Annotated in this window: 54 protein-coding genes and 1 pseudogene (1 of these 55 only partly in view); 28 read left to right on the top strand and 27 right to left on the bottom strand. The window is 63.7% G+C overall.

The annotated features are described in order from the left end of the window. The 3 genes and pseudogenes from WCJ41_RS05895 to erpA form a co-directional block, all read right to left on the bottom strand. Positions 1-1,780 (bottom strand): annotated as a pseudogene (locus WCJ41_RS05895) (solute carrier family 23 protein); it reaches 2 nt to the left of the window's first position. A gap of 137 nt (positions 1,781-1,917) precedes the next feature. Next, positions 1,918-2,700, bottom strand: coding sequence for an exodeoxyribonuclease III (xth, locus tag WCJ41_RS05890; RefSeq protein WP_336904914.1), 783 nt, complete (start codon positions 2,698-2,700; stop codon positions 1,918-1,920). Positions 2,701-2,737: 37 nt separating this feature from the next. Then, positions 2,738-3,067 carry an iron-sulfur cluster insertion protein ErpA gene (erpA, locus tag WCJ41_RS05885; protein WP_336904913.1) on the bottom strand — a complete coding sequence of 110 codons (330 nt, stop codon included), beginning with the start codon at positions 3,065-3,067 and terminating at the stop codon, positions 2,738-2,740. A gap of 47 nt (positions 3,068-3,114) precedes the next feature. Between erpA and WCJ41_RS05880 the strand changes: the two genes are divergently transcribed. From WCJ41_RS05880 to scpB, 6 genes are all read left to right on the top strand, one after another. Continuing rightward, entirely contained in the window at positions 3,115-4,287 is a 1,173-nt protein-coding gene (locus WCJ41_RS05880) for a deoxyguanosinetriphosphate triphosphohydrolase (protein ID WP_336904909.1), read from the top strand. A gap of 39 nt (positions 4,288-4,326) precedes the next feature. Further along, positions 4,327-6,060, top strand: a complete 1,734-nt coding sequence (gene argS, locus WCJ41_RS05875; RefSeq protein ID WP_336904908.1) for an arginine--tRNA ligase — start codon at positions 4,327-4,329, stop codon at positions 6,058-6,060. Between the two features lie 14 nt (positions 6,061-6,074). Further along, entirely contained in the window at positions 6,075-8,531 is a 2,457-nt protein-coding gene (locus WCJ41_RS05870) for an SPOR domain-containing protein (RefSeq protein ID WP_336904907.1), read from the top strand. Between the two features lie 21 nt (positions 8,532-8,552). Continuing rightward, on the top strand, positions 8,553-9,572 hold the full coding sequence (nagZ, locus tag WCJ41_RS05865; RefSeq protein ID WP_336904906.1) for a beta-N-acetylhexosaminidase: 1,020 nt from the start codon (positions 8,553-8,555) through the stop codon (positions 9,570-9,572). 153 nt (positions 9,573-9,725) lie between these two features. Continuing rightward, the gene (locus tag WCJ41_RS05860; protein ID WP_336904905.1) at positions 9,726-10,565 is read left to right on the top strand and encodes a ScpA family protein; all 840 of its coding nucleotides are present in this window, start codon (positions 9,726-9,728) and stop codon (positions 10,563-10,565) included. Positions 10,566-10,598: 33 nt separating this feature from the next. Then, entirely contained in the window at positions 10,599-11,507 is a 909-nt protein-coding gene (gene scpB / locus WCJ41_RS05855) for an SMC-Scp complex subunit ScpB (RefSeq protein ID WP_336904904.1), read from the top strand. 65 nt (positions 11,508-11,572) lie between these two features. On the opposite strand, the gene WCJ41_RS05850 is transcribed toward scpB, so the two are convergent. From WCJ41_RS05850 to rnr, 6 genes are all read right to left on the bottom strand, one after another. Next, positions 11,573-11,758 carry a hypothetical protein gene (locus WCJ41_RS05850; RefSeq protein WP_336904903.1) on the bottom strand — a complete coding sequence of 62 codons (186 nt, stop codon included), beginning with the start codon at positions 11,756-11,758 and terminating at the stop codon, positions 11,573-11,575. A 187-nt stretch (positions 11,759-11,945) separates the two neighbouring features. Beyond that, complete coding sequence (locus WCJ41_RS05845) at positions 11,946-13,427, bottom strand: aldehyde dehydrogenase (protein ID WP_336904902.1); 1,482 nt, start codon at positions 13,425-13,427, stop codon at positions 11,946-11,948. An 85-nt stretch (positions 13,428-13,512) separates the two neighbouring features. Beyond that, complete coding sequence (gene rpmG / locus WCJ41_RS05840) at positions 13,513-13,680, bottom strand: 50S ribosomal protein L33 (protein ID WP_111198460.1); 168 nt, start codon at positions 13,678-13,680, stop codon at positions 13,513-13,515. A gap of 54 nt (positions 13,681-13,734) precedes the next feature. Continuing rightward, a complete protein-coding gene (locus WCJ41_RS05835) occupies positions 13,735-14,433 on the bottom strand; it encodes an NUDIX hydrolase (protein ID WP_336904901.1) in 699 nt (232 codons plus the stop codon). Beyond that, positions 14,430-14,849 carry a DUF983 domain-containing protein gene (locus WCJ41_RS05830; RefSeq protein WP_336904900.1) on the bottom strand — a complete coding sequence of 140 codons (420 nt, stop codon included), beginning with the start codon at positions 14,847-14,849 and terminating at the stop codon, positions 14,430-14,432. The genes WCJ41_RS05835 and WCJ41_RS05830 overlap by 4 nt, the downstream gene beginning before the upstream one ends. 87 nt (positions 14,850-14,936) lie before the next feature. Beyond that, positions 14,937-17,177 carry a ribonuclease R gene (gene rnr / locus WCJ41_RS05825; protein ID WP_336904899.1) on the bottom strand — a complete coding sequence of 747 codons (2,241 nt, stop codon included), beginning with the start codon at positions 17,175-17,177 and terminating at the stop codon, positions 14,937-14,939. A gap of 217 nt (positions 17,178-17,394) precedes the next feature. On the opposite strand from rnr, the gene WCJ41_RS05820 reads away from it, so the two are divergent. Next, positions 17,395-17,808, top strand: a complete 414-nt coding sequence (locus WCJ41_RS05820; RefSeq protein WP_336904898.1) for an NUDIX hydrolase — start codon at positions 17,395-17,397, stop codon at positions 17,806-17,808. 131 nt (positions 17,809-17,939) lie between these two features. Here the strand turns inward: WCJ41_RS05820 and topA are convergent, their stop codons facing one another. Beyond that, positions 17,940-20,597, bottom strand: a complete 2,658-nt coding sequence (topA, locus tag WCJ41_RS05815; RefSeq protein ID WP_336904897.1) for a type I DNA topoisomerase — start codon at positions 20,595-20,597, stop codon at positions 17,940-17,942. Between the two features lie 166 nt (positions 20,598-20,763). Here topA and WCJ41_RS05810 point away from each other — a divergent pair, with 166 nt between their 5' ends. Beyond that, the gene (locus WCJ41_RS05810; RefSeq protein WP_336904896.1) at positions 20,764-21,075 is read left to right on the top strand and encodes a hypothetical protein; all 312 of its coding nucleotides are present in this window, start codon (positions 20,764-20,766) and stop codon (positions 21,073-21,075) included. Here the strand turns inward: WCJ41_RS05810 and WCJ41_RS05805 are convergent. Beyond that, the gene (locus WCJ41_RS05805) at positions 21,072-22,463 is read right to left on the bottom strand and encodes a cation diffusion facilitator family transporter (protein ID WP_336904895.1); all 1,392 of its coding nucleotides are present in this window, start codon (positions 22,461-22,463) and stop codon (positions 21,072-21,074) included. The genes WCJ41_RS05810 and WCJ41_RS05805 overlap by 4 nt on opposite strands. A gap of 99 nt (positions 22,464-22,562) precedes the next feature. Between WCJ41_RS05805 and WCJ41_RS05800 the strand changes: the two genes are divergently transcribed. After that, entirely contained in the window at positions 22,563-23,780 is a 1,218-nt protein-coding gene (locus WCJ41_RS05800) for an MFS transporter (RefSeq protein WP_336904894.1), read from the top strand. On the opposite strand, the gene WCJ41_RS05795 is transcribed toward WCJ41_RS05800, so the two are convergent. Then, positions 23,713-24,669 carry a DMT family transporter gene (locus tag WCJ41_RS05795; protein ID WP_336904893.1) on the bottom strand — a complete coding sequence of 319 codons (957 nt, stop codon included), beginning with the start codon at positions 24,667-24,669 and terminating at the stop codon, positions 23,713-23,715. The two genes, WCJ41_RS05800 and WCJ41_RS05795, sit on opposite strands and share 68 nt — an antisense overlap. Positions 24,670-24,730: 61 nt before the next feature. Between WCJ41_RS05795 and WCJ41_RS05790 the strand changes: the two genes are divergently transcribed. Further along, entirely contained in the window at positions 24,731-25,135 is a 405-nt protein-coding gene (locus tag WCJ41_RS05790) for a rhodanese-like domain-containing protein (protein ID WP_336904892.1), read from the top strand. Positions 25,136-25,140: 5 nt separating this feature from the next. Further along, positions 25,141-25,788, top strand: a complete 648-nt coding sequence (locus tag WCJ41_RS05785; RefSeq protein ID WP_336904912.1) for a glutathione S-transferase family protein — start codon at positions 25,141-25,143, stop codon at positions 25,786-25,788. 3 nt (positions 25,789-25,791) lie between these two features. On the opposite strand, the gene WCJ41_RS05780 is transcribed toward WCJ41_RS05785, so the two are convergent. From WCJ41_RS05780 to WCJ41_RS05760, 5 genes are read right to left on the bottom strand one after another with little or no spacing between them, the layout of a single operon-like run. Beyond that, the gene (locus WCJ41_RS05780; RefSeq protein WP_336904891.1) at positions 25,792-26,502 is read right to left on the bottom strand and encodes a phosphoadenylyl-sulfate reductase; all 711 of its coding nucleotides are present in this window, start codon (positions 26,500-26,502) and stop codon (positions 25,792-25,794) included. A 6-nt stretch (positions 26,503-26,508) separates the two neighbouring features. After that, positions 26,509-27,039, bottom strand: a complete 531-nt coding sequence (locus WCJ41_RS05775) for a DUF934 domain-containing protein (protein ID WP_336904890.1) — start codon at positions 27,037-27,039, stop codon at positions 26,509-26,511. Next, positions 27,026-28,681 (bottom strand): nitrite/sulfite reductase, encoded by a 1,656-nt coding sequence (locus tag WCJ41_RS05770; protein WP_336904889.1) that lies wholly within the window; start codon positions 28,679-28,681, stop codon positions 27,026-27,028. The genes WCJ41_RS05775 and WCJ41_RS05770 overlap by 14 nt, the downstream gene beginning before the upstream one ends. A 6-nt stretch (positions 28,682-28,687) precedes the next feature. After that, positions 28,688-29,029, bottom strand: a complete 342-nt coding sequence (locus tag WCJ41_RS05765; protein ID WP_336904888.1) for a DUF2849 domain-containing protein — start codon at positions 29,027-29,029, stop codon at positions 28,688-28,690. Further along, on the bottom strand, positions 29,026-30,045 hold the full coding sequence (locus WCJ41_RS05760) for an NAD(P)-dependent oxidoreductase (RefSeq protein WP_336904887.1): 1,020 nt from the start codon (positions 30,043-30,045) through the stop codon (positions 29,026-29,028). The genes WCJ41_RS05765 and WCJ41_RS05760 overlap by 4 nt, the downstream gene beginning before the upstream one ends. A 185-nt stretch (positions 30,046-30,230) precedes the next feature. On the opposite strand from WCJ41_RS05760, the gene WCJ41_RS05755 reads away from it, so the two are divergent. Both WCJ41_RS05755 and WCJ41_RS05750 read left to right on the top strand, forming a co-directional pair. Continuing rightward, positions 30,231-30,854 carry an XRE family transcriptional regulator gene (locus WCJ41_RS05755; RefSeq protein ID WP_336904886.1) on the top strand — a complete coding sequence of 208 codons (624 nt, stop codon included), beginning with the start codon at positions 30,231-30,233 and terminating at the stop codon, positions 30,852-30,854. Positions 30,855-30,871: 17 nt separating this feature from the next. Next, the gene (locus tag WCJ41_RS05750) at positions 30,872-31,567 is read left to right on the top strand and encodes a gamma-glutamylcyclotransferase (RefSeq protein ID WP_336904885.1); all 696 of its coding nucleotides are present in this window, start codon (positions 30,872-30,874) and stop codon (positions 31,565-31,567) included. Here WCJ41_RS05750 and dprA read toward each other — a convergent pair. The 6 genes from dprA to ruvX all read right to left on the bottom strand — a co-directional run bounded on the left by dprA (position 31,556) and on the right by ruvX (position 37,027). After that, positions 31,556-32,656, bottom strand: coding sequence for a DNA-processing protein DprA (gene dprA / locus WCJ41_RS05745; protein WP_336904884.1), 1,101 nt, complete (start codon positions 32,654-32,656; stop codon positions 31,556-31,558). The genes WCJ41_RS05750 and dprA overlap by 12 nt on opposite strands. Before the next feature lie 11 nt (positions 32,657-32,667). Then, entirely contained in the window at positions 32,668-33,273 is a 606-nt protein-coding gene (gene plsY, locus WCJ41_RS05740; RefSeq protein ID WP_336904883.1) for a glycerol-3-phosphate 1-O-acyltransferase PlsY, read from the bottom strand. Between the two features lie 18 nt (positions 33,274-33,291). Then, positions 33,292-34,608 (bottom strand): dihydroorotase, encoded by a 1,317-nt coding sequence (gene pyrC, locus WCJ41_RS05735; RefSeq protein WP_336904882.1) that lies wholly within the window; start codon positions 34,606-34,608, stop codon positions 33,292-33,294. Next, entirely contained in the window at positions 34,605-35,564 is a 960-nt protein-coding gene (locus WCJ41_RS05730) for an aspartate carbamoyltransferase catalytic subunit (protein WP_336904881.1), read from the bottom strand. Before WCJ41_RS05730 ends, pyrC begins: the two co-directional genes overlap by 4 nt. Before the next feature lie 66 nt (positions 35,565-35,630). Then, the gene (locus tag WCJ41_RS05725; protein WP_336904880.1) at positions 35,631-36,566 is read right to left on the bottom strand and encodes an AEC family transporter; all 936 of its coding nucleotides are present in this window, start codon (positions 36,564-36,566) and stop codon (positions 35,631-35,633) included. After that, positions 36,563-37,027: a Holliday junction resolvase RuvX gene (gene ruvX, locus WCJ41_RS05720; protein ID WP_336904879.1), complete on the bottom strand. Its 465-nt coding sequence runs from the start codon at positions 37,025-37,027 to the stop codon at positions 36,563-36,565. The genes WCJ41_RS05725 and ruvX overlap by 4 nt, the downstream gene beginning before the upstream one ends. A gap of 131 nt (positions 37,028-37,158) precedes the next feature. Here ruvX and WCJ41_RS05715 point away from each other — a divergent pair, with 131 nt between their 5' ends. From WCJ41_RS05715 to gatA, 4 genes are read left to right on the top strand one after another with little or no spacing between them, the layout of a single operon-like run. Then, on the top strand, positions 37,159-37,866 hold the full coding sequence (locus tag WCJ41_RS05715) for a metal-dependent hydrolase (RefSeq protein ID WP_336904878.1): 708 nt from the start codon (positions 37,159-37,161) through the stop codon (positions 37,864-37,866). Next, complete coding sequence (locus WCJ41_RS05710; RefSeq protein WP_336904877.1) at positions 37,866-38,561, top strand: GNAT family protein; 696 nt, start codon at positions 37,866-37,868, stop codon at positions 38,559-38,561. The genes WCJ41_RS05715 and WCJ41_RS05710 overlap by 1 nt, the downstream gene beginning before the upstream one ends. A 47-nt stretch (positions 38,562-38,608) precedes the next feature. After that, a complete protein-coding gene (gatC, locus tag WCJ41_RS05705) occupies positions 38,609-38,896 on the top strand; it encodes an Asp-tRNA(Asn)/Glu-tRNA(Gln) amidotransferase subunit GatC (RefSeq protein ID WP_336904876.1) in 288 nt (95 codons plus the stop codon). Positions 38,897-38,899: 3 nt separating this feature from the next. Continuing rightward, on the top strand, positions 38,900-40,366 hold the full coding sequence (gene gatA / locus WCJ41_RS05700) for an Asp-tRNA(Asn)/Glu-tRNA(Gln) amidotransferase subunit GatA (protein ID WP_336904875.1): 1,467 nt from the start codon (positions 38,900-38,902) through the stop codon (positions 40,364-40,366). Between the two features lie 131 nt (positions 40,367-40,497). Here the strand turns inward: gatA and WCJ41_RS05695 are convergent, their stop codons facing one another. Continuing rightward, positions 40,498-41,157, bottom strand: a complete 660-nt coding sequence (locus WCJ41_RS05695) for a peroxiredoxin (RefSeq protein ID WP_336904874.1) — start codon at positions 41,155-41,157, stop codon at positions 40,498-40,500. A gap of 143 nt (positions 41,158-41,300) precedes the next feature. On the opposite strand from WCJ41_RS05695, the gene WCJ41_RS05690 reads away from it, so the two are divergent. Next, positions 41,301-41,690, top strand: a complete 390-nt coding sequence (locus WCJ41_RS05690) for a hypothetical protein (RefSeq protein ID WP_336904873.1) — start codon at positions 41,301-41,303, stop codon at positions 41,688-41,690. Here the strand turns inward: WCJ41_RS05690 and WCJ41_RS05685 are convergent. Beyond that, positions 41,680-44,139 carry an FAD-dependent oxidoreductase gene (locus WCJ41_RS05685; protein WP_336904872.1) on the bottom strand — a complete coding sequence of 820 codons (2,460 nt, stop codon included), beginning with the start codon at positions 44,137-44,139 and terminating at the stop codon, positions 41,680-41,682. The two genes, WCJ41_RS05690 and WCJ41_RS05685, sit on opposite strands and share 11 nt — an antisense overlap. Positions 44,140-44,319: 180 nt before the next feature. Here WCJ41_RS05685 and WCJ41_RS05680 point away from each other — a divergent pair, with 180 nt between their 5' ends. From WCJ41_RS05680 to WCJ41_RS05670, 3 genes are all read left to right on the top strand, one after another. After that, a complete protein-coding gene (locus WCJ41_RS05680) occupies positions 44,320-44,721 on the top strand; it encodes a rhodanese-like domain-containing protein (protein WP_336904871.1) in 402 nt (133 codons plus the stop codon). 13 nt (positions 44,722-44,734) lie between these two features. Beyond that, positions 44,735-45,928, top strand: a complete 1,194-nt coding sequence (metZ, locus tag WCJ41_RS05675; protein WP_336904870.1) for an O-succinylhomoserine sulfhydrylase — start codon at positions 44,735-44,737, stop codon at positions 45,926-45,928. A 180-nt stretch (positions 45,929-46,108) separates the two neighbouring features. Beyond that, a complete protein-coding gene (locus WCJ41_RS05670) occupies positions 46,109-47,143 on the top strand; it encodes an alpha/beta hydrolase (RefSeq protein WP_336904869.1) in 1,035 nt (344 codons plus the stop codon). Here WCJ41_RS05670 and WCJ41_RS05665 read toward each other — a convergent pair. Both WCJ41_RS05665 and WCJ41_RS05660 read right to left on the bottom strand, forming a co-directional pair. Further along, complete coding sequence (locus WCJ41_RS05665; protein WP_336904868.1) at positions 47,124-48,320, bottom strand: MFS transporter; 1,197 nt, start codon at positions 48,318-48,320, stop codon at positions 47,124-47,126. The genes WCJ41_RS05670 and WCJ41_RS05665 overlap by 20 nt on opposite strands. Before the next feature lie 9 nt (positions 48,321-48,329). Then, a complete protein-coding gene (locus tag WCJ41_RS05660) occupies positions 48,330-48,746 on the bottom strand; it encodes an Rrf2 family transcriptional regulator (protein ID WP_336904867.1) in 417 nt (138 codons plus the stop codon). Positions 48,747-48,874: 128 nt separating this feature from the next. On the opposite strand from WCJ41_RS05660, the gene WCJ41_RS05655 reads away from it, so the two are divergent. From WCJ41_RS05655 to lpdA, 7 genes are all read left to right on the top strand, one after another. Next, the gene (locus WCJ41_RS05655) at positions 48,875-49,177 is read left to right on the top strand and encodes a septum formation initiator family protein (protein ID WP_336904866.1); all 303 of its coding nucleotides are present in this window, start codon (positions 48,875-48,877) and stop codon (positions 49,175-49,177) included. Between the two features lie 104 nt (positions 49,178-49,281). Continuing rightward, complete coding sequence (gene pdhA / locus WCJ41_RS05650; protein ID WP_336904865.1) at positions 49,282-50,319, top strand: pyruvate dehydrogenase (acetyl-transferring) E1 component subunit alpha; 1,038 nt, start codon at positions 49,282-49,284, stop codon at positions 50,317-50,319. 13 nt (positions 50,320-50,332) lie between these two features. After that, entirely contained in the window at positions 50,333-51,670 is a 1,338-nt protein-coding gene (locus WCJ41_RS05645) for a pyruvate dehydrogenase complex E1 component subunit beta (RefSeq protein WP_336904864.1), read from the top strand. After that, positions 51,663-51,998: a DUF5076 domain-containing protein gene (locus WCJ41_RS05640; protein ID WP_336904863.1), complete on the top strand. Its 336-nt coding sequence runs from the start codon at positions 51,663-51,665 to the stop codon at positions 51,996-51,998. Before WCJ41_RS05645 ends, WCJ41_RS05640 begins: the two co-directional genes overlap by 8 nt. Positions 51,999-52,067: 69 nt before the next feature. After that, positions 52,068-53,354 (top strand): pyruvate dehydrogenase complex dihydrolipoamide acetyltransferase, encoded by a 1,287-nt coding sequence (locus tag WCJ41_RS05635; protein ID WP_336904862.1) that lies wholly within the window; start codon positions 52,068-52,070, stop codon positions 53,352-53,354. A gap of 5 nt (positions 53,355-53,359) precedes the next feature. After that, positions 53,360-53,998: an SGNH/GDSL hydrolase family protein gene (locus WCJ41_RS05630; protein WP_336904861.1), complete on the top strand. Its 639-nt coding sequence runs from the start codon at positions 53,360-53,362 to the stop codon at positions 53,996-53,998. Positions 53,999-54,100: 102 nt separating this feature from the next. Further along, entirely contained in the window at positions 54,101-55,540 is a 1,440-nt protein-coding gene (lpdA, locus tag WCJ41_RS05625; RefSeq protein WP_336904860.1) for a dihydrolipoyl dehydrogenase, read from the top strand. Positions 55,541-55,791 lie beyond the last annotated feature (251 nt).

The following is a 55,791-nucleotide window of genomic DNA, read 5'->3' as shown; positions in this document are numbered from 1 at the left end:
ACCCCTCGAACTGCAGCAGCACGCCTTGCTCATCGCCCCGCGTGAAGGAAGTGGCCCGGTCCGCGAGGTTTCGCACCAGCCACCCTGCCATGCGCCCCATCGCGTCGTCATCGTTCAGCATCTCGTCGGCGGTTGGTGCCCGGTCTGGGAAGACCATGGGCTGGCCCTTGTAGACAACCGAAAGATCGAGCCGCACATCGTCGTGGCGCGCCTCCAGCCTGATCGGACCATCGACCAGGTCAGTGACGGCTTCCAGCAACTGGTTCACCGCCCCGCTGGCATTGAGGGCGGTCGCCGGTTTCAGGCCCCACATCTCGCCCCATTCGGTGAGCGTCTCCTCCACTTGGTCGTGCCGGTCGCGGCCGTCCATGAGCGTTATGGCGGCCTTCTGCGCAATGCCGATGCGCATCAGCGCATTGAGGACAATGGCGACGATGGACGCGGACATCAGCGGCGAGTGAATGAGGATGGCCGCAATGCCGGACAGCCCCACGCCCAGCCGTGAGGTGGTGAGCACGGTGATACCGGTGGCAATCGGTAGCCCGATGACGAGCATGCGCCGCGGAGACATCATGCGCGACAGCGACAGCTGGGCGCCCGCCACGATGAAGTAACTGGCCGCGAAGGCGAGAATGCCACCCAGCACCGGGTCGGGCATGGCGATCACGACGGCAAGTGCCGCGGGAAAGAACGCAATTCCCGCCATGATCAGTCCGGCGGTGATGCCCACCACGCGCGAGGTCACGCCCGTGGCGAAGGCCAGTCCGATATTGGTCGAAGAGAGTCCGAGATGCGTGCCGCCGAGCAGCGCCGAGAAGATGGTTGTCGCACCCAGGGACGATACGCCGCGTGAAATCTGCCCAACGTTCGGCCGGCTCCATTCTGCATCATCCAGCCGATCGGTGCTGATGATGACGCCCATGTTGTCGACGGCGGCGATCATGGCCACGATTGCGTAGCCCGCGAGAAACCCAGGCTCGAGCGACAGGCTGGGCATGCGAAAATCTGGCAGGTCGAATATCGAGGCCTGTCCCACGATCTCTGCGAAACTGCCGAGTTGGCCCAGGGCGGCAGACACGGCATAGCCCGCTGCACATCCGATCATCATGGCGAAAAAGCGCTTGCTGCCCTTGAGCCATATGGTGGAGGCGATGATGGCCGTCAGAGTGGTGAGGCCTGTTATCACCGAGGGAAGGTAGATCCCTGTGGCTTATGGGATAATCAACTTGTCAAAGGCATGCGGCACCATGGAGATGCCCAGTGAAATCGCGATCGGTGCGGAGAAGACGGCGGTCATCGCGGTGGGCATGTTGACAATACGCTCGAAGGCATGCGGTACCATCGAGACGCCAAGCATGAGGACCACGACACCGCAGACCTCCGGAGGAAAGAATGCCCGCAGTCTGCGGAAAGTGAGGCCGACGATAGTTTGCACGAGGCCGCCCACCAGCGTCAGCGCCGCAACGCCGTCCGGCCCTGCAAGCTTGCCCGCTGGAATGGCAAAGATGACGAACATGGGCGATGACAAGGGGATGAGCAGCAATCCGCTTGAAAGACGCGGCAGGCCGCCCTGGATGATGGCGCCGACGCCGCAGGCGAGCAGGGTGCCCACGACCATTGCCTGCTGTTGTTCCAGCGTGAAGCCTGCTCCCTTCGCCACCATGGCGGCATAGACGAGGAACACGATTGAGAGCGCTGCATGTTGCAGGCCCAGCACCAGCAGCGAAGCGCTCGGCGGCCGTTCATTGACCGCATAGACCAGGTTGCGCGGGCGCTTCATGAAACACGGTCCTGAGAGGCCAGCGTCTCTGTTCTTGTAACAGTCTTCCGACAGCCGTGGTTCCGCCATGCCGACCACGGGGGCATGCCAGAGTGATCTCGCATCACGCCACCACCGCTTGCGCGCAATTCATGTGATCATGTCAATTCAATCACCACCGGCACATGGTCCGACGGCTTTTCCTGCGTCCTCACCTCGCGGTCGATGTGGGCGCTCTTCAGCAGGTCGGCGGACTGGGGGGAGAGGAGCAGGTGGTCGATGCGGATGCCGTTGTTCTTCTGCCAGGCGCCGGCCTGATAGTCCCAGAAGGTGTAGAGGCCCTGCGTGTCGCCATGCATCTGGCGGATCGCGTCGGTGAGGCCGAGGTTGAGGAGCGTGCGGAACTTGGCGCGCGACTCGGGCTGGAACAGCGCGTCGCCCGTCCAGTTCTCCGGGTGCTTGGCATCGAGCGGGGTGGGGATGACGTTATAGTCGCCCGCCAGCACCGTGGGCTCCTCCAGTTTCAGCAGCGCCTTCGCCCGGGCCTGCAGGCGGTCCATCCAGCGCAGCTTGTATTCGAATTTCTCCGTGCCCAGAGGGTTGCCGTTCGGCAGATAGATCGAGGCGATGCGCACCACGCCGGACTTGCGCGCAAACACGGCTTCGAGATAGCGCGCCTGGCTGTCCCCGTCGTCTCCGGGAAGGCCGCGCGTCACGTCCTCGGGCTTCGGCTTCGAAATGATGGCAACACCATTATAGGTCTTCTGGCCGTGGACCAGCACATGATAGCCCAGCTCCTCGAAGGCCTGCGCCGGAAAGGCATGGTCCTCGCATTTCAATTCCTGCAGGCAGAGGATGTCGGGATTGGCTTGCCGCAACCATGCGAGCGCGTTGTCGAGGCGGGCCTTGATGGAGTTCACGTTCCAGGTGGCGATCTTCATGACCGCCATGATGGCGGCGGCGCTCATGCGCCGCAAGTCAGATCGAGAAGGAAGTGCCGCAGCCGCAGGATGAGGTGGCGTTCGGGTTCCTGATGCGGAAGGACTGGCCCATCAGGTCGTCGACGAAGTCGATCTCGGCACCGTTCAGGAATTCCTGGCTGACCGGGTCGACCAGTGCCTTGACGCCCGACTGCTCGATCACCAGGTCGTCGTCGGCAGCAGCATCCGCGAGCTGGAAATCGTATTGGAACCCGGAGCATCCGCCGCCGTTGACGGCAATCCTGAGTGCGCTCTTGCCCGGTTCCTTCGCCAGGATGGTCCGGATGCGGGAGGCCGCAGCCTCGGTAAGGGTGATGGACGTGGTCATGATGGTGTATGTTGGGTGCTTGTTCAGGCTTGTCAACGGATTCTCCCATGCAGCGGTTTACGGCGCCCTATTCCTCGCTCCCGGAGGACACCCGTGGCCGGGTGCACCAGGAGGGTGGGCCGGATTTCCGCTCCGTTTTTGCCCGTGACCGCGACCGGATCATTCATTCCCAGGCGTTTCGGCGCCTAAAGCACAAGACGCAGGTCTTCGTGTACCATGAGGGTGACCATTACCGGACGAGGCTCACCCACACCATCGAGGTGGCTCAGGTGGCCCGCTCCATCGCCCGGGCGCTGGGGCTGGACGAGGATCTTGCCGAGGCGCTGGCGCTCGGCCATGACCTTGGCCACACGCCCTTCGGCCATGCGGGTGAGCGCGAATTGGACAAGCTGATGAAGCCGTGGGGCGGCTTCGATCACAATGCCCAGTCGCTGCGCATCCTCACCAAGCTCGAGAAGCGCTACGCGGAGTTCGACGGCCTCAACCTGACATGGGAGACGCTGGAGGGGCTGGTGAAGCACAATGGTCCGCTGGTGAACGCCGAGGGTGACCCTGTGGGCCGCTACCGTGAGCATGGACTGCCCGAGGCGATCCTCGAATATGTCGCGGACCATGACCTGGAGCTTGCAACCTTTGCCTCTGCGGAAGCGCAGGTGGCGGCGATCTCGGATGACATTGCCTACAATGCCCATGACATCGACGATGGACTGCGGGCCGGGCTGTTCAGGCTGATCGACCTCGGTGACGTGCCGCTGGCGGGGGAGGCGCTGTCGCAGGTGCTGAAGCTTTATCCGGATCTCGAGCAGGACCGGATCGTGCATGAGACGGTGCGCCGCGTGATGTCGGCGATGGTCAACGACATCATCACCGAATGCAACAACAACAACGTCAAATACAACATCCGCAGCGCGTCGGGCGTGCGCAGGCTGGGGCATCCGCTGGTGGTGTTCGGCAAGCAGATGCATGAGCGCAACATGGCGTTGCAGTCATTTCTCAACGATCGCATGTATCATCATGAAAGAGTTGAGAAAATCATGGCCCGTGCCCGGCGCGTGATGCATGATCTGTTCGATGCCTACATGAATGATCCCAAGCTCCTGCCAACAGGTTGGCAGGACGGCCAGGCCCGCCAGGTCTGCGACTTCATCGCCGGCATGACCGACCGCTATGCACTGGACCAGCACAAGAGGCTGTTTGACCTCGATCCGCTTTTCCGCTAGGGGCCAGCAGGGTGTTGATTCAACAGTTTAAAAGTAGACATGAACCTGTTTGCTGAGTTTCTGCAGGTGGTCCGCGAGGCCGTCACCACGGTCGCGGTCGAACGGGGCGTGTCGCTGCCGGACCTCTCCAAGGTTACGGCCGAACCGCCGCGCGATCCCTCGCACGGCGACATCTCCACCAATGCTGCAATGGTGCTCAACAAGGCCCTCGGCATGCCGCCAAAGGTGTTGGCGGAGTCGCTGTCCGCGGTGCTGCGGACGCACAAAAACGTTGCCGCCGTTGACATCGCCGGGCCGGGTTTCATCAACCTGAAACTCACCGCCGACCAATGGCCACGGGTGTTGACGGCGGTACTCGCAGGAGGTGCGCGTTACGGCCATTCCACTTTGGGTGGTGGCAAGAAGTCCAATGTCGAATATGTCTCCGCCAACCCGACGGGCCCGCTCCATGTGGGCCACGTTCGTGGCGCGGTCTTCGGTGATGCGCTCGCCGAGCTGCTGATCGCCTGCGGCTACGACGTCACCCGCGAATACTACATCAACGATGCCGGCGCGCAGGTGGACGTGCTGGCCCGCTCTGCCTACCTCCGCTACCTCGAGGCGCTGGGCGAGACGATCGGCGAGGTTCCGGCCGGGCTCTACCCGGGCGATTACCTGAAGCCCGTGGGGCAGGCGCTGGCCAGCGAGTTGGGTGCTTCGCTGAAGGGCAAGGACGAGGCCGAATGGCTTCCCATCGTGCGGGCAAAGGCCATCGAGATGATGATGGCGCTGATCCGGGAAGACCTTGCCGCGCTGAACATCCGTCAGGAAGTGTTCGCCTCCGAGAAGGGGCTGCATGAGTCGGGGCAGGTGAAGGAAACCATCGCCGAGTTGCGGTCCCGCGACCTCGTTTACCAGGGCACACTGCCGCCTCCCAAAGGCGAGGTACCCGAGGACTGGGAAGACCGCGAGCAGACCTTGTTCCGCACCACAGGCTTTGGTGACGATATCGACCGGCCGCTGCTCAAGTCCGACGGCAGCTACACCTATTTCGCCTCCGACGTGGCCTACAGCCGCAACAAGATCCAGCGCGGCTTCAGCGATCTCATCTACATTCTCGGCGCCGACCATGGCGGCTATGTGAAGCGGCTGGAAGCGCTGGGCGCGGCACTTGCCGGCGACCGCGAGGTCGACGTCATCGTCAGGCTGTGCCAGCTGGTGAAGCTCTATCGGGCAGGCGAGCCGGTGCGCATGTCGAAGCGGGCGGGAGAATACGTGACGCTGCGTGACGCGGTCGACGAGGTTGGCCCCGACGTCCTGCGTTTCATGATGCTGTTCCGCAAGAACGAGGCACCTCTCGATTTCGACTTCGCCAAGGTGACAGAGCAGTCCAAGGACAACCCGGTGTTCTACGTGCAGTACGCCCACGCCCGGACGTGCTCGGTTCTGCGCAATGCGATTGAAGAGGGCTTTACACCTGCAGATATGCCTAGCTTCGAGCTGCTCACCGATGAATCGGAGCTTGGGCTGGCTCGCCGGATCGCCGAATTCCCGCGTCTGGTGGAGGCTGCGGCGCAGTCGCATGAGCCCCACCGCATTGCATTCTATCTTTATGACCTTGCTGGCGATTTTCACGCGCTCTGGAACAAGGGCAAAGACTCGCCGCATTTAAGATTTATTTTGAAAGAAGATGTGAAACTGACCCAAACTCGTCTCGCCTTCCTGTTGGCGATTCGATATGTTTTGGCAAATGGCCTTCGGATCCTCGGGGTTAGACCCGCCGAAGAGATGTAGAGGCGTACGGTCATATGGATCAAGATTCGAGCAACGGCGCAGGGCCGGACAAGCGGAACTGGCGCGAACGTCTCGGTATCGGCGCGAAGGAGCTTCCGAAGCTTTCGGATGAATTCCGCGACGAGCCGCAGATGTCTGCACCGCCACCGGCTGGCACGGCGAGGCCCGCCCCGCGCGCTCCGGTGACCAAGCCGGCGCCGATGGCGCCGCGCGTGAAGCCCGCCCAGCCTGGCGCTGAATCACCCGCCACCGCATCGCCCTCGGTTCCGCCGGCGCTGTCACGCGCAACACCCAGGGCCCCTGACAATGCGGCGCAGGACGCGCTGGCCGAAAAGCTCCGTGCCCAGCGCGCTGCTGCCGAACGCCTTGCCGAACAGCGGGTTCAGGCCGCCCGCAATCGCGCCGAAGGCAAGAAGCCCGAAGCGCCCGTGCCGCAACGCCCCGCAGCTCCGCCGCTGCGCCCCGCTGCACCCACGCCGCGCAACCCGGTTGTGCCGCCCACGTCGGGTGCGCCGCGTCCCAAGTTCAGCTTTGCCGACGACCGTGGCGAGCAGCGCCCCGGTGGTGCTGCGCCGCTTACGCCGCCGCGCCCGGCTCTCGGTGGCGATCGCTCGCCGCCGCCGTTCCTGCGCCCCTCCACCAATGGCAACCTCGGCGCGCGTCCGCAGCCGGCCTTCCGCCCGACGATCACCGAGGGCGGCTCCGGTTATGTGCCTTCGCCGCGCCTGCCGGGCGTGACGCGGCCCGGTCTGGGTGCTGATGCCGCAGGCTATGGGGCCTCGCGGCTTCCGGTGCGCCGCACACCCCCGATCAATCCCTATGCGCGCCAGCCGGAGCCTCCGGAATATCCTGAGGACGTGCTCGATGAGGAAGGCCGCGCCGCGCCGCGCCTCGGCCGCCCGGTTGGTCGCGCCCGCGAGGACGACTTCGACGAGGTGTTCGAGGATGACGCCGCACCGCGCGGTCGTGCTTCGGCGCGTGACTACCAGTCCGAATATGCCGAAGGCGAGGAAGGCTTTGCCGATGAGCCGCGTCGTTCCAGTGGCCCGTGGCTGCTGCTGCTGGCGCTCCTCGGCGCTGCGGTGCTGGTCGGTGGTCTGGTCTGGTACTACAGCGACAACATGAAGAACCTGGCGGGCGTTGGTTCGTCGAGTTCGTCTGGCTCGACGCCGGTTGTTCCAGCGCCTGCCGACCCAGCCAAGGTTGCCGCGCCCGACGCCAGTGGCGATAGCCAGACCGAGGCACCCGCCGCGCGCAAGAAGCAAATCTATGATCGCATCGTGGGCGAGCAGGAAGTGACTGGCGAAATGCAGCCGACGGAGGAAACCCCGGTTGCCCCAGAGGCTGCACAGCCTGACGCTGCCACGCCTGCCGCCGCAGAGGCACCCGCCGCCGACCAGGTTCCCAAGATTGAGCCTGCAGGCAATGCCAACACGATCCCAGTGCCCGATGCGCCCACGCAGGGCACCGGTCAGGGCCTGCCTGAGGTCGAGCCGCCGCTGCCGCTGCCGATCCCAGGCAGTGACCAGCAGGGCAATCTTGGACTGAAAGATGGTAGCCAGGTGGCTGCCACCTCTGCCCAGCCGGACCAGGGAGGGGCGGCTCCACCGCCACTCCCCGCCACTTCATCTCAGACCTCGTCGAGTGATGCCAATACCCCGCCGCCCCCGGAAAAAGCCACCGACGGGGCGGCTCTTGTTTCAGGGGCAGCCTCAACAGCTTCCGCTACCGCTGCCACGGCAGCGACAGAGCCGGTCGTGACGGCGCCTCCGCCCTCCAAGCCTGCTCAGACACAGGCAGCAGCGGAAGACACCACACCGCCGCCGCCCAAGAAAAAGACGCCGGCCAAGAAGACCGTGACCAAGCAGACGGCCAGCAAGCAGGCCGACTACAACAACCTCGGCACCAAGCCCGTGGTGCTGGTGCCGCCCTCGCAGCAGGGTGGAGCGTCTGACCAGAACACCGCCGCTGCGACGCAACCGTTGACGACGGCGCCTGCAACTGCCGAGCAGCCTGTGGCACCCGCGAACCCGCAGAAGCGCAAGACGATCTTCGACCTGTTCAATGTCGATGCTGGCGGCTCCGCTGCAACGACTGCGCGGCAGGCGGCGCCGACGCAGGTGGCCTCCGCAGCAACCCAGACCAAGCAGGCCACCGCCCCCGCAGCCCAGCAGAAGGCCGCGACACCGCCTGCAGCTGCAGCGCCGCAGGCCTCCACCGGTGGCGGCTATGTGGTTCAGCTCGCATCGTTCCGCACCGACACCGAAGCCAAGAAGGAATATTCGCGCCTCGCTGGCGCTTATCCCAGCGTGGTGGGGCCGCTGAAGTCGCAGATCCGCCAGGCTACGGTGGGCGGCAGCACGCGCTATCAGCTTGGCCTTGGGCCATTGCCAACGCGCGGCGACGCCACCAGGGTGTGCAGCGAGCTGATCGCCGCCGGTGAGAGCGACTGCATCGTGAGGGGCCCGTGACGCGGGCTGCGCTCTAAATCCATGGCTGCCATCGGTGCCTTCATATCGGGTTGCGCCAGTCCTGTGCTGAGCAGTGCCGAGCGTGATTTCTTTGCGCGCACCAATCCGTGGGGCCTGATCCTCTTCAAACGCAATTGCGAGACGCCAGAGCAGTTGAAAACACTGACCAGCGCCTTCCGCGCCGCCGTGGGCCGCAAGAATGCGCCTGTGTTCATTGACCAGGAAGGCGGCCGCGTGCAGCGCCTGGGACCACCCAGCAATGCCTGGCGCCGTTACCCTGCCGCGCGCTGTTATGGCGAGGCCTTCAACAGCAGCGCCCTGCAGGGTCTGCGCGCCGCGCGCAACGTGGGCCGCCTGATGGCCGAAGACCTCATCGAGGCGGGCATTACGGCCAACTGCGTTCCGGTGCTGGACGTGCCGCAACCCGGTGCACATGAAATTGTCGGCAACCGCGCCTATTCTGACCGCATCGAGGCCATCATGGCCCTGGCGCGGGCCCATGCCGCGGGCTTCGTCGATGGTGGCGTGCTGCCGGTGATCAAGCACATTCCAGGCCACGGCCGCGCGAGGGCGGACAGCCACCTGGAACTTCCCGTCGTCGATGCCAAGCGTGCCGAACTCGAAGCGGTTGACTTCCCGCCCTTTGCCGCCATGGCCGATGCGCCAATGGCGATGACGGCGCATGTGGTCTACACCGCAATCGACAAGACGGCGCCTGCCACTCTGTCGAAGAAGGTGATCTCGACCATCATCCGCAAGCAGATCGGCTTCCGCGGCCTGCTGATGACGGACGATCTTTCGATGAAGGCGCTCTCGGGCAGCTATGCCGAGAAGACCAGGCGGGCACTCGACGCCGGCTGCGATATCGTCCTGCATTGCAATGGCGAGATGGCCCAGATGGAAGAGGTGGCCGCCGCCGCCGGCGTGCTGAATGGCAAGGCGCTGTCACGCGCAAAGGCGGCGCTCAAATTCGCCCGCAAGCCGCAGCCATTTGACAGGAAACAGGCCCTGAAGGACCTCGAGGCCGTGCTGCCGGTGTGAGCCGTCCCTCGCCCCTGGGGGCGATACCGCGGGGAAAACCGATGAGGACAGACGTATCCCACTGGTGAAACTGGGGATAAGTTGTGTCAGGAAGGCGAATCACCCACCATCCCTTGGTAACAAGGTTGTTAAGAAATCGAGGATGATTCCGGCGTGAGCAGTCAGGACGAAAGCAATCAGGAGCCTGTGGCCGCCCCCGAAGGCTGGCCCGACGGCGAAGCGCCGTTGCGGACGGAACCCGTTGCCGTTGCCGACGATGGCACGCTGATCGTCGACGTGGGCGGTTTTGAAGGCCCGCTCGACCTTCTTCTCGAACTGGCCCGCGCCCACAAGGTGGACCTCAAGCAGATTTCGATCCTCAAGCTTGCCGAGCAGTATCTCGAATTCATCGAGAGGGCGCGCAAGCTGCAGCTCGAGGTCGCTGCCGACTATCTCGTGATGGCGGCGTGGCTTGCCTACCTGAAGTCGCGCCTGCTGATCCCGGCTCCTCCGGGCTCGGAAGAGCAGGAGCCCGCCGATCTTGCCGCGCGCCTCGCCTTCCGACTGCAGCGCCTGCAGGCCATGCGGACCGCCTCCGAGAACCTGATGAAGCGCAGCGTGCTGGGCCGCGACGTGTTCGCGCGCGGTGCGCCGGAGCCAATCATCGTCGATACGAAGCGCCAGTATTCCGACAACCTTATCGACCTGCTCAAGGCCTATGCGGACCGTCGCAAGAAGAAGATGGTGCACCAGATCTATGTGCCCAAGCGGCACCCCACGTGGTCGATCAAGGAAGCCCGCAATGCGCTGGAGCGCATGGTGGGCGTGATGGACGACTGGGGTACCTTCGACATCTGGCTGGCGCAATACATGACCGAACCGGGGATGCGCCGCTCGGTGACGGCTTCGAGTTTTACCGCGAGCCTTGAGCTTGCGCGCGAAGGCCTGCTTGAACTGAGGCAGGAGGGGCCCTTCCGCCCAATCTATCTCAGGCGGCGGGCGAGTGCGGCCTGAGGGCCGCGTCAGTGACGTGACGGAGTGAGGGACATGACCATGCAGACACAAGCCGTGGCGGCCGAAGCCACAGTCGAGGACGACGAGGCGATGGCGCATGAGGCGGTTGACGAGACCATCGAGGATGGGCGCCCCGGCGAGGAGGAGGTTGTGGCCATCATCACCGAAGAGGTGACCGAGATCGAGATGGTCATGGAGGAGTCCACCGAGGAAGCGCCCGAAGGCGAGACCGAGGACCAGCCCTCGGCCACAGTGACCCGCCATCCGCGCGCCGACCGCAACCAGCACCTGCGCATCGTCGAGGCCATTCTGTTTGCCACCGCCGAGCCCATCGATGGCTCGCACCTGAAATCGTACCTGCCCGAGGGGACGGACATTGCGGGCCTGCTCGCTGACCTTCAGGCGAATTATGCCAACCGTGGCGTCAACCTCGTTGAGGTTGCCGGCAAGTGGCTGTTCCGCACCTCGGATGATCTCAGCTACCTGCTGCGCCGCGAGAAGGTGGAGGAGCGCAAGCTCTCCAAGGCCGCGATGGAGACGCTCGCCATCATCGCCTATCATCAGGCCGTGACGCGCGCCGAGATCGAGGACATTCGCGGCGTTGCCATTTCCAAGGGCACGCTGGACCAGCTTCTGGAAATCGGCTGGGTGCGCATGCGCGGCCGCCGCAAGACGCCGGGTCGCCCGGTGACCTATGGCACCACCGATGCCTTCCTCAGCCATTTCGGCCTCAACGAGGTGGGCGATCTTCCGGGCCTGCAGGAGCTCAAGGGTGCTGGCCTTCTCGACGCCAACCTGCCGCCGGGCTTCGACATCCCGATGCCGCGCTCAAGCGACGACCTGCTGCCCGACGAGGAGCCGCTGGACGGAACCGAGATCGATCAGCTTCCGCTTGAGATGCACCTGCCCGAGCAGGCGACGGAAGAGCCCAGCTCCGAATAGGCTTAACCGCGCAGCAGACCGCTGCGCGGCTTCGCCTGGCCAACAATTCCGTAGTCGGATGAAATCTAGCCTGCCGGTGTTTCATGCCGTGCCGCTGCGCGGGCAATCGAGGCCTCGGCGCGGCGGATGATCTCCGGGTTGCCGGTGGCCACTGCATTCCACAGGAAGGCGCGCACCACCGCGGGATGGTTCAGGTGGTCGGCGACGTCAAAACGCCTCTGGGCCTGCTCACGCGAATCATCATCGCTCATGGTTCGAGTATGGCGAGGCTATCAGCGCTGGCTATCCGGGTTTCTTCACATATTCACAGCCGCATATGGCTCAAGGAGGCAGTTCGACCGCCTCGGCGATGCGGCTGCGCTTGTCACGGAGGCAGGCAAAGCGCGGCAGCAGCCGTGAGGGCGAGAATGCTGAGAGCAGCGATCGACTTCACGGCTTTCACAGCTGGATGTAGATGTTCTTGACCTGACAATACTTGTCCATGGCGTGGAGCGATTTGTCGCGGCCGATGCCGGACTGCTTGTAGCCACCGAAGGGGTTGGTGATGTCTGAGCCCCAGACGTTGTTGACGACCACTGTGCCCGCCTTCAGGCGGCGGGCGAGGCGGTGGGCGCGGCTTACGTCGCGGGTCCAGAGATTTGCCTGCAGGCCATAAATCGAGTCATTGGCGATGCGGACAGCTTCCTCCTCGTCCTTGAAGGACACGGCGACGACGACGGGGCCAAAGATTTCCTCCTGGGCGATCTTCATGTCGTTCTTCACGTCGGTGAAGACGGTGGGCTCGATATAGGCGCCGCCGGTATCCGGGCGGGCCTGGCTGCCGCCGGTCGCGATGGTGGCACCTTCCTTGCGGCCCTCGGCGATGTAGCCCAGCACGCGGTTCATCTGGTCCCTGTCGACAACGGCCCCCATCGTTGTGCTGGGGTCGAGAGGGTCGGCCGGCGTCCAGGGCTTGGCATGCTTGGCGATGAGCGCGACGAACTCGTCCCTGATCTTCTCCTCGACGAGGATGCGGGTGGGAGCGTTGCAGCTCTGGCCGGAGTTGAAGAACACGCCGTCGGCCGTTGTCTTGGCGATATGATCGAGATCGCCCGCATCAGCGAAGACGATGTTGGGTGACTTGCCGCCCGTCTCCAGCGAGACGTGCTTCATGTTGGAATCGCCCGCATAGCGCAGGAAGTATTTTCCCACGACGGTTGAGCCGGTGAAGGCCACCATGTCGACGTCCATGTGGAGGCCCAGCGCCTGGCCCGCCGTCTCACCGAAGCCGGGCAGCACTTGCAGCACGCCATCCGGAATGCCGGCCTCTGCCGCGAGCTCGGCGACGCGCAGCATGGTGAGCGGCGACTGTTCGGCGGGCTTCACGATGATCGAGTTGCCGGTGGCGAGCGCTGGGCCGATTTTCCACGAGGCCATGAGCAGCGGATAGTTCCACGGCACCACCGCAGCGACCACGCCAATCGGTTCACGCGTGATGAGCGAGACAGAGTCAGGGCGATAGGGGGCGACCTCGTCATAGACCTTGTCGGCGGCCTCGGCGTACCACTGGATGGCTTGGATCGAACCTGGAATGTCACCGCCCGCCGAAACGGAGATGGGCTTTCCGACATCGAGGGTTTCGAGCAGCGCCAGCTCGTCCTTGTGCTTGGCGATCAGCTCGGCGAATTTCAGCAGGACCTTCTTGCGCTTGGCCGGGTGGCAGGCGGACCACGAACCCTTCTCGAACACGGCGCGTGCCGCCGCGACCGCGCGGTTCACGTCCTCGGCGTCGCAGGCTGCGACTTGCGTGAGCACGCGGCCGTCGATGGGGGAAACACAATCGAAGGTCTTGCCCGAGGCAGCAGCCACGTGCTTGCCGTTGATGAAGGCCTGGTTGCGATAGGTGAGGGTGGGGATCATGGCGCGGTAGTCGACGGGCATGGTGCTCTCCGGAACGGGGGTCAGAAATGCGAAAGGCACCACCCATGGGCGATGCCTTTTCGATTTGGGCCGTAAGGGGCCAAGATTACTTGATCTTGGTTTCCTTGAATTCGACGTGCTTGCGCGCAACGGGGTCGTACTTCTTGAACGACAGCTTGTCGGTCTTGGTGCGCGAGTTCTTCTTGGTCACGTAGAAGTAGCCGGTGTCGGCGGACGACGCGAGCTTGATCTTGATAACGTTGCCTTTGGCCATAATGGTCTCCAAAACAGGAATTTGGGGCCGATACACCCGAAATGCAGGGCAAAGTCAAGGCGCGGGGGAAATCTCGTCCTCGACCCAGTTCTTGCCCCGGAAATACTGGAAAGACGCCGTGCAATCCTGCGGCGGGAGCCGGCCCTGATCGAGGAACGGTTTCAAACGCTTGAGGGCATCGATGGTGATCAGCGGTAGGTCCAGCGAAGCGATTTCATCGAGCGTCAGCCACGACTGGGTGAGCAGTTCGCCGCCGCCGTCATGGTGGGGCTGGTCGATGTTGGAAAGGTGGTCCGCGTCGGCCACGAAAAACCTGGAATCATAGCGGCGCGTCCGGCCCGGCGGGGTGATCGCCCGCATGAACAGGGTGAGACCGGAAAGGTCCGGAGCGTCCTCGAGACGCGAGCGGCCGAACAGCAGCCCCGCCTCCTCCCAGGTCTCGCGCACGGCGGCATAGGCCACACCTCGGGCCCGGGTCTCGGTCGGCTTGCCGCGCATGCGCTGGAGGAGCTTGGCCATGGTTGCAGGGTGCAGGTCCTGAGCGGGCCTCACGCGGCAGTCGGCAGCATCGAGGCGCCCGCCGGGGAAGACATATTTGTTGGGCATGAAGGCATGCCCCTGGGCGCGCTGGCCCATCAGGATGCGCGGGCTGCCGGCACCCTTGCGCACCAGGATCAGGGTGGCCGAGTCCCTGGGCTTCAGGACCTTGGCGTGGACCTTGGAGCCGGCGAATTCCGGGTGGTCGTAAGTCATTCCACCTCGGGCTGGAAATTCGGGTCGAAGCCGTGCATGCGGTTGGCCCATTGCAGGCCGACGATGGCGCCCTTGACGGCAGGCATGAGGGCGAAGCTCATCGACAGGACGACGGCCGTCCACAGCATGAAGTGGATCGAGACGTCGGGATGCCAGACCTTCTCCACCACGAGGACGAGGGGGATCACGACGTGGCCGACGATCATCATGGTGAAATAGGGCGGCGCGTCATCGGCCCTGTGGTGGTGCAGTTCCTCGCCACAGGACGGGCAGGTGTCTGCAATCTTGAGGTACTTGCCGAACATGCGGCCTTGCCCGCAGGCGGGGCAGCTACAGGTGAAGCCGCGCCACATGGCCTGTTTCCTGGACCGGGGCTCGGCGAGGTGGAGGGCCGGGGATTCGATGGTGAGGTTCATGGTTCCCGAGGATGAGGGCGCGGAGTGGCGAAATGAAGCCAGTTCTGGCCCGCGCGACGGTCTGCCGCAAGGGCCTGCTGGTGGAGCTTACCGCCGCCGCCCCTTCGCTGGCTTCTTGCCACCCCGGAACGGCTTTGCCGCCGTGCGCGCGACCCTGCGGTTGGCAGGCTTGCCTTCCTTGCCCTCCGAGACGACCTCGAAGCGCATCCCGCCGGAGACCGGGGTTGCCTCGACCAGCTTCACCTCCAGCCGGTCGCCCATCTGGTAGGTGTCACCCGATCGTTCACCGATGAGGGCGTGGCGGGCCTTGTCATAGACGAAGTATTCGCGGCCGAGCGTGGTGACGGGCACGAAGCCGTCGGCGCCATTGTCATCGAGCTTCACGAACAGGCCCGCACTCACCACGCCGCCGATGCGGCCCCTGAAGGTGGCGCCGGTGTGCTTCGAGAGAAAGGCGGCAATCAGCCGGTCGATGGTCTCGCGCTCCGCCGCCATGGCGCGGCGCTCGGCATCCGAGATCATCTCGGCGGTTTCAGGCAACCGCGCGATGTCATCGGCGCTCAGGCCGTCGACGCCGAAGCCAAGCGATGTGACCAGCGCCCGGTGGACGACAAGGTCGGCGTAGCGGCGGATGGGCGAGGTGAAATGTGCATAACGGCGCAGCGACAGGCCGAAGTGGCCCTTGTTTTCCGGGCTGTAGATGGCTTGCGCCTGCGTCCTCAGCACCACCTCGTTGACGACGTGCTGATAATCCTTGCCCTCAACTTCCTTCAGTAACTTATTGAAATGCTTGGGGCGCATAACCTGGCCGAGGGGCAGGGACATATTCACGGTGCGGAGGAATTCAGCCAGCGCCCGGACCTTTTCCTCAGACGGCTGGTCATGCACACGGAAGATCAGTGGCGTCTTGCGGTTTTCCAGCTCCTCGGCAGCGGCGACATTGGCCTGGATCATGAACTCCTCGACCAGCTTGTGGGCATCGAGGCGGTTGGGCGTGACCACGCGCTCGATCAGGCCATGGGCATCCAGCACCAGCTTGCGCTCGGGGAGGTCCAGTTCGAGGGGTTCCCGGGCATCGCGGCCCTTCATCAGCACGCGATAGGCGGCCCACAGGGGCTTCAGCACGCCGTCCAGCAGTGTTTCGGTCTTGTCGTTCGTCTGGCCGTCGATGGCGGCCTGGGCCTCCTCGTAGGACAGCTTGGCAGCGGAGCGCATGATGACGCGCTCGAAGCGGTGCTTGGTCTTCCGGCCCGACTTGTCGAAGCTCATGTAGCAGGCAAGCGCCGGGCGCTCTTCCTTTTCGCGCAACGAGCACAGGTCGTTCGAGATGCGCTCGGGCAGCATCGGCACCACGCGATCGGGGAAATAGACCGAGTTGCCGCGGATGCGGGCCTCGCGGTCGAGTGACGAGCCGGAGCGGACATAGGCGGCAACATCGGCAATGGCGACGATGATGTTGGCCCCGCCCGTGGCTTCGTCGATCTCGCCCCAAACGGCGTCGTCATGGTCGCGCGCGTCCTTGGGGTCGATGGTGAGGAGCGGCACCTGCCGCAGGTCGGTGCGGCCTTCGCGCGAAAAGGGCTTCAACTCCTCGGACTCGCGCAGCACGCGCTCCGGGAACTCGTTGGGGATGCCGTGGTGGTTGATGGCGATCAGCGAGATGTTTCGCTGGTCGTTCATGTTGCCGAGCCGCTCGCGCACCCGGGCTGAGGGCAGGCCCTGGCCGCGATCCTTGATGATCTCGGCCTCGACCAGCTCGCCGTCGACGGCGCCGTTCTCGTCGCCCTTCTTCACCTGCAACTCGTGGCGGGCCTTCTTGTCCACCGGAATGATGCGGGCGCCGAGGCCCGGCTGCACACGGAACACGCCCAGCACCTTGTTGGTGCGATCGGACAGCAGCTTGATGACCCGACCACGGAACTTGTAGCGGCCGTCCTTCGAGGGCTGGATCTTGGCCAGCACCCGGTCGCCCTTGCGCGGTGCCTTCTCGGTTCCTTCGATCACCACATGCGGCGGCTTGCCCGCCTGGCGCTCGTCCCATTCCACGGGTTCGGCATAGGCCTCGCCGTCATTGTCGGTGCCGATCACCTCCAGCACTGTGACCGGTGGCAAGGATGACCGATCGATCAACTTGCGCGCGCGCTTGGCCAGCAGGCCCTTCTCCTCCATGCGCTTCAGCAGTGCCTTGAGGCCGATGTTGTCGCCGCCCTTGACGTCGAAATGGCGCGAGATCTCGCGCTTGCCGACGATCGACGGCGAGGACTGGATGAACTCCAGGATCTCCGTTTCGGTGGGGAGCTGCGGTTTTGCTGCGGGGCGTTTTGCCATGGTTCAAGGATTAACCGCGTTTCAGGCCTGAAATCCAGCGGATTGCCCGAAGTTTCCAGCAGCAGGCACGAATCAAAATGACGTCTTCACGTGAATTTTTCTCTAGAAAAGGTCTTGAAAGCCACAAGTGGATATCAATCTTGCTCTTCATCGATGTTAGAGTCGCTTCTGGTCACATTCTTCCGGGAGTGTGAATCGATTGTTCTGGAAAGGTGCTGTGGCGAAACCGGCAACCAAAAAACAGTATGGCGCGCTGCCCTGGCGCTACAGCGGCGGGGGCCTTGAGGTCATGCTCATTACCTCCCGCGATACAGGGCGCTGGGTGATCCCCAAGGGCTGGCCGATCAGGGGCCTTACGCCATCTCAGGCCGCCGCGCGCGAAGCCTATGAAGAGGCTGGCCTCGGCGGCATGATGAGCAGTAAGCCGATCGGTGAATTCGAATATGGAAAGCGGGTGGACGATGGCAAGGTGCAGCCGACCCGCGTCACGGTTTTTGCGCTGGAGCGGATGGTGCAGCACCGGGAATGGCCCGAGCAAGGCCAGCGCCGCATGCAGTGGTTCTCGATTACGGATGCTGCCAAGGCCGTCGAGGAGCCGGAGCTGAAGATGATTATCAAGAAGCTGAAGTAGGGCGCGCCAAGTCCCCTCAAAGCATCATCGCCGGGCTTGTCCCGGCGATCCTCTTTGGGTGACCGTGCAAAGGAAGATGCCCGGAACGAGTCCGGGCATGATGAACGGTGGGCAGCGAAGGCGCGTGACCGTCAGGCCGCTTCCTTCGGCGGCTTGACTGCTTTCTTTGCTGCCTTCTTCGCCGGCTTCTTGGAAGCGGCCTTCTTTGCCGGAGCCTTCTTTGCAGCAGCCTTCTTGGGCGCAGCCTTTTTCGCAGGCGCCTTCTTCTTCACCGGGCTCTTGCCCTCGCGCTCGGTGATGAGCGCCACGGCTTCGTCCATGGTCAGCTGTTCCGGGTCCTTGTCCTTCGGCAGCGTGGCGTTAACCTTGCCGAACTTCACATAGGGGCCGTACTTGCCCTTCATCACCTGGACGTTGCCGCCGCCTGAGGGATGCGGGCCCAGATCCTTCAGCGCGCCTGCCTTGGGGCGCTGGAAGCCGCGGAGCTTCTTCTCGGCGATGATGTCCACCGCGCGGTTGATGCCGATGGTGAAGACATCCTCCGGGCTTTCGAGATTGGCATAGGTGCCGTCATGCAGCACGAAGGGTCCGAAGCGGCCGAAGTTGGCGACGATGGGCTTGCCGGATTCCGGATGGATGCCAACTTCACGCGGCAGCGACAGGAGCTTCAACGCCTCTTCGAGCGTGATCTCCTCGGGCTTCTTGTTGCGCGGGATGGAGGCACGCTGCGGCTTCTCGCCTTCAACGGCCTCGCCAAGCTGGAGGTAGGGCCCGAAGCGGCCGAGGCGGCGCGTGACCTTCTCTCCGGTCTCGGGGTCGACACCGAGCAGCACGCCTTCGGCGGGAACCGCTTCCGAGCCTTCCGCACCGGGTGACATGGGCCGCGTGAACTTGCACTCGGGGTAGTTCGAGCAGCCGATGAAGGAGCCGAACTTGCCGAGCTTGAGGGAGAGCTGACCACCACCGCAGGACGGGCAGGCGCGGGCATCACCGCCATCTTCGCGCGGCGGGAAGATGTGTGGGGCGAGGATGACATTGAGAGAATCCAGCACGTTGGTGACGCGCAGTTCCTTGACGTCGGCAAGTGCGGCCGTGAAGTCGACCCAGAAGTCACGCAGCACCTGCTTCCAGTCGATCTCGCCGGCCGAGACCTTGTCGAGCTTCTCCTCGAGGTCGGCGGTGAAGTCATATTCCACGTAGCGGCGGAAGAAGCTTTCAAGGAAGGCGGTGACGACGCGGCCCTTGTCCTCGGGGATCAGCCGCTTCTTGTCGAGCCGCACATAGCCGCGTGTGCGCAGCGTTTCCATGATGGACACATAGGTGGAGGGGCGGCCGATGCCGAGCTCTTCCATCTTCTTGATGAGCGAGGCTTCCGAATAGCGCGGCGGCGGCTCGGTGAAATGCTGTATGCCCTCGATCTTCTTGACGCCAACGGAGTCGCCGCGCGCCATGGCGGGCAGGCGCTTCGAGTCCTCGTCCTCGCCGTCATCGAGGCCCTCGGTATAGACCTTTAGGAAGCCGTCGAACTTCACCACCGAGCCATTGGCGCGGAAGGTGTAGTGCTTGCCGTCCTTGCCGTCGGTGCCGATATCGGCAGTGGTGCGCTCGAGCTCCGCACTCTCCATCTGAGAGGCGATGGTGCGCTTCCAGATCAGGTCGTAGAGCGCAAACTGGTCTTCATCGAGCACACGGCGCACCTCGTTGGGGTGGCGGGACATCTCGGTCGGGCGGATCGCCTCGTGGGCCTCCTGCGCGTTCTTGGCCTTGGTGGTGTAGAGGCGCGGGGTGGGCGGCACATAGGGCTCGCCGAAGTTCTTGAGGATGGCGTTGCGCGTGGCGGCAATGGCCTCGGGCGCCATGTCGACGCCGTCGGTACGCATATAGGTGATGAGGCCCACCGTCTCGCCGCCGAGCTCGACGCCCTCATAGAGGCGCTGGGCGATCTGCATGGTGCGGGCAGACGAGAAGCCAAGCTTTCGCGAGGCCTCCTGCTGGAGCGTCGAGGTGCGGAAGGGCGGGTAGGGGTTGCGCTTGGCGGGCTTCGATTCAATCGAGTCCACCTTGAAGGGCTGGCCCTTGACCGCCTGCTCGACGGCGCGGGCCGAGGCCTCGTCATTGAGGTCGAGCTTGCCGAGCTTCTTGTCGCCGATGGCGTTGAGGAAGGCCTGGAACTCGTGACCCTTCGGCGTCACGAAGGTGCCGTCGATGGTCCAGTATTCCTGGGCGCGGAACGCCTCGATCTCCAATTCACGGTCACAGATCAGGCGCAGCGCCACCGATTGCACGCGGCCCGCCGAACGCGAGCCCGGCAGTTTGCGCCAGAGGACGGGGGAGAGCGAGAAGCCGACGAGATAGTCCAGCGCCCGGCGCGCCAGATAGGCATCGACCAGCGGCACGTCGACGTCACGCGGGTGCTGCATGGCTTCCAGCACGGATGACTTGGTGATGGCGTTGAACACCACACGCTGCACGGCCTTGCCCTTGAGCGCGCCTTTCTTCCGCAGAACCTCCATGACGTGCCAGGAAATGGCCTCGCCCTCGCGGTCAGGGTCGGTGGCGAGGATCAGACGGTCGTCGGTCTTGAGGGCTGCCGCAATGTCCGCCAGACGCTTGGCGGACTTGCCGTCGACCTCCCAATCCATCTCGAAATCGGCGTCGGGGCGCACCGAACCATCCTTGGCGGGCAGGTCTCGGACATGACCATAAGAGGCCAGGACCTTGAAATCCTTGCCCAAATACTTGTTGATGGTCTTGGCCTTGGCCGGTGATTCAACGACGACGACTGTCATACATGGTCCCGTTCAGGTTTCAGGGCCTCATATAGGCATCGCCCGTCGGGTTCAAGCCGAGGCAATTTTCTAACCGATGCAAGCTCCATTCAAGTTTAGGTTGCTTTAAATCCTCATAAGCACGTTTAGAGTGCGAATCTAGAAACTGACGCAACTGGAGGACGGCATGAACAGACGGCGTGCAGAGGCTCCCAAGCCTACCCCCATTCTGGTGACGGCGGGCATGAAGCCGGTGCCAAGCCTTGCAGACCGCCAGCGGGACACGGCGGAGTACCTCGCCGACATGATCCTCGAGATGCGCAACCTGGCGCGCTCCGTTCAGTTGCACACCATCATGGTGCCGCTGGAGTTCGCCTATTACGAGGCCTTCGGTTTTGCCCACCGGGTCGAGGTGCCGCCGACCGAGATCGAGCGCATCAAGCGCCTGTCCCGGGTGGGCGAGGACATGGACCGGGACCCGGGCAACGGCAACAGCTAGAGCGCGTGGTTCTCCGCTCCCAGTGGCTCCGCATGGGCAATCACCCGTCGGATGTCCTGGAAGCGGTCCTTGAGGCCCGCCTCGACGCGGTCGATCTCGTCATGGATCTGCTCCACCGTGTCATCGGGCGAGCAGCGGCAGTGATAATGCAGGAACAGCCCTTCCTCGTTGTGGCGCAGCCTGATCGAATGGACGTCGCTGAGCCGCGGATGGGCCGCGGCAAGCGCCAGCAGGGCGGCTGAGACTTCCGCCGTGAGGCCAGCTGGTGCGTCGTGGCCCTGCAACATGCGGTCAGGCTGCGGCTCGATGTGGCTCTCGACCTCGGCATCGCTGCCAAGTTCATTGCGGATCGCATCTTCGAGGTCGGTCGCCTTGTCATGGGCCTCGCCCAGCGGCATCGAGCCGTCCACCTCGAGGTCGAAGCTGATTGCCAGCCTGCCGTCGATCTGCTGGGCATTGAGGTGGTGGATGGCGAGGTTGCGCCGGCTGGCGATGAGCATGACCTTCTGGAATACTGTCTCGCTGTCCAGTGCCACGGGGTTGGCCGTCACCGTAATGTCGGCATTGGGAAAGCGCTCCTGCACCGCGGCGGTGATGGCGTTCTTGGTCTTGACGATGTCGTCGATCGGCATGGTGCGGGCCACCTCAACAACGATGGAAGTGAACATGGTCGCGCCTGCCGGGCGCAATCGGATCGACTTCAGCGCCAGCACGCCGTGGACGTCGTTGACGAGGTCACGCACGATCTCGGTGGCGCCTGCGGGTGCTGCGTCGAGCAGGGTGTTCATGGTGCGTGCGCCCAGTTGCCAGCCGGCATGAGCAATGAAGACGGAAACGACGAGGGCGGCAATCGAGTCCGCCGCCGGTAGGCCGAGCCAGACAGCCCCGAGGCCCAGCAGCACGACCACGGAACTCCACATGTCGGAGGAGAAGTGCAGCGCATCAGCCTCCAGCGCCTCGCTGGAGGTCTTCTCGGCAACGCGCTTCAGCGCGCGGGCTCGATTGAAGTCGATAATGATCGAGCCCGCAATGATGGCGACCGCCCACCAGGTCACCTCCACCGTGTGGGTTTCCTCGCCCAGCAGGCGGCGGATCGCCTCCCAGGCCACCCAGCCGGTGGTGAGGAACAGCAGCGCCGTCTCCACCAGTGCCGCCACGCTTTCCACCTTGGCGTGGCCATAGTGGTGCTCGTCATCGGCCGGGCGGTCGCTGACGCGCAGGGCGAGATAGGTGACGATGGTGGCGCCGAAGTCGATCACGCTGTGGATCGCCTCGGACAGGATGCCCAGCGAGCCGGTGAACATGGCCGCGAACAGCTTCGACCCCGCCAGCAGGGCGCTGGCGCCCATGGAAATGAAAGCGACGTGCAGCTTTTCGGAGTTGGACATGGCCCTGTCTATCCCCGGCTTGTGACGGCCTCAAGCCATACCTTTCCGTCATGTGGGTCAGCGACGGGGACCATTGCGGATCAGCCCGGAAAAATGCTCGTGTGGTTCACAGCAACCATGCCGACCGACGCCACGACAACCGACTTTCCGCTGCCGCGCCGCGCTGGCGCCTATACCTTCGCATCGCTGTTTGCGGTCGAAAGCTTCGTGCGTTCGCTCAATTCCACGGTCATCTCGCTGCAGGCCTATGACATTCTCGGCGCCGCGCAAAAGGTCAGCATGCTGTCCACCGTGGTGTCGCTCAGCGTGCTGAGTGCCACGCTGCTGCTGCCCTTCCTGCTTGGCCGCATGCGCCGCCGCTGGGCCTATACGCTGGGCATCTGCATGATGATGGCCGCCAGCCTTGCGCTGGCAAGCCATGTGCTGGCGGGCCAGGCTTTTGGCATGCTGCTGCGCAACCTCGGTGCGGCGGTGTTGAATATCACCTTGCAGCTCTACATCATGGAGAACATCAAGCGGACAGATCTCGCCCGCTCCGAGCCGATCCGGCTCAGTCTGTCCACCGCATCATGGACAATTGGGCCCGCACTTGGGGTCTCGCTCTACGTGAGTTTCGGGCCATGGGGGCCGCAGCTGGTGGCCATCGCCGCGGCGGCGGCCTTGCTGGTGCTGTTCTGGTGGCTCCGACTGTCCGACAATTCCAATGCCTTGCCAGCAGGCAATCTCGAGGGCTTCAATCCGCTGGTGAACGTCAGGCGCTTCCTTGCGCAGCCGCGACTGAGGCTTGCCTGGCTCATCGCCTTCGGGCGCTCCTGCTTCTGGACCACATTCTTCATCTATGGCCCGCTGCTGCTGGTGGAAGCAGGCCTCGACAAGCGGGTTGGCGGCTTCATGATCTCGGGAAGCCAGGTGCTGCTGGTCACCGCCTGGGTCGCCGGGCGCTTCGCGCGGAGCTATGGCGTTCGGGCGGTGCTGGTGGTGGCCTTCAGCGTCTGTGCGGTGGCCTCGCTGGCGGCTGGGCTGGCGGGAACGTCATCACCCTATGTAGCTATCGCCTGCCTGCTGGCGGGGTCGGTGGCGGCCTCTGCCATCGACGGGGTGGGGGGCATTCCCTTCCTGCGCGCCGTGCGCCACCATGAGCGCCAGAAGATGGCGGCGGTCTACCGTACCTATATCGACTGCTCTGAACTCATCCCGGCCTTCGTCTTCGCCATCGCGCTGCTTTGGCTGCCGATCGGGGCGGTCTTCGTCATCCTTTCCGGGGCGCTGGCCGCCGTGGGCTACGTGGCCTGGCGCTATTTGCCGAAGTCGCTGTAGCGGGCTTCCTCCGGGAGACGAGGAATCCGCCGATCACGCAGGCGAGTGCGGCGATGATGTGCCAGGTGATCGGCTCTCCCAGCACCGCCCAGGCCAGCAGCACGCCCGATACCGGCATGAAATAGCTCGCCATGCTCATGAAGCTCTGGCCCACCGTGACGGTGATGTTGGCGCGCAGCAGGTAGGCAAGCCCGGTACACACGAGGCCGAGATAGAGAGCCGCCAACATGGCCGTGCCGGAGAGATGCGGCAGCGGGTCGCGCGCCAGCAGGACGAGCGGCGTGAGGGCGATGACGCCCACCCCCATGTTCACCGCCGTCATCATCGGCACGGAGGTGCGCCGCACGAAGCGGATGAGCGTTCCCGCCGCCACGTAGCACAGCATGCCCGTCCACACCGCCGCATAGGCCAGTGCATCAAATCCGATGCCTTGCGAAAGCTCAGGCCCGACCACGAAGGCCAACCCGGCGAAGCCCAGGACCATGCCTGTGATCTTGCCGCCGGTGAAACGGTCGTCAGGCGTCGTGAAATGCGCTGCCACCATGGTGGCGAGTGGCCCTACACCCATGATCAGCGAGGTGACGCCCGCCGGAATATGCAGCTCTGCCCACGAGATGAGGAAGAACGGCCCCACGGTGTTGAGCAGGCTCATAGCGATGATGACCAGCCAGTCATGGCGAGTTGGCGGCAGCGGGTCTTTCCGCCACCAGGCGAAGAGCGCGATGGGCAGGAAGGCGATGGCAACCCGGATCATCACCAGCCACAGGGGGCCGGTCTCGTGAACGGAGAGCTTGATCGCGAGGAAAGCCGAACCCCAGATTGCCCCAAGCAGCACAATCTTGAGCAGGTCGACGATTGTCGGATGGCGTAAACTGTTAGGTGAAGGCATTTCACTTGACGGGCCTGCCGCAGACAGGCGAGGAAACGGGAAAGAACAATGGGGGGACCGAATGCCACAGAACATCGTCGTGGGCCACAAGCAACTGATGGCCGAGGCCGAGGCCCAGGTCGACAGCATTTCCACCGCCGATGCGATTGCCGTGCTGGGCCAGCCCGACGTCGCCATCATCGACATCCGCGACCCGCGTGAGATCGAGCGCGAGGGACGCATTCCCGGTTCCTTCCACGCGCCACGCGGCATGCTGGAATTCTGGGTCGATCCCGAGAGCCCCTATCACAAGCCCATCTTCGCGGAAGAGAAGAAGTTCATCATCCATTGCGCGTCAGGCTGGCGCTCGCTGCTGGCCACGCTGGTGTTGCAGCGCATGGGGTTGAAGCCCGTCATGAACCTGAAGGGCGGCTTCGGGGCGTGGAAGGAAGCGGGCGGGCCGGTCGAGAAGGTGGAAAAGAAGTGAGCAACATCCACCTCGTCATCGGCAACAAGAACTATTCATCGTGGTCACTACGACCGTGGATGGCGCTTTCCATGACCGGAATTCCCTTCCGCGAAACGGTGATACCCCTCGACACGCCGGAAACGGCAAAACTGATCGCGGAGCATTCTGCGGCAGGCCGCGTGCCGGTTCTCTATCACGGCCGGCAGGTGGTCTGGGAATCCCTCGCCATCATGGAATACCTGGCCGAGCTCTTCCCCGAGAAGAACCTTTGGCCGAAAACCATTTCGGCCCGTGCCATGGCACGCGCCGTGTCGAACGAGATGCACGCAGGCTTCAGCGCGCTGCGCAATGCCTGCCCGATGAACATCCGGCGCAAGCCAAAGCCTGTGCCACTGAACGATGCTGCAAAGCGCGACATTGCCCGCATCGAGCAGCTCTGGCGCGACTGCCGGGCCAAGTTCGGCAAGGGTGGCAAGTTCCTGTTTGGAAAGTTCTCGATCGCTGACGCGATGTATACGCCCGTGGTCTCACGCTTCGAGACATTTGCCATCCCGGTGGCGGAAGACACGCGCGCCTACATGAACACGATCCTCAATACCCCCGCCTTCTCGTCGTGGCGCGAGGCGGCTTTGAAGGAAAGCTGGATCGTACCGTCCGACGAAGTGGACTGACGTTCAGTGTGCCGTGCTGGAAGGCGCGGCGATGGTCTTGTTATTATGCGTCCAGTGGATGCCGCACTCGGTCTTGGCTGAGCCTGCCCAGCGACCGGCGCGCGGGTCGGCAGCCGTGCCGCCGGCCTGCGTGCAGGGCTCGCAACCGATCGAAAAATAGCCAATCTCGGTGAGCGGATGGGGCGGCAGGTCATGTGCCTTCATGTAGGCCGCAATATCGAGCGCGGAGAAGCCGGCGAGGGGCTCCACCTTCAGGCGGCCGTCAGCGATCGACAGAAAGTCCAGCGTTGCGCGCGCAGCACCATGATAGCGCTTGCGACCAGAGATGGTGACCTCGAAGCCTTCCAGTGCCTTGGCCAGTGGAATGGTCTTGCGGATGTGGCAGCAGGCGTCGGCGTTGGTCTTGTGCAGCGTGCCGTCGGCATCCTGACCGGCAAGTTCGGCGGCGTCCGGCGTGATGATGCGCACGCCGGTAAGGCCCAGCTGGTCGATCAGCTTGGCGCGGTATGACAGCGTCTCCCAGAAGTGCTTGCCCGTATCGAGGAAGATGACGGGCGTCGCCTTGTCCACTTGCGAGACCATGTGGAGCAGCACCGCCGACTCCGCCCCGAAGGACGAGACGACGGCGGCCTTGCCCGCGAAATCACGCAGGATCGGTCCCAGCAGCTGCTGGCCCTCGAGGCCTGCGTAGCTTTCGAAGATGGTCCTCTCCATGGCGGTTCAGCCGGCGTGGGGCTGTTCGAGCCAGGGTTCGGCATCAGTGTGGCGCTCGGTCCAGATCTCGGCCTCGGAACCACGGCGGAACAAGCCACGCTGATAGGCCAGTGACATTTGGCGCGACGCCTTCTGCCATGTCTCCAGCGGGAAGCGCTCGCCGATCTCGAAGGCATCGAAGCCAACCTGCAGCATGAACTGCAGCTGGTCCGGCAACACGTTGCCGGTGGCGCGCAGCTCGCCGCGATAACCCATCTCGCGCAAGGACCGCGCGATCGAATAGGCGCGACCGTCGTTGAAGGCGGGGAAGGGAAGCACGATCAGCGAGAGGCGCGGCAGGAAGGTGCCAAGCGCCTCTGGGCGGTCGGTGTTCGACAGCCTGAGGCCCAGCTTGCCAGAACGTTCCGAAAGCTCGCCCCAGTCCTTGAGCAGTCGCGCGAAGGGCACGATCACGTCGCCCGAAGCGGGGAGATCGCCTTCGGCCTCTGCGTTGATCCAGGTGTCGGCGACCAGCACGTTGTTCTTAAGCAGTGGCATAGAGAGCCTCCTTGAAGGGCTTCGGTCCGAGACGGCGGTAGGTGGCGAGGAATTCCTCACCGGCTTCACGATGCTTGAGATAGGTGTCGAGGATGGTTTCGATCGCGTCCGCCACCTCATGGCCGGCGAAGCCTGGTCCGAGGATGGTGCCGATCGATGCGCTCTCGGCAGACGATCCACCGAGCGTGATCTGGTAGAATTCCTCGCCCTTCTTGTCGAGGCCGAGGATACCGATGTGGCCCACGTGGTGGTGGCCGCAGGCGTTGATGCAGCCCGATATGTTGATCTTGAGCTTGCCGATCTCGTCCTGCTTCTGCGAGTCGGCGAACTTCCGCGAGATCGCCTGTGCAACAGGGATCGAACGTGCAGTGGCCAGCGCGCAGTAGTCGAGGCCGGGGCAGGCGATGATGTCGCCCGCGAGGCCATAGTTCGCTGCCGCGAGGTCGGCCTTGTCCAGCGCCTGGTAGACGGTCAGCAGGTCGTCCCTCTTCACATGCGGTAGTACGATGTTCTGGGCGTGGCTGACGCGCAGCTCATCATTGCCGAAGCGCTCGGCCAGTTCCGCCATGACGCGCATCTGGTCGCCCGTCGCATCACCGGGGATGCCGCCCTCCGGCTTCAGCGAGATGTTGACGATGGCGTAGCCATCGACGCGATGGGGCCCAAGATTGTTCTTGGCCCAGCGGGCGAAACCCGGGTTGGCAAGCTTGGCTTCCTCGAAGGAGGCTGACCAGCGTGGCAGCTTCTCGAAGACAGGCGGCGCAAAATAGGCGGCGATGCGCGCAAGCTCGCGCTCTTCCACTTCCGTGGTCGGGTGCGGCCGTCGGGCATATTCGGCCTCGACTTCCGACTTGAACTTGTCAGCACCGATTTCATGGACGAGGATCTTGATGCGCGCCTTGTACTTGTTGTCGCGGCGGCCATAGAGATTGTAGACGCGCATGATGGCTTCGAGATAGCCGATCAGTTCATGCTGGGGCAGGAAGTCACGCACCGTGACGCCCACCATCGGCGTGCGGCCGAGGCCACCGCCGACAATCACTTCCCAGCCGATCTCGCCCGCATCGTTCTTGTGCAGGCGCAGGCCAATGTCATGCACCTTCACCGCCGCACGGTCATGGGGCGCACCCGTCACCGCGATCTTGAACTTCCTCGGCAGGAAGGAGAACTCGGGGTGCAGCGACGACCACTGGCGCAGCAGTTCACCGACTGGCCGGGGGTCTGCGATTTCATCCGCAGCAGCACCTGCCCAATGGTCGGTCGTCACATTGCGGATGCAGTTGCCGGAGGTCTGGATGGCGTGCATCTCAACTTCGGCGAGAGCATCGAGAATGTCGGGTGCGTCCTCGAGCTTCACCCAGTTGTACTGGATGTTCTGGCGTGTGGTGAAATGGCCATAGCCCTTGTCCCATTTCTCGGCGATGTAGGCGAGCTGCCGCATCTGCCGGCCCGACAAGGTGCCATAGGGAATGGCGACGCGCAGCATGTAGGCGTGAAGCTGCAGGTAAAGGCCGTTCATCAGGCGCAGCGGGCGGAACTCGTCCTCGGTCAGTGCACCCGACAGACGGCGTTCCGTCTGGTTGCGGAACTGGATGGTGCGCTCACGCACAAACTGGTGGTCGAACTCGTCGTAGCGGTACATCTGAAATCACTCTCCTTCGGGGGCGGCGAAGCCTGCGCCCTTGCCCTCGGACTGCTTGCCGAGGTCCAGTCTCACGGTGGGTCCCAGAGCCCGCATGCGCTCGCGGATATGCGCGGCGCGCACGCGGCCTTCCAGGCGTTCGGCATCGACGAGATAGGCCCCCGTCACGATGGTCTTCTTCTCGTCGTCGCGGGCGCGCGCCTCGAGTGCGGCGGCGGCCTGCGGCTCCAGTGCCAGCACCGCCTCGTCGATCACCTCGCTCCAGTCACCGCCACGGGTGAGGAACACGGCGATGCCGTCGCGTAGGCGATTGGCGGTGACCAGTTGTCCCTTTTCAGTTGTCGTCATGATGCGGCTCTCAGAATGTCTTCACGAATGTCCTCGCGGACGGGGAATGCGATCACTTCGGCGGGTTTGGGCTGCGGCACCGAAGGAACGGTTTCAAAGGCGATGCCTTCGGCGGCGACCGACACGGTCTCTTCCAGAGACACGTCGCTGGAGAGGCGCACCACGAGCTTGCCAGCCTTGGCTTCTGCAAGCAGGAGGTCGGTGGCACCGTCATAGAGTTCGCCCTTGACGGGCATGCGCACGGCGTCGCGGCGGGCGAGTTCGAGGACCGCTTGCGGCACGGCGCGGTCATGCACGATCACGTCGGCTTCCTGCAGCTTGCGCTGCGCCTTGATGGTGAGGAGTTCCGGATCTTCCGAGCCAAGGCTGACGAAGGCGACGCGACCCTGCGGCGCCTGCGCATCGGCCGAGAACAGGTTCTCGACGCCCGCGAGGTAGCTGCAGGATTCTCCGGCGATGAAGGCCTCGCGCACGTCGCCAAAAAAGAAGCGGTACCAGAAGGAACGGCGGCGATTACCAGGCGGAATGGCCTCGGCCACGCGGTGACGCAATCCTGCTGCGGCCGTGGCGAGATCGCCAAGCGCCTGCGGCAGCATGGCGTCGATGCGCGCCCTCAGTCCCTGGCCCAGGATCGGGGCCGTGCCTTCGGTGCCGATGGCCACGACGACCGGGTCACGGTCGACGATGGAGGGCACGATGAAGGTCGAGATGTCGGGGTTGTCGACAGCATTCACCGGAATGCCCAGCGCCTTGGCATCTTCTGCCACGCGCTCGTTGAGGTCGGCATCGGCGGAATAGACAAGCGCCGCACCGTCGAGCAGGCCTGCGTGATAGCCCTTGGCGATCCAGTTGACGCGAGGCTCGGCGGCGAGTTCCTCATGCAGGGCAGGGGCGATGATGTTGAGGACGGCACCCGTCTTCAGCAGCAAACGCACCTTGCGCAATGCCTCCTCTGTGCCGCCCACCACGGTGACGGGCCTGTCCTGGAGGTCAATGAAGATCGGAAAGTAGCGCATCGCATCTGCTCCCGTTGCTGTCTGTTCGCTGTTCCAAACGTTCGGTCTTCCGGTCGGGTTCTTGGGGTAAATCACGAATTCGTTTGAACTAAAGGGCGAAAACGCGGTATCAAGAGACCCATCGGAACACCCAAAAGAGCGTTGTTCGTTATAACGAACACCAGTTCTAAGTTCAGGACGACGAAATGTCAACGCGTCGCGGCAGCAAAAACAGCTCATCACAGGACTTTGACCCGACCCCATCCCTGGGCAAGACCATCCAGCGGCTGCGCAAGGCCTACAATATGTCGCTGGGCGACCTGTCGGAGCATTCAGGCGTTGCCAAGTCGATCATCTCACAGATCGAGCGGAACGAGACGAACCCAACCCTTTCAACGGTTTACCGCCTTTCCCGGGCACTCGACACGACAATCGACGAGGTGCTGCGCACCGAGGGCGGCCAACTGTTTCTGGAGCACCAGACAAAGTCCGGCGTGCCAATCCTCGAGAGCCAGGACGGGCTGTGCAGGCTGGCCATCGCAGGCCCTCTCAACCTGGTTGATCAGGTGCAGTGGTACGACTTCCGCGCCAAGGCGAGCGGCGTTCTCGAATCCGATCCGCACCCGCAGGGAACGGTTGAGCACCTGTACATATTGGCCGGCGAACTGGACGTGACCACCGGTGAAGAAACCCGCCGCGTGAAAGTAGGCGAGACGCTGCGCTTCCGCGGTGACTTGGCCCACAAGATCGTCAATGTGGGGGCGGGCGAGGCCCACGCCACCATGATGCTTGTACTGCGCCAGCTCGGCTCCGGCGACAACAGCGGTTGAGAGGGCTAAGGAGGACGATGCGCAGGAAGCTCGTTCTCACCCCGGACCTGGTGGCGCTTGTTGAGCGCAAGGTCCCGCAGGACCATCCACCACCGGACCCTGACCGCGTGCCGATGACGGACGCGGACTATGCCGAGGCCGTACCAGCCATCATCGCCCAGCACGGGCCAGGGTCCATCTGGGTGTTCGCCTATGGATCACTTCTCTGGAACCCGGGCTTCACCTTCACCGATCGCCGCCACGCCACGCTGCGCGGCTGGCACCGCGCCTTCTGCATGCAGCTGTCGCGCTTTCGCGGTTCTCCCGAACAGCCCGGCCTCATGTTGGCGCTCGATCATGGTGGCTCGTGCAAGGGTGAGCTCTATCGCATCGATGAAGCAACTGCCGCAACAGAACTCGACAAGCTGCTGCGCCGCGAAGTGCCGTTCCGCCGCATCGCCAGCGGCTGGCGCTGGGTGGATGTCGATGCAGGTGGTGCCCAACAAAGGGCACTGACCTTCTATGCCGGCATGCGGTGTGACCGCTTCTACGTCGACTTGCCCATCCACGCCCAGGCCCACATGCTGGCACGTGCTGCAGGCTTCGGTGGCTCAGGCGCTGCCTATCTCCACAATACGGTGATGAAGCTCGAGGAACTCGGCATCCACGACAGCTACCTCTGGGAGTTGCAGCACCTGGTGGCCGCGGAGATCCGGCAGCTGTCAGGCGCGTGACACGCTGCCATCGGCGTGCCGGGTGATGCGGCCCACGAGGGAGAGTTCGAGGAGAACGGCATTGAGCATTGCCGCATCCAGCCCGGTCTCGCGCGCCAGATCATCCAAGTCGATCGGGTTGGGCGAGAGCATTTCCAGCACATGACGCATCTCGGCGGCATCCGGCTCGCGCAGGGGCAGGGGCGGCGGCTCCGGCTCGAAGAAGCTCATTTGGTGCGGTGCTTCGCTTCCCAGGGTTTCGAGCACGTCGCGTGATGTCATCAGGAGCGTGGCCCCATCGCGGATCAACCGGTTGGTCCCCTCGCAGCGCGGGTCAAGTGGTGAGCCCGGCACGGCAAAGACTTCGCGCCCCTGCTCGGCGGCGAAGCGGGCGGTGATGAGCGAGCCAGAGCGCAGTGCCGCTTCAACCACGATCAGCGCTCGCGACAGGCCCGAGATGACGCGGTTGCGGCGCGGGAAGAAGTCGGCCTTGGGTTCGGTGCCCGGCACCTGCTCTGACACGATCAGCCCGCGCTCACAGATCGCCGCATGCAGACTTGCGTTCTCCGGTGGATAGATGACGTCAAGGCCGCCAGCGACCACTGCGATGGTGCCGGTGTCGAGCGCTGCGTCATGCGCCGCCGTGTCGATGCCGCGCGCGAGGCCCGAGACGATCACATGCCCATCGGCCCCGATCTCGCGCGCCAGCTGCCGGGTGAATTTGCGGGCCAGTGCCGAGGCGTTGCGCGCGCCGACGATGGCGACGCCGCTGCGAGCGAACAGCGCCTCGTCGCCCTTGATGCAGATGATAGGCGGAGCGGGCTCCGCCTGCCTTAGAAGCGTTGGATAGGCAGGCTCGACGCTGCACAGGAAGCGTGCACCGATCTTGTCGGCGCTGGCGAAAGCACGTTCGGCGTTATCGCGGCTCCAGATGCGGGGCGCCCGGTTGAGGCCGCCCTTGCGGGTGAGGTCAGGCAGTGCGCGCAGCGCCGCGCCAGCGGTGTGGAAACGTTTGATGAGGCTCTTGAAGGTGGTGGGCCCGACATTCTCGCTTCTGGAGAGGATCAGCCAGTTGAGGCGCTCCTCGTCACTGAGCGGCCCAGCCACCATTCAGGGAACCATCATGCGGGTTTCGACTTTCCGATGCGGGGCTCCTCGCCCTTGAGCAGGCGCGCGATGTTGGCGCGGTGGGTGACGAAGATCGCTGCCCCCATGATGACAGCTGGCAGGATCAGGTCGCCGCGCCCCAGCGCGTAGGCCGCGAAGGGCGACAGGAAACTCGCCGTGAGGGCGGAGAGCGATGAGATGCGGAACAGCAGGGCCATGATGATCCAGACGGCCAGGAAGATCAGGCCAAGTGGCCAGAACAGTCCGAACAGAACACCGATGTTGGTGGCAACACCCTTGCCGCCCTTGAAGCCCAGCCACATGGGGAACAGGTGGCCGAAGAAGGCTGCTAGGCCGCCGATCACGCCCGCCTCTGGACCATAGAGCCAGCTTATGAGCAGGGCGGGTACCGTACCTTTCAAGGCATCGAGGATGAGGGTGAGTGCGGCCACCTTCTTGTTGCCGGTGCGCAACACGTTGGTGGCGCCGATGTTGCCGGAACCGATGGAGCGGATGTCACCGAGCCCGGCCGACTTCACCAGGATCAGCCCGAAGGGGATGGTCCCGCAGAGATAGCCGAACACCAGTGCGATGATCATCTCGAGGCCGGAGCCCATCATTCCCTCTTGCAAGATGTTCTAAGAGCGAGCGTAGGCGAAGACGCTCTCGCCCGCAACGATGGTCTCAACCGCGCGGCCTTCCAGCGTGCGGTGCTCGAAGGGCGAGTTCTTGGCGCGCGATCGCAGGACGTCCTCCTCGACAATCCACGACAGGTTGAGGTCGACGATCGCGAAATCGGCAGGTGCCCCCGGCGCAAGACGCCCCGTCTCCAGCCGCAGGATTTCCGCTGGCTTCGACGACATGGCCTCCACGAGGCAGGCCAGCGGCACGCCCTCATTGTGGTGGAGCGACAGCGCGGCAGACAGCAAGGTTTCCAGCCCGATGGCGCCATAGGCGGCCTCGGCGAAGGGCAGCCGCTTGGTGTCGGCACTCTGCGGGTCATGGCCGGAAACAATGACGTCGATGGTGCCGTCTGCCACGGCCTCGACCAGCGCACGCCGGTCATCCTCGCTGCGCAAGGGCGGCGACAGCTTGAAGAATGTACGGTAGGCGCCGATGTCGTTCTCGTTGAGAACGAGGTGATGCACAGAGGCGCCGCAGGTAACCGGCAGGCCTCTCGCCTTGGCGGCCCGCATCACCTCCACGGAATGGCGGCTCGAGATCTGCGAGGCGTGGTAGCGCGCACCCGTCATTTCCACGAGCCGCAGGTCACGCTCCAGCATGATGACCTCGGACATGGCCGGGTTGCCGGAAAGGCCGAGGCGGCTCGCGGTTTCACCGGCGTTCATCACGCCGGAGGACAGGCTCGGCTCCTCGACGTGCTGCACGACGAGCAGGTCGAAGTCCTTGGCATAGGTCAGCGCCCGGCGGAACACGTTGGCACTGGCTACGGGCTTGGTGCCCTCGGTGATGGCAACCGCACCAGCTTCCTTGAGCAGTCCGATCTCCGTCATCATTTCGCCGTTCAGGCCCTTGGTGATGGCGGCCATGGGTGCGACACGCACGGAAGCCGTGTCTCGCGCCCGGCGCAGAATGAAGTCGACGATGGCAGCGTCATCGATCACCGGCTGGGTATTGGGCATGACGATCATGGTCGTCACGCCACCTGCCGCGGCAGCACCCGAGGCACTGGCCAGCGTCTCGCGGTATTCGGTGCCGGGTTCACCGGTGAACACCCGCATGTCGATGAGGCCGGGAATGAGGGTGAGGCCCTTGCAGTCAGTGACGGTGGCGGACGCGCCAACACTGTCTTTCGTCACCTTCGGCCCCACGTCGAGGATCCAGCCGTCTTCGATGAGGATGCCACCCTTGCCGTTCAGCCCTTGTGCAGGCGCCACGATATTGGCGTTCACATAGGCGCGGCGGCGGGCGCTGTGCTTGGCGGGGTTGATCATGAATTGCCTCCGCCGGGAATGTTTCGGCTCAGCGCATCGAGCACGGCCATGCGCACGGCGACCCCCATCTCCACCTGTTCGCGGATAACCGACTGCACGCCGTCAGCCACATCGGAGTCGATCTCGATACCACGGTTCATCGGGCCGGGGTGCATCACCATCGCATCCGGCTTGGCGATTTTCAGCGTCTCGGCATTGAGGCCATAGAAGCGATAATATTCGCGGATCGAAGGCACGAAGGCGCCGGTCATGCGCTCGAGCTGCAGGCGCAGCATCATCACGACGTCGGCACCCTTGAGGCCGGTTTCCATGCTGCGGTGAACCTCGACGCCGAAATTGCCTATGCCGGAGGGCAACAGAGTGGAAGGCGCCACGACGCGCACTTGCGCGCCCAGCTTGTTGAGCAGGTGGATGTTGGAGCGCGCCACGCGCGAGTGCAGCACGTCGCCGCAGATCGCCACGATCAGGCCTTCGAACTGCTTCTTGTGGCGGCGGATGGTGAGGGCATCGAGCAGCGCCTGGGTCGGGTGCTCATGCTGGCCGTCACCGGCGTTGATGACGGCGCATGACACTTTCTGGGCGAGGAGCTCGGCGGCGCCTGATGACGGGTGGCGCACCACCAGGAAATCCGGCTGCATGGCGTTGATGGTCATTGCCGTGTCGAGCAGCGTCTCGCCCTTGGAGACGGCGGAGTTGGCGACCGCCATGTTCATGACGTCGGCGCCGAGGCGCTTGCCGGCGATCTCGAAGGAGGATTGGGTTCGGGTGGAGGCTTCGAAGAACAGGTTCACCTGTGTCCGGCCCTGAAGCACCAGCTGACGCTTGTCGGTCTGGCGGCTCACCTCGACATAGCGCTCGGCCAGGTCGAGGATGCGGATGGCTTCAAGGGAGGAGATATCGTCAATGGCCAGCAAGTGCTGGCGTTTGAGGAGCGGCGGGCGTGCATCGCGTGTCATCAAAACCGGGTGTGTAAGCACTATCCCGGCGCGCCGCAAGCACCTTCTGGGGGCTTTGCACAGGCCTTAGGCGCCAACCCCGGCTAGCCACAGAATGAGGGGGATGGTGACAACGGCCGCGATCACCTGAACGGTCAGCATGTTGGCGACCATGGGGGCATCGCCCCCCATCTTGCGGGCCAGCACATAGGCCCCGGAGCCGGTGGGCACAGCCCCGCAGAGCAGGGCTACCGCGAAAGCGTCACCATGCACCCCCATTAGCCACAGGGTGGCGGCCATCAGGGCTGGCATGGCGAGCAGCTTCAGCACCACGGCCAGCGCCACCGGGGGCCATTCCCTCACCACAGAGCCGATCCGCAACCCGGCCCCGACCGTGAGCAGGGCCAGCCCCAGCGCGCCGCGACCGATCATGTCCAGCACCTGTAGCGCCATGGCCGGAAGCTCCAGCCCGGAGAGCTGCCAGGCAACACCGCCCAGCGAGGAGAAAACGAAAGGGTTCTTCAGGATCGACAGCAGCAGATTGCGCGGTGATACATGGGTCTCATGTGCAAACCGTGCCATCACGATCACGCAAAGGATGTTCAAGAGCGGCGTCATCGCTGCCGCACTCACGGCACCCAGCGACAGGGCCTTGGTTCCGAAGGTGAGCGGTATGATGGCGAATGCAATGAAGGTGTGCCAGCGCGCCGAGCCCTGAACGAGGGAGGTGAAGCTCGGGCCGTTGATCCGCAACCCCGCCATCAGCGGCCAGCTGAGCAGCACGAGGAGCCCGATCATGACGATCACCGAAATTGCCATGGCGCCCGCCATCTGCAGCACCGGGACGCCGGCGAAATCCGCCGCCGCGATCTCCTTGAAGATGATCACCGGGAACAGCACGAAATAGCAGACGTGGTCGAGCCCCGCCCATTGCTCGGTGGAGATCACTTGCGTCTTCCGCAGGCCGAAACCCACGAGGATGACGATGAACACCGGCAGCAGGGCAAGAAAGATCGTCGTCATCTGAGTGAATCGAGGGCCGCCTGAAGGATCCACGCGGCGGCCAGCTTGTCGATCACCTCGTCACGTTTGGCGCGCGAGGCGTCGGCTTGGATCAGCATGCGTTCCACCGCTGCGGTGGACAACCGCTCGTCCCAGAACACCACAGGCGTGGGAGACAGCCTGGCAAAATTCCGCGCGAAAGAGCGGGTGGACTGGCAGCGCGGTCCCTCGGTGCCGTCCATGTTGACGGGAAGGCCAAGGATGATGAGACCGATGTTCTCCGCCGCGATGATGGCCAGCAGCCGCTCGGCATCCTGCGTGAATTTCTTGCGCGCGATGGTTTCGATCGGCGTGGCGATCATCCGGGTACGGTCGCTGGTGGCAACCCCGATGGTCTTCGACCCGAGGTCGAGCCCCATCAGCCGTCTGTCCGTCGGAATGGCGGCAATGGCTTGGGGCAGCGTGAGGTCAGTGGAGGCCATGCCCGTCCCTTTACCCGTTCCAGCCCCGCACGCAAGCAACCCCAGTACCTGGTGGTATCCCCCGTCCGAACCGCCACCTTGCCATTCTCGTATGGCCGGGGGATACATCCCCCATCCCAAGGAGTTCCCAGATGAAGATCACCTATCATGGCCATTCGGCCTTCCGCATCGAGACCGGCGCCGCCGTCATCCTCGTTGACCCGTTCTTCACCGGCAACCCCGCCGCCACGGTGGGCTGGCAGGAGGCCAGCGAGGGCCTGACGCATCTTCTGCTCACCCATGGCCACGGCGACCACGTGGGCGATTCCGTGGAGATCCTGAAGGCCACCGGCGCGCTGCTCGTCTCAAATTTCGAGGTGTGCTCGTGGCTCAACGGCAAAGGCATCGAGAAATACAGCCCCGGCAACCACGGCGGTCGCATCAGCTTCGACGATTTCGACGTGATTTTCACCAATGCCTGGCATTCCTCATCCGACATGGTGGCGGGCCAGCCCGTCTATCTCGGCAACCCGGCAGGCTTCGTGATCGAGCCGAAGAAGGAGCATGGCAACACGCTCTACATCGCCGGTGATACCGGCCTGTCCTATGACATGAAGCTGATCCAGGAGCTCTACCGCCCCGAGATCGGCATCCTGCCGATTGGCGACCGCTTCACCATGGGCGGTGACCAGGCAGCCTATGCCTGCCGCCATTTCTTTGATTTCAAGACGGTCATTCCCTGCCACTTCGCCTCCTTCAAGGGTTATGTGGATGATGATGCCTCCAAGTTCCTCAAGGCCATGGGACCGGACGCCGGCAAGGTTCGCGTGATGGCGTCTGGCGAAACGGCGACATTCTGATGAGCAAGAAGCCTGAACGTCCGGTGGGGCCAGTGGTCGACCCGCTGCCATCCGGCTCAAAACCCGACATGCGCCCGCTGCACGGCCGCTGGGTGGTGCTGGAACCCGTTTCTCCGGAGATGCATGCGAAGGATCTCTATGACAGCTTCCACGACAGCGACCCCGACGGCGATGTCTGGACATACCTCGGCTATGGCCCGTGGCAGTCCTTCGATCAGTTCGAGGCCTGGGTACGGGAGCGGCAGGCCTCGCGCGACCCGTGGTTCTATGCCTTCATCAACCGGGCCACCGGCAAGGCCGTCGGCATGGGCTCCTTCATGCGGTCTGACGCCCCCAATGGGGTGATCGAGATCGGCCATATCTGGATGTCGCCCGGCCTGCAGCAGACCAAGGAGGCCACCGAGGTGATCTTCCTGATGATCCGCCACTGCTTCGATGACCTGGGTGTCAGGCGCCTGGAATGGAAGTGCGATGCCCTCAACGCCCCCTCGCGCAAGGCGGCGGAGCGCTTCGGCTTCAGTTTCGAAGGCATTTTCCGCCAGCACCTGATCGTCAAGGGCCGCAACCGGGACACCGCCTGGTTCGCCATGCTGGACAAGGACTGGCCCCATATCCGGGCCGGCTTCGAGCGCTGGCTGGACCTCAAGAACTTCGACGAAAAGGGCCGCCAGAAAGCCAAGTTGCAGGTGGCCTGAGCGGGTGCTATTCCGCGCCACGAGAATGTTCCCAAGGGTTTGATTTCATGTCGGTCGATCAGAAAACCGTGAAGCGTGTGGCGCGTCTGGCGCGCCTCAAGGTGAAGGATGAGGACGTGCCGCGCCTCGCTGGCGAACTCAGTGCCATCCTCGGCTTCATCGAGCAGCTGAACGAGGTCGACGTGGCCAATGTCGAGCCCATGACCTCGGTCGTCACCATGAAGATGAAGATGCGCAATGACGTGGTGACCGACGGCCACTACCCGCAGAAGATCGTCGCCAACGCGCCCGCACAGGATGACGATTTCTTCATGGTCCCACGAGTGATTGAATAAGCCATGACCAATCTCACTTCCCTCACCATCTCCGCCGCCCGCGACGGCCTGAAGAAGAAGCAGTTCACCGCGCTTGAACTCACCGATGCCTATCTCGCAGCCATGGAGAAGGCCCGCGTGCTCAACGCCTATATCCTCGAGACACCGGAAAAGGCGCGCGAAATGGCCAAGGCCTCCGACGCCCGGCTCGCTGCCGGGCAGTGTGGGGCGCTGGAAGGCATTCCGCTCGGCATCAAGGACCTTTTTGCCACCGAAGGCGTGCACACCCAGGCCTGCAGCCACGTGCTCGATGGCTTCAAGCCGCAGTATGAGTCCACCGTCAGCGCCAATCTGTGGCGCGATGGTGCGGTGATGCTCGGCAAGCTCAACATGGATGAGTTCGCGATGGGCTCCTCCAACGAGACGAGCTACTACGGCAACGTCATCAACCCGTGGAAGCGGACGAACTCCAACGCCGCGCTCGTGCCTGGTGGCTCTTCAGGCGGTTCCGCCGCCGCCGTCGCCGCGCATATCTGCGCCGCTGCAACGGCCACCGATACGGGCGGTTCGATCCGCCAGCCTGCGGCCTTCACAGGCACCGTGGGCATCAAGCCTACCTATGGCCGCTGCTCGCGCTGGGGCATCGTCGCCTTCGCCTCGTCGCTCGACCAGGCAGGCCCCATCGCGCGCGACGTGCGCGACGCCGCCATCATGCTGAAGTCGATGGCCAGCGTTGACCCGAAGGACACCACCTCGGTGGACCTTCCCGTACCGGATTACGAAGCCGCCATCGGCCGTCCCATCAAGGGCCTGCGCGTCGGCATCCCGAAGGAATACCGCGTCGACGGCATGCCCGCCGAAATCGATGCGCTGTGGAGCAAGGGGGCGGAGTGGCTGAAGGCCCAGGGAGCAGAGATCGTCGAGATCTCGCTGCCGCACACCAAGTATGCGCTGCCCGCCTATTACATCGTGGCACCCGCCGAGGCCTCATCCAACCTCGCGCGCTATGACGGCGTGCGTTATGGCCTGCGCGTTCCGGGTGACGATATCGTCGACATGTACGAGAATTCGCGTGCCGCCGGTTTCGGCCGCGAGGTGCAGCGCCGCATCCTGATCGGCACCTATGTGCTGTCGGCTGGCTACTACGACGCCTATTACGTTCGCGCCCAGAAGGTCCGCACCCTGATCAAGAACGACTTCGACAAGGCCTGGGACAAGGTGGACGTGGTGCTGACCCCGGCAACACCCAGCCCCGCCTTCGCGCCGGGCGAGATCACCGATCCGGTGCAGATGTACCTGAACGACATCTTCACGGTGACGGTGAACATGGCCGGCCTTCCCGGCATCGCGGTTCCGGCGGGTCTTTCCGCTGATGGCCTGCCGCTCGGCCTTCAGCTCATCGGCAAGCCCTTCGGCGAGGAAACGCTGTTCCAGGCCGCCGCCGCCATCGAAGCCGCGGCAGGGGGCTACACCGCACCGCAGTGGTGGTGACGGACAACCGTTCCACACATAGCCACCCACCTCTCATCATGCCCGGGCTCGACCCGGGCATCCTTTTCTGTGCCACCCAAAAAAGATGGCCGGGACAAGCCCGGCCAAGATGATCGTCGGTGAAATCCGAATTACTTCGGCTGCGGCACCACGCGGAGATAGGGCTTCAGCGTCTTCCAGCCACCGGGGAACTTTTCCTTCGCGGCCTCGTCCGACAGTGAGGCGAGGATGATCACGTCTTCGCCCTGCTTCCAGTCGGCAGGCGTGGCCACCGACTTTGTTGCGGTCAGCTGCAGCGAGTCCACCACGCGGACGATTTCATTGAAGTTGCGGCCCGTGCTCATCGGGTAGGAGGCGATGAACTTCAACTTCTTGTCCGGCCCGATGATGAACACGCTGCGCACCGTGGCATTGTCAGCGGCCGTGCGGCCCTTGGCGTTGCCTGAGGCATTGGGGTGGATCATGCCATAGAGCTTGGCCACCTCGAGGTCCTCGTCGCCGATCATGGGATAGTTCACCGTGGCGCCGGTCACGTCCTTGATGTCGTCCTTCCAGCGCTTGTGGTCCTCGACCGAGTCGATCGAGATGCCGATCAGCTTCACGCCGCGCTTGTCGAACTCGTGCTTCATCTTGGCAACCGAGCCCAGCTCGGTGGTGCAGACGGGCGTGAAATCCTTGGGGTGGGAGAAGAACACCACCCAGGTGCCATCGATGTAGTCATGGAACTTGAGACGGCCTTCGGTGGTGTTGGCCTCGAAATCCGGGGCGATGTCGCCGATTTGCAGTGCCATGCTGATCTCCTTCTGAATACTCTACTGACTTTATAGCCTATGCCTCGCCCGGAGCAAGCCGCAATCGGGCTGGTGCTCTGCGGTGCCTTTTGCGGGAATCGCGGCAAGTGTCTAGGGTCCCGCCATCACCGGAGAGCCCCATCATGAAATACATCATTGCCTTCCCCGCCCTCGCCATCGTCATTGCGGCCTATCTGCTGATGGCTTCAGGAGGTGGCATGATGATCGACGGCGATGCCTATTCGACAACGCTCATGTCCGGGGTCGAGATGACGCTGCGTGGTGGTGACTTCTTCGTCATCGCCGGTCTGGTCGCGCTGTGTGTCGAGATGATGAAACTCGCCGGAGGCGGCCTCATCAGCAACCTCCGGCATAGTCTGGCCATCGTGACCTTCATCGTGGCCGCGGGCGCCTTCGTGCTTCTCGACTATGCCGGAACACCGAGCTTCCTGATGCTGACGATCATGTCGCTCGTCGTGGTCCTCGCCAATGGCGTGGCATCCTTCGGGAATGCCAGAAGCCTCACGCCTTGATGCGCTCGCCCTTCGGGTCATAGAAGCTCTGGAACTGCACCTTGGCCGGATAGCGCTTCCACGCCAGTTCCACTTCCCACTTGGCGCCCTCGATCCAGTCCTTGGTCACACCATCCTTGTTGTGGACGTAGCCCAGCCCCAGCGACAGGTTCACGCGGTGGCCCCAGGCACCTGACGTCGTTGAACCGACGAGCACGCCGTTCCGGTAGATGGGCTCCTCGTGATAGATCATCGGTGCCGTGGCGGAATTGTCATCCAGTGCCAGGCAGACGAAGCGCTTGGGAAGCACAGGGAGAGCCTTCTGCGTCAGCAGCGCTTCTCGCCCAATGAAGCCGCCCGGCTTGTCCATGGCGACGGCGAAGCCGAGGCCCGCCTCGAGCGGCGTGTCCTCATCCGCAATGTCATGGCCCCAGTGGCGATAGGCCTTTTCGGTGCGGCAGTTGTTCATGGTGTGCATGCCCGCAGGCGTGAGGCCGAACTCCTTGCCGGCCTCCTGCAGCACCTCGAACACGTGGGCCGTGAATTCGGTGGGGATGTAGAGCTCCCAGCCCAACTCGCCCACATAGGTGATGCGGCTCGCGCGCACGCGAGCATAACCCACCTCGAGTTCCTTCGACGTGCCGAAGGGGAAAGTGGCATTCGAAAGATCCGCGCCCGAGACTTTCTCGAGCAGTGCGCGCGACTTCGGCCCCATGATGGCGATCATCGGGAGCCCTGAGGTGATGTCGGTCGCCACACAATGCGCGTCGGATGGCGTGTGGCGCTTGAGCCATGCCATGTCGCGCGTCTGCGGTGCGGCACCCGTCACGACGAGGAACTTGTTCTCCTCCAGCCGGGTGACGGTGAGGTCGGCCTCGATGCCGCCGCGTTCGTTCAGCCACTGCGTATAGACAATGCGGCCCGGCTCCACGTCGACGTTCGCGGCGGAGACACGGTTCAGCACCTTGAGTGAATCGCGGCCCTCGACCGAATACTTGGCGAAGCTCGCCTGGTCGAAGAAGGCACAGTTGGTCATCAGCTGCTTGGCTTCATAGTCGGCGCAGGGGAACCAGTTCTGGCGGCCATAGGAGTATTCATACTCAGGCTTCACGCTTCCGCGGGCATACCAGTTGGGGCGCTCCCAGCCGTTCACCTCGCCGAACACTGCGCCCAGTTCCTTCTCGCAATGATAGAGCGGCGAACGGCGCACGCCGCGAGCCGTCTCGGCCTGCCGGTACGGCCAGTGCATGGCGTAGAGCAGGCCAAGCGACTCCGACACGCGCTCGCGCACATAGGACTTCACCGACTGGAAGGGGTGGATGCGGCGAATGTCCATGCCGGTCACATCCATCGGCGGATGGCCGTTCTTGATCCACTTCGAAAGCACGAGGCCCGCACCGCCCGATGACTGGATGCCGATCGAGTTGAAGCCCGCAGCCACATAGACGTTCTTCACTTCCGGCGCTTCGCCGAGATAATACTTCACGTCCGGCGTGAAGCTTTCCGGTCCGTTGAAGAACAGCTGGATTCCAGCGGTTTCCAGCAGCGGCACGCGGTTGATGGCGTCCGCCAGGATCGGCTCGAAATGGTCCATGTCTTCGGGAAGCGTCACGAAGGCATGGTCCTCGTCGATGCCGCCGCCGCCCCACGGCTTTGCCTTGGGCTCGAAGGCGCCGATCATCAGCTTGCCGGCATCTTCCTTGTAATAGGTGCATTCATCCGGCACGCGAACGACCGGCATGTTGCGCGGAAGCTCAGCGATGGGCTCCGACACGATGTAGAAATGCTCGCAGGCATGGAGCGGAATATTGACGCCGATGGAGCGCCCCAGCTCGCGCGACCACATGCCCGATGCCACCACGACCTTGTCGGCAAGAATGGTCCCGTCGCTGGTCTCGACGCCATAGGCCGCACCATCCTTGGTCAGGATCTTCGTCACCTTCACGTTCTCGACGATCTTGGCCCCGCGTGAGCGCGCGCCCTGGGCGAGCGCCTGCGTCACGTCAATCGGGTTCACCTGTCCGTCCTTGGGCAGGAACACGCCGCCCTTGACGTTCTCCATGTTGTAGTGCGGCAGCCGCTCGTGAATTTCACCAGTCGAGATCACCTGCACGTCGAGGCCGAAGTTCTTGGCCATGGAGGCGCCGCGCACCAGTTCTTCGAGGCGCCCGTCGGTGAGGGCCACCGAAATCGAACCGTTCTGCTTGAAGCCGGTGGCCTGTCCCGTCTCCTTCTCCAGCCCCTCGAACAGCGTGGTGGTGTATTTGGCGAGCTCGGTGAGGTTCCGGGTGGCCCGCAGCTGGCCGACGAGGCCCGCCGCATGCCAGGTGGTGCCCGAGGTCAGCTGCTTGCGCTCCAGCAGCACGACGTCGGTGATCCCCTCCTTGGTCAGGTGATAGGCGATCGAGCAACCGACGATGCCGCCGCCGATGATGACGACGTCGGCGCGGGCGGGCAGGGACTTGGACATCACGTAAACTCCGGATCAGATGGTGAATTCTTCTAACAGGACCGGGGGGCGAACCGGAAGCGCCAAACCGCCTCACGGGAGCGGGCCAGCCCCTCACCTCTGGCCGGTCCAGCCCCCCTTTTCCTTTGCGGGACGAATCCGTTTGGACTAAATCGTTCGAAACAACGAACGGATCGTTCCATGCATCAGGGTGACATTTCTCCGGCCGAGGCCTACCAGCGGCTCCAGAACAACCCCGCCGCCGTGCTCGTCGACGTGCGCACCCAACCTGAATGGGTGTTCGTGGGCGTTCCCGCCGTGGAGCGCCTCATCCGCCTGTCCTGGCAGGTTTTTCCGTCCATGCAGGTGAACGGCAATTTCGTCGCCGAGGTTGACCAGATGGGCCTTCCCAAGGACGCCGAGATCCTCTGCATCTGCCGCTCCGGCGCACGCTCGGCCTCTGCCGCTTCGGCGCTGACACAGGCCGGCTATTCCAACGCCTGGAACGTGGCTCAGGGCTTTGAGGGCGACAAGGATGCCACTGGCCATCGCGGCACGCTGGGCGGCTGGAAGGCCGCCGGGCTCCCCTGGGTCCAGAGCTAGAAAGCACGTTTCGATGAAGAAGAATAAGTCCGACTCCAAGAGCTGGGGAGACGCCACAAAGCTGGTCCGCGGCGGGCTGGACCGCACGAAGTACGGCGAGACGTCCGAAGCGCTCTTCCTCAATTCCGGTTTCGTCTATGACGAACCGGAAACCGCCGAGAAGCGCTTCGCCGGCGAGGATGACGGCTATGTCTATGGCCGCTACGGCAACCCCACCGTCACCATGTTCGAAGACAGGCTGGCGCTGCTCGAAGGAGCGGAGGCCTGCTACGCAGTCGCTTCGGGCATGGCCGCCGTGTTCGGCGCGCTCGCCTGCCAGTTGAAGGCGGGAGACCACCTCGTGGCCTCCAAGGCACTGTTCGGCTCCTGCTACCAGATCGTCACCTCGATCCTGCCGCGTTTCGGCATCAAGGTCACGCTGGTCGATGGCAAGGACCTAGACGCCTGGAAAGAGGCCATCACGTCCGACACCAAATGCGTGTTCCTTGAGACGCCGTCGAACCCCGGCCTCGAGGTCATCGACCTCGAAGCCGTCTGCGCCATCGCCAAGGCCAAGGGCGCCAACATCGTGGTGGACAACATCTTCGCCACCCCCATCCTGCAGCGCCCGCTCTGCTATGGCGCGGATGTCATCGTCTATTCCGGCACCAAGCACATGGACGGGCAGGGCCGTGTCCTCGGTGGCGCCATCATGTCGACGAAGAAGTTCAAGGAAGAGCAGCTGAAGCCCTTCCTCCGCCACACTGGCCCGTCGATCTCTCCCTTCAACGCCTGGGTCCTGCTGAAGGGCCTCGAGACCATGAAGCTGCGTGTCGAGGCGCAAAGCCATTCAGCGCACAAGGTGGCCGCGGCACTCGAAGCCATGCCGGGCATCGCCCGCGTGCTGTACCCGCACCTCGACTCGCATCCGCAGGCCGTCCTCTGCCGCAAGCAGATGACACTTGGCGGCACCATGGTCACCTTCGAGGTGGCTGGCGGCAAGAAGAAGGCCTTCGACCTTCTGCGCAACCTCGGCATCATCGACATCTCGAACAACCTCGGTGACGCCAAGTCGCTGATGACGCATCCGGCTTCCACCACCCATCGCAACATCGGGCCCGAGGCCCGCGCCATGATGGGCATCACCGACGGCATGGTTCGTCTCTCGGTAGGCCTCGAGGATACGGACGACCTGATCGGCGACCTGTCGCAGGCGATCAAGGCGTAAGATCTCGTTCACGTTACAATCGAGTTGTCACTTTGCCCGGGCTTGACCCGGGCATCCTTTCTTGTGGCCACCCAAAGGATCGCCGGGTCAAGCCCGGCGAAGGTGAAACTGCATGTAGTGGTCGAGGGTTGACTCAAGAACCCCACATAAATAGCCTCCAACTTATGCCGGGGGCCGCACATGCCAAACATCGCGAGGATGACACGGGCAATCCGCCACGTCCTGCTTCCGCTTCTCCTTTGCTCCCGTGCCGCGATGGCCGCTGACGTGCTCCCGCTGCCAGACACCATTTCGCCTGAAGCGAAGGCCGTCATCGAATTCCTGCAGTCAGCAGGCCTCAAGCAGCTGAAGGGTCCGGCACCTGATGACCTCGTGGGGTGGAAGGCACTCCACGACGCCCAGGAGACGGCGCTGGAAACACCCAACAAGACCGTCCTTGATCAGCTCGGCGCGACACTGACGGAGGCCACGATCGGCGGCGTGCCAGTGCTCGACATCAGGCCGAAGGGCTGGATCGATGATGGCCGCGTCATCGTCTACATCCACGGGGGCGGCTTCACCCTGTTCAGTTCGCGCTCCATGGCGGGCCTCGGCGCACTGGTGGGCAATGCCGCTGGCATGCGCGTCATCTCCATCGACTACACCAACCCACCAGCCGTGAAGTGGGACACGGTTCAGGCACAGGTCGCTGCCGTGCTGAAGGGCATCGTGGCACAAGGCACGTCGATGAGCCGCATCGCGCTGTTCGGGGACTCGGCAGGCGGCAACCTTGCCCTCCGGGCCGTGCTTAATCTCCGCGAGCAGGGTGCAGCCATGCCTGCCGCGGTGCTGCTGTTCTCGCCCTGGGCCGATCTTTCCAACACCGGCGACACCGCGATCACGCTGCCAGCGGCCGATCCCACGCTCTCCTATGCAGGGTTCCTCGGCAATTCCGCGCTGGCTTATGCGGGCAGCCTCGACTTGCGCGATCCACGCGTCTCGCCTCTCTATGGTGATTTCTCGAAAGGCTTCCCCCCGACACTCGTCCAGGACGGCACGCGCACCATCCTGCTCTCGACCAGTGTTCGCACTTACCAGGCTCTCAAGGCGGCAAAGGTCGATGTCGTGATCGATCTCTACGAGGGCATGTGGCACGTCTTCCAGGGCGCTCCGGCGCCGGAGGCGGCCGCGGCACTGGCGAGTGCCGGTGCGTTCCTCAGGCAGCAGATGAAATAGCGTCAGACTTCTGCCGGGCGAAGCGGTCCGTCACCAGAAGCTGGATGAGCGTCAGCCCGGCGCTTATGGCTGCAGCGATGCCGAGCACCGGCAAGCCCTTCCAATCCAGCAGCCCCGCGCCGATAGATGAGCCGATGGCGATGCCGGCGTAAACCATGGCCGCATTGAGTGCGAGGGCAAGTGCCGGGGTCTGGGGTGCGATTGCCACCAGCCTGAGTTGCTGCGGAGGCACGAAGCACCACGCGAAGCCGCTCCATACCGTGACGATCAATGCCAGCAGCCACGGGTTCCACGGCATCACAGAGAACAACGGCAATAATGCCATGTGGCCGAGACAGACCATCACCAGTGTCCGAAATGCCCCGAACCGGTCACTCAGGTAGCCACCAATGAAATTGCCGCTCACCGCACCGATGCCGAACAACGCAAAATAGAGAGGCACCATATTGGACTGCGCCCCGGTCGAAGCCTCGATGATCGGGCCGAAGAAGGTGAAGGCGATATACACCGAGGTCATCAGCATGGCGGTGAAGCTGACAGCCAGCATCAGGCGCAGGTTGCCGAGTGCGGAGAGGATGGTGGAGACACTGCCCGAGGGCACGTGGATGTTACGTGGCACCATGCGCAGCAACACAACTGCGAACACTGCGGCCAGCGCCGCGACGAGGAAGAACGGCGCATGCCAACCGAAGCGGTAGGCCATCCAGGCACCTGCCGGCACGCCCACCACTTGCGCCATGGACATGCCGGCGAAGACTTTGGCAAGGGCCCGGCCTCGCTCCTCGATAGGCGTCACGGCAACCGCCACGCCCGCCGAGAGCGGCGTGTAGAGTGCTGCACCCAGCGCCACGATGAGGCGAGAGAGAGCCAGCATGGTCAGCGTCGTCGATACAGCAGAAATCAAAGTGCCGAGGCAGAACAGCACAAGCGATCCGGCCAGCACCATGCGGCGTGGCACTCGGCCCGTCAGCGCCGCGCCGATGGGTGAGAGCAGGGCATAGGCAACGGCATAGCTGGTGATGATGATGCCGGCATCAGCCTTGGAAACACCAAGCGCCTCGGCAATCGGCGATACGATGCCGATGACCAAGAAGACACCCATACCAACGATGAAATTGCCAGCCGCCAGAAGCCAAAGGAGGGATGAGGCTTTCGCCTTGCTGAGGGCGTCGGCCACGAATGCGTATCAGACGATGGAAGAGGCGACGTCGCGGATCGATGTCTTGGCCAGGCTCGAATGCAAGGCGCATTCGGCGGCCCGTAGTGGTCCCGTCAGGATCTGGCCCAGTTGGGCGGCAACAGGGCAGCTGGAACTCGGATCCGTCTTGTGCATCCGGAATACGTTTTCGTCCTCGACCGCGAAATAGACGTCGGCGAGCGTGATCTGGGCAGGGTCCTTGTTGAGCTCGAAACCGCCCGAGCGACCCGCCACCGACTTCACCAGATCGGCCTTCTCCAGCTCGGTCATCAGCCTGCGGATGACCACCGGGTTGGTGTGCACGCTCTCAGCAACCAAGGCCGAGCACACGGGGCCCTTGCCCTTGAATCGGGCGAGGACGCTCATGGCGTGGACGGCGACAATGAATCGGCTGCTGGACAACATAATGGTAACTCCACGAGTTACATCGGCACGGTGGCCCCAAAGGTCAAGCGAATAAATAAGCGCGGGGTGAGGGGATTGTTAACTGAGTCCGTCGAAATCTGCGACAGGAATCAAAGGAACTTTGGCCGATGCGCCGCTTCGACTTTGTCGTCACCTGCGTCTGCTGTGCGCTGCTGGGCTATTTCGGCTGGCACGCCTACAAGGGCCCGCGCGGCTTCGCGCATCGAGACAAGCTCGAGGTGAAGGTGGCGGTTCTCAAGGACAAGTTCGACGCTCTTCTGGCAGAGCGCGAGAAACTCGAGGGCAAGGTCTCCCTCCTGCGGCCTGAGAGCATCGACCCCGACCTCCTCGACGAATTGGCCCGTGGCAACCTCGAACTGGCCAAGCCGACCGACGTTGTGGCCTTCACATCGCGGCAAATCTCCGAGTGAAATCCGCAGCGTAAACCGAAATCCGGTTAATCGCCTAAACCCCCTGCATTCCCAAGCGTTTAATGCTATGAAACCTGAAATGGTCATGGCTGGAGGAAGCATTCATGGCGGTCAAGTCGGCCTACATTTCGAAGAAATCGGCCAAGGGTGACAAGCCCAATCTGTCCAACAGCGGCTTCACCACCGAGGAAGAGCTCTACGCCTATAAGGAAATGCTGTTGATCCGCCGCTTCGAGGAGAAGGCAGGCCAGCTCTATGGCATGGGCTTCATCGGTGGTTTCTGCCACCTCTACATCGGCCAGGAAGCGGTCGTCGTGGGCATGGAAATGGCCCAGAAGGAGGGTGACCAGGTCATCACCTCCTACCGCGACCACGGCCACATGCTGGCCGCCGGCATGGACCCCAAGGGCGTGATGGCCGAGCTCACTGGCCGCAAGGGCGGCCTGTCCAAGGGCAAGGGCGGCTCCATGCACATGTTCTCCAAGGAAAAGCAGTTCTACGGCGGCCACGGCATCGTCGGCGCGCAGGTGCCGCTGGGGGCAGGGCTTGCCTTCGCGAACAAGTATCGCGGCAACGACAATGTCTCGATCGCCTATTTCGGCGACGGTGCGGCCAACCAGGGCCAGGTCTACGAGACCTTCAACATGGCCTCGATCTGGAAGCTGCCGGTGATCTTCGTGATCGAGAACAACCGCTATGCCATGGGTACGGCAGCCACACGTTCGACCGCCGTCTCCGATCACCTGGGTGCGCGTGGCGCGGCCTTCGGTATTCCCTATGAGCAGGTCGACGGCATGGACGTCCGCGCCGTGCGCGATGCCGCCGACCGCGCCATCGAGCACTGCCGCGCGGGCGAGGGCCCCTACATCCTTGAGATGATGACCTATCGCTACCGCGGCCACTCCATGTCGGACCCGGCGAAATACCGCTCCAAGGAAGAAGTGCAGAAGATGCGCGAGGAGCATGACCCGATCGAGCAGGTGAAGGCCCGCATCCTCAACGCCAAGCTCGCGACCGAGGACGATCTGAAGAAGATCGATGCCGAGATCCGCGCCGTCGTGACGGAAGCCGCGGAATTCGCCCAGAATGATCCGGAGCCGGATGCATCCGAGCTCTACACCGACATCTACGTGAACGCCTGAGCCGGGGACGCCAATGCCATCCATCCTCATGCCCGCCCTGTCTCCCACCATGGAAGAGGGCAAGCTCGCCAAGTGGCTCAAGAACGTGGGCGACATGGTGAAGCCCGGCGATGTCATCGCCGAGATCGAGACCGACAAGGCCACCATGGAAGTGGAAGCCGTCGATGAGGGGCCGCTCACCGCGATCCTCATCCCGGCCGGCACCGAGAACGTGAAGGTCAACACGCCCATCGCCGTGATCGGCGAGGCGGATGCAGCACCCGCACCCAAGGCCGAAGCGCCGAAACCTGCCGAGGCAGCTCCCGTCGCAGCACCTGCCATCATCACCTCCGCTCCCGCCGCATCACCTGAAGTGCCCGAAGGCACCGAGATGGTGACCATGACGGTGCGTGAGGCGCTGCGTGAAGCCATGTCGGAAGAGATGCGCCGCGACCCCGACGTCTTCCTGATGGGCGAGGAAGTGGGCCAGTACCAGGGCGCCTACAAGATTTCGCAGGGCATGCTCGAAGAGTTCGGGCCGCAGCGCGTCATCGACACGCCGATCACCGAGCATGGCTTCACCGGCCTTGCGGTGGGTGCAGCCTTCGCGGGCCTCAAGCCCATCGTCGAGTTCATGACCTTCAATTTCGCGATGCAGGCCATCGACCAGATCATCAACTCTGCCGCCAAGACGCATTACATGTCAGGCGGCCAGCTGAACTGCTCCATCGTGTTCCGTGGTGCTTCCGGTGCGGCGGCGCGTGTCGGCGCACAGCACAGCCAGGATTATGCCGCATGGTATGGCCACATCCCCGGCCTCAAGGTGGTTCAGCCCTATAGCGCCGCTGACGCGAAGGGCCTCTTGAAGTCGGCCATCCGTGATCCGAACCCGGTTGTCTTCCTCGAGAACGAAATTCTCTATGGGAAGAGCTTCGAGGTTCCCAAGGTCGAAGACTGGCTGGTGCCGATCGGCAAGGCCCGCATCGCGCGTGTTGGCCATCACGTCACCATCGTCTCCTTCGGCATCGGCATGACCTATGCCATGGCAGCGGCCGACAAGCTCGCCGCCGAGGGCATCGAAGCCGAGGTCATCGACCTCCGCACCATCCGCCCGATGGACCTCGCAACGGTGCTGGAGAGTGTCAAGAAAACCAACCGCTGCGTCTGCGTGGAAGAGGGCTTCCCGCAATTCTCGGTCACCAGCGAAATCGCCGCCCAGATCATGACTCATGCCTTCGATTACCTCGACGCGCCCGTCGCACGCGTCGCCGGCAAGGACGTACCCATGCCCTATGCGGCCAATCTCGAAAAACTGGCGCTGCCCAATGCCGATGAGGTGGTCGCCGCAGCAAAGGCTGTGCTCTATGTCTGACGACCATCATCACCACAACCACCACGGCGAAACCCACCCGCACCAGCTGGAGCCGCCGCATGAGGTGTTCCATGATCCCAAGGCCGGCGAAGTCGTCCGCGGATGGATCACCAACGGGGGCTTGAGCCTCTCGCTGCATGCCATGGCCTTCGGCAAGGCAGAAGTCTGGGGCCATGTGCTCGCCGGCATGGCGCAGCAGGTGGCTTCCGCCTGCGCCGAAATGGGCGAAGGCAACGCGGCCGACAATTTTGCGGCCATCCGCAAGGTGCTGAACGAGGACCTGAACAAGGTCGCCGCGCAGCTCTCGCCGCTGGCCAACAAGTCCTAACGCAAGCGCGACCCTGCGCGGGGGCCAGAACGGTCCCCGCGCACATCAGACGAATAGGGAACTCCGCCGATGCCCGTGAACGTGCTCATGCCCGCCCTGTCGCCCACCATGGAGAAGGGCAAGCTTGCCAAGTGGCTCAAGAAGGAAGGCGACACCGTCAAGTCCGGTGATGTCCTGGCCGAGATCGAGACCGACAAGGCCACGATGGAAGTCGAAGCCGTCGATGAGGGCACCGTCGGCAAGCTGCTGATCCCCGCCGGCACCGAGGACGTGCTGGTCAACACCCCCATTGCCGTGATCCTCGGCGAAGGCGAGAAGATGGGCGATGCGCCCGCTGCCGCAGCCCCCAAAGCCGCTGCACCTGCGCCTGCCGCAGCCCCCGCAGCTGCACCCGCCGCCGCGTCCCCCGCACCCGTTGCCACTGCGAAGCCCGAGGGCGCCCGCGTCTTCGCCTCGCCGCTCGCCCGCCGCGTGGCCAAGCAGAAGGGCGTCGACATTGCGGCACTGCTGGGCTCCGGCCCGCATGGCCGCATCGTTCTGAAGGACGTGGAGACCGCCAAGCCGGGAGCAGCACCCACCGCCGCCAAATCCACCGGCCCCGTCTTCGCCGCGCCGCCGTCGGACGAGCAGGTGCTCAAGCTTTTCGAGCCCGGCTCCTACGAGCTCGTGCCGCATGACCAGATGCGCAAGGTCATCGCCCGCAGGCTTACCGAGTCCAAGCAGACCATCCCGCATTTCTATGTCTCCGTGGACGTCACCCTCGATCATCTGCTGGAGCTGCGCGAGCGCCTGAACCTGCAGGCCCCGAAGGACAAGGAGGGCAAGCCCGGCTGGAAGATCTCCGTCAACGACTTCATCATCAAGGCCATGGCCATGGCCCTCATCAAGGTGCCGGACGCCAACGTGACCTGGACCGAGAATGCCATGGTGAAGCACAAGCACGCCGACATCGGCATCGCGGTCTCGATCCCCGGTGGTCTCATCACCCCGGTCGTGCGCTCCGCTGAGCTAAAGGGCCTCGCCCAGATCTCGACCGAGATGAAGGACTATGCCGCGCGCGCCCGCAATCGCAAGCTCAAGCCCGAGGAATACACCGGCGGCTCGGCGGCCATCTCCAACATGGGCATGATGAACGTCAAGTCCTTCGCGGCCATCGTCAACCCACCGCATGCCTCGATCCTCGCCATCGGCACGGGCGAGCGCCGCCCCGTGGTGCGCGGCAACGACATCGTCATCGAGCAACAGATGACCATCACGCTGTCGACTGACCACCGCTGCATCGACGGCGCGCTGGGTGCCGAGTTCATCGGCGCCATCAAGGCCTATCTCGAAGAACCCGGCCTGATGCTGGTGTGATGGCCATGAAGAACATCCTCACCTTCGGCGACAGCCTCACCTGGGGCTTCATCGCCGGCACATGGGAGCGCCACCCCTTCGACACGCGTTGGCCCAACGTGCTGGCCGCCGGCCTTCACGGCAAGGCGCGGGTGATCGAGGAGGGCCACAACGGCCGCACCACGGTGTTCGACGATCCCACCACCGGCGATGACCGCAACGGCGCGCGGATCCTTCCCGTGCTGCTGTCGACGCACCAGCCGCTCGATCTCGTCATCATCCTGCTCGGCACCAACGACATCAAGTTCGCCAACCGCTGCCGCGCCTTCGATGCCTCCATGGGCATGGGCAGGCTGGTGCAGATCGTCCAGACCTTTCCATTCCAGGCCTGGGCACCAAAGCCGCAGGTGCTGATTGTGGCGCCGCCGGCGCTCGTTCGCACTGACGACGAATGGTTCAACGACCTGTGGGGCCACGCCATCGAGGAGTCGAGGCTGTTCGGCAAGCACTACGCCCGCGTTGCGCAGGAGATGGGCGTTCATTTTTTCGACGCAGGAAGCGTGGCCAAGGCCGACAAGACCGACGGCGGCCACCTCGACGCCGCCAACACCAAGGCCATCGGCACCGCGCTTGTGCCGGTGGTGAAGCGGATTTCGGGACTGTGAAGAGGATGCCCGGGTCGAGCCCGGGCATGATGAACTGAAATTCCTCATCATGGCCGGGCCTGACCCGGCCATCCTTTGAGGGCGCTGACAAGGAACACTCACATGGCCGACACAAACTTCGACATCATCATCATCGGCGGCGGCCCCGGCGGCTATGTGGCGGCGATCCGCGCCGCACAGCTTGGCTTCAAGACGGCCGTCGTCGAGCGCGAGCACTTGGGCGGCATCTGCCTCAACTGGGGCTGCATCCCCACCAAGGCACTGCTGCGCTCGGCCGAGATCTATCACTACATGAAGCACGCCAAGAACTACGGCCTCTCGGCTGACAACATCAGCTATGACGCGCAGGCCGTCGTGCAGCGCTCGCGCGGCGTCTCGGGCCGCCTGAACGGCGGCGTCACCATGCTGCTCAAGAAAAACAAGGTCACGGTCATCTGGGGCGAGGCCAAGCTCACAAAGCCGAACGAGATCGTGGTGACGACACCCACGAAGCTTGCCGTCCAGCCGCAGGCACCCGAGCCGAAAGACAAGTTGGGGCCTGGCACCTACACCGCGAAGAACATCATCATCGCCACTGGCGCCCGTCCGCGCGTGCTCCCCGGTTTGGAGCCTGACGGCAAGCTGGTCTGGACCTATTTCGAGGCGATGGTTCCAAAGGCCATGCCGAAGTCGCTGCTCGTCGTCGGCTCAGGCGCAATCGGCATCGAGTTCGCCTCATTCTACAATGCCATGGGCGTCGACGTGACGGTGGTCGAGGTGATGGAGCAGATCATGCCGGTCGAGGATTCCGAAATCTCCAAGGCCGCCCAGAAGCAGCTGGAAAAGCAGGGCCTCAAGTTCAGATTGGCCGCGAAGGTTACCAAGCTCGACCGTCAGGCTGACAGTGTTACCGCAACCATCGAGGCGGGCGGCAAGACGGAGACCATCACGGTGGACCGCGTCATCTCCGCCGTGGGCGTCCACGGCAACATCGAGGGCTTGGGGCTTGAAGCGCTGGGTGTGAAGACCGAGCGCGGCTGCATTGTCATCGACGGCTATGGCCGCACCAACATCCCCGGCGTCTATGCCATCGGCGACGTGGCAGGCCCGCCGATGCTCGCCCACAAGGCAGAGCACGAGGGCGTCATCTGCGTCGAGAAGATCAAGGGCCTCGACGTCCACCCGATGAAGAAGGAGCAGATCCCCGGCTGCACCTACTGCCACCCGCAGGTGGCCAGCGTCGGCCTCACCGAGGCCAAGGCCAAGGCTGCCGGGTATGAACTCAAGGTCGGCCGCTTCCCCTTCCTCGCCAACGGCAAGGCCATCGCGCTGGGTGAGGACCAGGGTCTGATCAAGACCATCTTCGATGCCAAGACCGGCAGGCTTCTCGGCGCCCACATGGTGGGGGCGGAAGTGACCGAGTTGATCCAGGGCTTCGTCATCGCCATGGGGCTGGAAACCACCGAGGAGGAGCTGATGCACACGGTCTTCCCGCATCCCACCCTCTCCGAAATGATGCACGAGAGCGTCCTCGACGCCTACGGCCGCGTCATCCACATGTGAGCCATGCCCCATCGGGCCGCTTGATGGCGGGCCGGTCAGGGCCTATCCTGAAAAACAGACTAAACGAAGGGGCAGAAACATGGAATCGAATCACCTGATGGACCTCGGCGGCGGCGTGGGCTGGATCGGCACGCTGTTCATCGGCGCGCTCGCCGGCATCATCGCCGACAAGGTGATGAAGTCGAACCACGGGCTTTTGATGAACATCGTCATCGGCATCGTCGGCTCCTACATCGGCGCCTTCCTCGCCA

Origin of the sequence: Aestuariivirga sp., from assembly GCF_037139295.1 — a bacterium.
In the GTDB taxonomy this organism is placed as follows: domain Bacteria; phylum Pseudomonadota; class Alphaproteobacteria; order Rhizobiales; family Aestuariivirgaceae; genus Aestuariivirga.
The sequence above is the reverse complement of the archived record's forward strand: the minus strand, read 5'-3'. Positions and strand labels throughout refer to the sequence as shown.

Bases quoted from the DNA above. Each gene is read 5' to 3' on its own strand.
- xth (WP_336904914.1), bottom strand. From the start codon at position 2,700: ATGAAGATCGCCACCTGGAACGTGAACTCCATCAAGGCCCGCCTCGAC.
- erpA (WP_336904913.1), bottom strand. From the start codon at position 3,067: ATGACCACGTCCATCACCCTTACCGAGGCTGCGGCCTCCCGCATCCGG.
- WCJ41_RS05880 (WP_336904909.1), top strand. From the start codon at position 3,115: ATGCAGCGGTTTACGGCGCCCTATTCCTCGCTCCCGGAGGACACCCGT.
- argS (WP_336904908.1), top strand. From the start codon at position 4,327: ATGAACCTGTTTGCTGAGTTTCTGCAGGTGGTCCGCGAGGCCGTCACC.
- WCJ41_RS05870 (WP_336904907.1), top strand. From the start codon at position 6,075: ATGGATCAAGATTCGAGCAACGGCGCAGGGCCGGACAAGCGGAACTGG.
- nagZ (WP_336904906.1), top strand. From the start codon at position 8,553: ATGGCTGCCATCGGTGCCTTCATATCGGGTTGCGCCAGTCCTGTGCTG.
- scpB (WP_336904904.1), top strand. From the start codon at position 10,599: ATGACCATGCAGACACAAGCCGTGGCGGCCGAAGCCACAGTCGAGGAC.
- WCJ41_RS05850 (WP_336904903.1), bottom strand. From the start codon at position 11,758: ATGAGCGATGATGATTCGCGTGAGCAGGCCCAGAGGCGTTTTGACGTC.
- WCJ41_RS05845 (WP_336904902.1), bottom strand. From the start codon at position 13,427: ATGCCCGTCGACTACCGCGCCATGATCCCCACCCTCACCTATCGCAAC.
- rpmG (WP_111198460.1), bottom strand. From the start codon at position 13,680: ATGGCCAAAGGCAACGTTATCAAGATCAAGCTCGCGTCGTCCGCCGAC.
- WCJ41_RS05835 (WP_336904901.1), bottom strand. From the start codon at position 14,433: ATGACTTACGACCACCCGGAATTCGCCGGCTCCAAGGTCCACGCCAAG.
- WCJ41_RS05830 (WP_336904900.1), bottom strand. From the start codon at position 14,849: ATGAACCTCACCATCGAATCCCCGGCCCTCCACCTCGCCGAGCCCCGG.
- rnr (WP_336904899.1), bottom strand. From the start codon at position 17,177: ATGGCAAAACGCCCCGCAGCAAAACCGCAGCTCCCCACCGAAACGGAG.
- topA (WP_336904897.1), bottom strand. From the start codon at position 20,597: ATGACAGTCGTCGTCGTTGAATCACCGGCCAAGGCCAAGACCATCAAC.
- WCJ41_RS05810 (WP_336904896.1), top strand. From the start codon at position 20,764: ATGAACAGACGGCGTGCAGAGGCTCCCAAGCCTACCCCCATTCTGGTG.
- WCJ41_RS05805 (WP_336904895.1), bottom strand. From the start codon at position 22,463: ATGTCCAACTCCGAAAAGCTGCACGTCGCTTTCATTTCCATGGGCGCC.
- WCJ41_RS05795 (WP_336904893.1), bottom strand. From the start codon at position 24,669: ATGCCTTCACCTAACAGTTTACGCCATCCGACAATCGTCGACCTGCTC.
- WCJ41_RS05790 (WP_336904892.1), top strand. From the start codon at position 24,731: ATGCCACAGAACATCGTCGTGGGCCACAAGCAACTGATGGCCGAGGCC.
- WCJ41_RS05780 (WP_336904891.1), bottom strand. From the start codon at position 26,502: ATGGAGAGGACCATCTTCGAAAGCTACGCAGGCCTCGAGGGCCAGCAG.
- WCJ41_RS05775 (WP_336904890.1), bottom strand. From the start codon at position 27,039: ATGCCACTGCTTAAGAACAACGTGCTGGTCGCCGACACCTGGATCAAC.
- WCJ41_RS05770 (WP_336904889.1), bottom strand. From the start codon at position 28,681: ATGTACCGCTACGACGAGTTCGACCACCAGTTTGTGCGTGAGCGCACC.
- WCJ41_RS05765 (WP_336904888.1), bottom strand. From the start codon at position 29,029: ATGACGACAACTGAAAAGGGACAACTGGTCACCGCCAATCGCCTACGC.
- WCJ41_RS05760 (WP_336904887.1), bottom strand. From the start codon at position 30,045: ATGCGCTACTTTCCGATCTTCATTGACCTCCAGGACAGGCCCGTCACC.
- WCJ41_RS05755 (WP_336904886.1), top strand. From the start codon at position 30,231: ATGTCAACGCGTCGCGGCAGCAAAAACAGCTCATCACAGGACTTTGAC.
- WCJ41_RS05750 (WP_336904885.1), top strand. From the start codon at position 30,872: ATGCGCAGGAAGCTCGTTCTCACCCCGGACCTGGTGGCGCTTGTTGAG.
- dprA (WP_336904884.1), bottom strand. From the start codon at position 32,656: ATGGTGGCTGGGCCGCTCAGTGACGAGGAGCGCCTCAACTGGCTGATC.
- plsY (WP_336904883.1), bottom strand. From the start codon at position 33,273: ATGATGGGCTCCGGCCTCGAGATGATCATCGCACTGGTGTTCGGCTAT.
- pyrC (WP_336904882.1), bottom strand. From the start codon at position 34,608: ATGATCAACCCCGCCAAGCACAGCGCCCGCCGCCGCGCCTATGTGAAC.
- WCJ41_RS05730 (WP_336904881.1), bottom strand. From the start codon at position 35,564: ATGACACGCGATGCACGCCCGCCGCTCCTCAAACGCCAGCACTTGCTG.
- WCJ41_RS05725 (WP_336904880.1), bottom strand. From the start codon at position 36,566: ATGACGACGATCTTTCTTGCCCTGCTGCCGGTGTTCATCGTCATCCTC.
- ruvX (WP_336904879.1), bottom strand. From the start codon at position 37,027: ATGGCCTCCACTGACCTCACGCTGCCCCAAGCCATTGCCGCCATTCCG.
- WCJ41_RS05715 (WP_336904878.1), top strand. From the start codon at position 37,159: ATGAAGATCACCTATCATGGCCATTCGGCCTTCCGCATCGAGACCGGC.
- WCJ41_RS05710 (WP_336904877.1), top strand. From the start codon at position 37,866: ATGAGCAAGAAGCCTGAACGTCCGGTGGGGCCAGTGGTCGACCCGCTG.
- gatC (WP_336904876.1), top strand. From the start codon at position 38,609: ATGTCGGTCGATCAGAAAACCGTGAAGCGTGTGGCGCGTCTGGCGCGC.
- gatA (WP_336904875.1), top strand. From the start codon at position 38,900: ATGACCAATCTCACTTCCCTCACCATCTCCGCCGCCCGCGACGGCCTG.
- WCJ41_RS05695 (WP_336904874.1), bottom strand. From the start codon at position 41,157: ATGGCACTGCAAATCGGCGACATCGCCCCGGATTTCGAGGCCAACACC.
- WCJ41_RS05690 (WP_336904873.1), top strand. From the start codon at position 41,301: ATGAAATACATCATTGCCTTCCCCGCCCTCGCCATCGTCATTGCGGCC.
- WCJ41_RS05685 (WP_336904872.1), bottom strand. From the start codon at position 44,139: ATGTCCAAGTCCCTGCCCGCCCGCGCCGACGTCGTCATCATCGGCGGC.
- WCJ41_RS05680 (WP_336904871.1), top strand. From the start codon at position 44,320: ATGCATCAGGGTGACATTTCTCCGGCCGAGGCCTACCAGCGGCTCCAG.
- metZ (WP_336904870.1), top strand. From the start codon at position 44,735: ATGAAGAAGAATAAGTCCGACTCCAAGAGCTGGGGAGACGCCACAAAG.
- WCJ41_RS05670 (WP_336904869.1), top strand. From the start codon at position 46,109: ATGCCAAACATCGCGAGGATGACACGGGCAATCCGCCACGTCCTGCTT.
- WCJ41_RS05660 (WP_336904867.1), bottom strand. From the start codon at position 48,746: ATGTTGTCCAGCAGCCGATTCATTGTCGCCGTCCACGCCATGAGCGTC.
- WCJ41_RS05655 (WP_336904866.1), top strand. From the start codon at position 48,875: ATGCGCCGCTTCGACTTTGTCGTCACCTGCGTCTGCTGTGCGCTGCTG.
- pdhA (WP_336904865.1), top strand. From the start codon at position 49,282: ATGGCGGTCAAGTCGGCCTACATTTCGAAGAAATCGGCCAAGGGTGAC.
- WCJ41_RS05645 (WP_336904864.1), top strand. From the start codon at position 50,333: ATGCCATCCATCCTCATGCCCGCCCTGTCTCCCACCATGGAAGAGGGC.
- WCJ41_RS05640 (WP_336904863.1), top strand. From the start codon at position 51,663: ATGTCTGACGACCATCATCACCACAACCACCACGGCGAAACCCACCCG.
- WCJ41_RS05635 (WP_336904862.1), top strand. From the start codon at position 52,068: ATGCCCGTGAACGTGCTCATGCCCGCCCTGTCGCCCACCATGGAGAAG.
- WCJ41_RS05630 (WP_336904861.1), top strand. From the start codon at position 53,360: ATGAAGAACATCCTCACCTTCGGCGACAGCCTCACCTGGGGCTTCATC.
- lpdA (WP_336904860.1), top strand. From the start codon at position 54,101: ATGGCCGACACAAACTTCGACATCATCATCATCGGCGGCGGCCCCGGC.